Raw genomic sequence first — 57,358 nt, 5'->3', positions numbered from 1 at the left:
CGCGCCGGAGCCGAGCCGAGCCTCCAGTCCGGCCGACGCCGCGCGTGCGCGCACCCTGCTGGCGGCCCTGCCCGTCAAGGGGAAGGCCGCGGCGACCGGGTACGACCGGACGGCGGACTTCGGCACCGCCTGGCTCGACGTCGACCGCAACGGGTGCGACACCCGGAACGACGTCCTCGCACGCGACCTGACCGAGATCACCAAGCGCGGCCCGTGCACGGTCACGAGTGGCGAACTCGTCTCGCCGTACACCGGCGCGACGATCGACTTCGTGCGGGGCAACACCACCTCGACCGAGGTCCAGATCGACCACGTCGTCGCCCTCGAGAACGCGTGGATCACCGGCGCGCAGCAGCTCGACCAGTCCGAGCGAGAGGCCCTGGCGAACGATCCGGAGAACCTCTTCGCCGTCGACCAGCACTCGAACGCGCAGAAGCGCTCCGGCGATGCCGCCACCTGGTTGCCGGCGAACACCGCGTTCCGCTGCACCTACGTGGAACACCAGATCACGGTGAAGACGGAGTACCGGCTGTGGGTCGTCCCCGCGGAGCGCGACGCGATGTCCCGCGTGCTCGAGCGGTGCTGATCCCAAGACGACAGGTGTAGCCTAAATCCGAGCCGATGCACACGCATCCACTTCATCGTCGAAGACCGCAGGAGGCCTCCCCCATGTCCGAACGTTTCACCGACCGCGTCGTCCTCATCACCGGAGGCGGCTCCGGCCTCGGCCGTGCGACCGCCGTCCGCCTGGCATCAGAGGGCGCGAAGCTCTCCCTCGTCGACGTCTCCGAGCAGGGCCTCGAGGCGACGAAGTCCGCCGTGCTCGACGCGACGACCGACGCCGAGGTCCTCACCACCGTCGCCGATGTCTCCGACGAAGCGCAGGTCGAGGCGTACGTCACCGCGACCACCGAGCGCTTCGGCCGCATCGACGGCTTCTTCAACAACGCCGGCATCGAGGGCAAGCAGAACCCCACCGAGTCCTTCACCGCCGCAGAGTTCGACAAGGTCGTGTCGATCAACCTCCGCGGCGTGTTCCTCGGGCTCGAGAAGGTCCTCGCCGTCATGCGTGAGCAGGGTTCCGGCAAGGTCGTCAACACCGCCAGCGTCGGGGGCATCCGCGGCGTGGGCAACCAGTCCGGCTACGCAGCCGCAAAGCACGGCGTCGTCGGACTCACCCGCAACTCCGCGGTCGAGTACGGACAGTACGGGATCAGCATCAACGCGATCGCACCTGGTGCCATCTGGACGCCGATGGTCGAGAACTCGATGAAGCAGATCGACCCGGAGAACCCGCGCAAGGCCGCCGAGGAGTTCATCCAGGTCAATCCCACCAAGCGCTACGGCGAGGCGCCGGAGATCGCCGCGGTGGTCGCGTTCCTGCTCTCGGACGACGCCAGCTACGTCAACGCCGCGGTCGTCCCGATCGACGGCGGACAGTCCGCCAAGTACTGAACGCGGTCGGCTGGGCGACGGCCAGGAGGCACGACTCGTCTCCGCCGGTCGTGGCAGCATGCTTGCATGGCTGAGCAACTCACCGTCCCGCAGGCGTTCGCCCTGCTCCTGACCGAGCCCGACGGTCGTCGGGTGCTCGACGCCCAGCGGTTCGACACCGGACTCGCGGGAGCGGTCCTGGCTGACCTCGCGGTCCGCGGCGTCGTCTCGCTCGACGGCAAGCACGTCCAGGTGGTCAACGGCGCACCCACCGGCAGTGCGGTCCTCGACGACGTCGTCGGGACCATCGCTGCGTCGGGCGGACCGCGAGGGGCGAAGTGGTGGGTGACCAAGCTCGGCAAGCGCCAGCTCCGCGACGACGTCTACGCCGAGTTGGTCAGCAAGGGGCTCCTGACGTCGACACAGCGCACGACGCTCCGGATCTTCACGACGACGTCCTTCCCCGAGGCGGACGGGCGACCCGAGCAGCAGCTCCGGACCACGGTCCTGAGCGTCCTCGACGGGCATGCAGCACCGACCCCGTTCGCAGCTGCGGTCATCGGCCTGCTCGATGCCACCCGCACGCTGCGCGGACAGTTCGGCAAGGTGGACAAGGCGCGTGTCCAGGACATCACGTCCGGCACCTGGGCCTCGGTCGCCGTGAAGCGGGTGCTGCAGGACGTGCAGACCGCGATCATGCTGGCCGGCGTCACAGCTGCGTCGGCCGCGACCGCCTCGTCGAGCTGAGCGCCGCCCGGAGCCGCGCGTCGACCAGCGACGCCGAGCCGGTCGGCGCGAGGATGCCGGTGAACACGCGGAGCGCCTCGTCGCGATCCGGTCCGACGCCGGCCGCGACCGCCTCGGACATGGTCGAGGTCAGGTCCTCGAGCGCTCGGATGCATGCGAACCGCACCATGCGGTGCTCGTCCACGGCCGTCGGCCCGTATCCGGCACGGAACGCATCGAGCTGCTCGGGGGTCGCGGGTTCGAACAGCACACTGAACTCGACCAGGTGCAGGTCGATCTCGCGCGGGCCGACCACGGCTTCGTCCCAGTCGACCAGCAGCAGCGCGCCGTCCTCCTCGACCAGCACGTTGCCCAGGTGCGGATCACCGTGGCACGGGACCGGATCTCCCGGCGCTCCCGGCACGAGGCGCGTCCCCTCGAGCAGCAGGTCGATCCGGGGACGCGCCTGCCGCCACAGGTCGAGCACCGGATCCGTGCCCGACGCGTCTGCTGCGTCGAGCGCGCGGATCTCGGCCACGTAGCGGCGGCGACGCCGCCGGATGCCACGGCGAGCGCCCTGCCTGCGGGCCGGCAGCGGGAACGCGTGTGCGTGGACGTCGGCGAGCAGCGCGCCGTACGCTCGCCATGCCTCCAGGTCGAGCCCGACCGTTGCCGCGTCCTGCCCGTCCGACCACCGCGAGAGGGCGAGCCGGCCGCCGGCGCGCCGACTGCGGCGGCGGCCGCCCTCGGTGGGCCGCGACCGCGTCGTGCTCGCGAGGCCGGCCGCGGCCATCGAGGTGACCAGGCGGGTGCCGGTCCGCGTCGGACGCGTCGTCCACTTCGCGGCCCAGGCGACGCCCTCGTCGTCGACCAGCCGCCAGACGACCGCCGAGGTGTCGGTGCCGCCGGTGACCTCCTCGACGTCGACGGCGTGCACGCCGAAGTCCGCTGCCACCCACCGCCGAGCATCGTCGACGCTCGGACGCGGTCGAACCGACGTCACCGCAGGCCGCTCCGCGACAGTCCCTCGACGAAGTAGCGCTGGAACGCGAGGAACAGGGCGACGATCGGCAGGATCATCAGCAGGTTGACCGCCATGATCGCGCCGTAGTCCGATGTGTACTGACCCTGCAGCGTGCCGACGATGCCGATCGGCACCGTGAACAGGTCCTGGTTCCCGGACAGCGCCACGAGCGGCCACCCGAAGGCGTTCCACTCCCCCATGAACGTCAGCAGTACCAGGACGGCCAACAGCGGGCGGCACAGCGGGAGCACCACCGACACGAACGCACGGAAGCGCCCGGCACCGTCGAGCTGCGCGGCCTCGATGAGTTCGTCGGGCACCGCGAGGAAGAACTGCCGCGCGAGGAACACCCCGAAGATCGCTGCGGCTTCCGGGAGGATGACCGCCCACAGCCCGCCGTACAGGTGCAGGCCGATCGAGATGAAGAACTGCGGCACGATGATCGCCTGCGGTGGGATCATCAGCGTCGACAGCAGCACGAGGAACAGCGCGTTGCGTCCACGGAACCGGAGCTTGGCGAACGCGTACCCGGCGAGCAGGTTGCACACGACGGTGATGACCGTGACGACGACCGCGACGACGAGCGAGTTCCCGAACCACCGCCAGACCGGGAACTCCTGGAACGGTCGCACGAAGTTCTGGAACGTGAAGTGGGCCGGCCAGAGCTGCAGCCCGGGCGCGTAGAGGTCGGCGCGCGTCGAGAACGCCGTGAGCAGCATCCAGTACAGCGGGAACGCCATCACGATGGTGACGATCACCGCAACGGCGATCCGCAGCCAGAGCAGACGACCGTGGCGCTTCCGCGGCGGGGCGGCTGCGCCGGTGTCCCAGGTGGAGGAGGTCATCAGTCGGCCTGGTCCCGTCCGGCGTTGAAGCGCCATTGCAGCCCCGTGATCAGCAGGGTCACGAGGTAGATCACGATGCCGACGGCCGCACCGTAGCCGAGCAGTTGCGGCCCGTGTTCGTCGAACGCGACCCGGTACGCATAGGACACGATCGTCGTCGTGCCGTACCCGGGGCCACCACGGGTCATCGCCCACACGGTGTCGAACACCTGGAACGAGTAGATGAGGTTCATCACGAGCAGGAAGAACGTCGACGGTCCGAGCAGCGGGAACGTGATCAGCCGGAAGCGCTGCCATCCGCTCGCCCCGTCCGTCGTTGCCGCCTCCTGCACCGCCGGATCGACGCCCTGCAGTCCCGCGAGGTAGATGAGCATGTCGAAGCCGATGCGCTGCCACAGGGTCATCAGGATCACGGCGGTCATCGCCCAGCCGCCGCTCGACTGCCACTGCACCTGCGGCAACCCCAGGACGTGCAGGAACTTGTCGATGAAGCCGTTGTTCTGGTCGAACATCCACGCGCCGAGCACGCCCGTGGCGACGCCGGAGACGACGAGCGGCAGGAAGATGATGGTCCGGAAGACCGCCCGCCCCGGCAGCACGCCGTTCAGCAGGACCGCGATGCCGAGGCCGATCGCCATGCCCACCGGCACGGTGAACAGCGTGAAGACGCCGGTGTTCGCTGCCGACTGCCAGAACACCGGATCGGCGAGCAGCTCGGCGTAGTTGCCGAGCCCGGCCCACTTCGTGCCGCCGAGCGAGTCGAGGTCCTGGAAGCTGATGACGAGCGCGTAGACGAGTGGCAGCAGCGTGAAGACGACGATGAGCACGACGTTCGGCACCAGGAACGCGGTCGCCGCAGCCCCACTGGAGGCCCGGAACGGTCCGGCGGTCCGCCGCGGTCCGCGCCGCACGGCTCCACCAGCCGTGGCGCCTCCGATGCGCTCCGCCGCGCCCGTCATGCGGACACCGCCGCATCGACCGCGGCGTCGATCGCCCGCACGGCGGCATCGGTGTCCCGTCCGTGGAAGGCGAGCTCGAGCTGGTCCTGCAGGGCCGTGTTCACCGACGCGAAGCCCGGCACCACGGTCTCGCGGACGGCGGTCTCGGTGATCGTCGTCGCCTGTTGCGTGAAGACGTCCATCACGTCCGGTCGCACGGCGTAGTCCAGGTCGGTCGACGCCAGGCTCCGCAGCGTCGGCAGCTCGTTCGCCCGCTGGCAGAAGTCACGCATCTGGTCCTCCTCCACCAGGAACTTGAGGAACGCCGCCGCCAGCTCCGGGTTGGCGGTGTCGCGCGTGGCGACGATCGCGTTGCCACCGAGGTCGGACGCCGCTGCCCGGTCGCGCGGCATGTAGGTCGTCGCCCACTCGCCGCCCTGGTACCCGTTCGCGGTGTCCGCGAGTTCCGGCACCAGGAAGTCACCGATGAACGTCATCGCGACCGTCTGGTTCAGGAAGAAGTTGTCCGAGTAGACCGTCGTCTTGATGGTGTTGTTCGCCGGCACCCAGCGCTCGTCGAAGAACCGCTGCGTGAACGCCATCGCCTTCCGGCCGGGATCCCCGTCGACCGCCGAGCGTCGCAGTGACGGCGTCAAGAGCGATCCGCCTGCCTGGTACAGGAAGCTCGCCCACCGGTAGGCCCCCGCTGCCGTCCAGTCGTACGCGAACGGGTACTTGTCGTCGGGCAGCGTCTTCCGGAGCTTCGTGCTCACGGCCGCGAATTCCTCCCAGGTCCACGCGTCCTCGAGCCGGTCGGGCACCGCGCCGATGCCCGCCTCGTCGAGTGCTGTGCGGCTGAAGGCGATCGCCGAGGTGTCCGTCTGGTGCGGCACGCCGTAGGTGCGCCCCTCGAAGCGGACCGCGTCGTACAGCGCCGGCAAGAAGCCCTCCGACTCCGTCGCGCTCAGGTACGGCGTCATGTCGAGCAGCACTCCGTGCGAGGTGTACTTGCCGATGCTGGTGTAGTCGACGCGGAACACGTCCGGCGCCGTCCGCGAGAGGATGCCTCGATCGATGCCGGAGAAGAACCCGTCGTACGGCAGGGTCTGCAGCTCGACCGTGGCCTTCGGGTGCCGCGCCTCGAAGGCCTGCTTGACCCGGGCGAACCCCGTGTTCTCCCCGTCGCTGCCGCCCCAGAACGCGAAGCGGAGCGTGCCTTCGACCTCGCCGATGTCGGCCTTCGACCCCGCGGCGGCACTGCTCGGCGCCGGGCCGTTGTTCGCGACGCACCCGCTCAGCGCCGTCGCCGCGGCGACTCCGAACGCACCCGTCAACAGCGATCGGCGGGTCAACTGCGATGGTGGCACGGAACTCCTCGGACGACGTCGGCACTGGATCGGGGCACTGGATCGGACTGTATGCCCCGGCTCCGACACCGGTGTCCGGAGTGCGCATCCAGGCCCGTTGCCCTCGCCCGTGGGACGATGGCCGTCCACCAATTGGAGGAGTCCGATGAGCAACGACCAGTCGACCGGCTCGGCATTCGGCCGCGGCGTCGAGAGCACCGCGTCGACCGCAGCGAGCGAGCTCCGGCGGCGCATGGCGTCGTCGGCGGCCGGGTTCCTCGGGAGTGCCGCCTGGGTGCCGTGGAAGTCAGCGGATGCCCCGGACGGCGGGAGCATCGCCCACGTGATGATCCGCGACCTGCCCTTCGTGCCGGTGTTCACGGACCCAGCCGAGCTCGCCGCCGGGCTCCCCGACACCGAGGCACGCCCGGTCCGGATGGCCGAGCTCGTGACCGCCGTGCCCGAGGAGTTCGGCATCGTCGTCGACCCGACCAGCGGCGAGGCGGCCAACTTCCTGCACGCAGACGCCCTCGCGGCCATCCGCGCCGAGCTCCGCGGCGCGGCCGACCTCGACGACGACGAGGCCGTCGAAGACTGAGCGCATGAGCGGCCCGGAGCGCATCCGGGCTCACCCGTGACCGATCCGGTTCGCGAAGTCCGGGCTCAGAGAACCAGATCGGCCAGCATCATCAGCGGAAGCGGCCCCGGTCGGGTCGGGTTGAGGCGCCCAGCGGTCAACCGCCGAGCAGCGACGCCGCGACGCTGGACAGCGCGATCAATCCCGCCACCGGGACCCCGACCACACCGAGGAACACAGCGAGCGCCACTCGACGCCGACGCAGCCGAGCCCCCTCGACCTCTCGCACGAGCCGATCGAAGCGCTGTTCAAGGCGGAGCGTGTCGTCCAGCACGACTGCCGCAGCGTGCCAGGTCCCGCGATCCTCTGCCAGCATCGAGAGGTACCGGACCGCCTCGTCGGAGTGGGCTCGAGCACGACCAGATATCCAGGGCCGCACCTGCTCGGGCGTCAACACGACGACGGGCGGACGCTTCTTCCCGAACCGGATCTGGTCAGCAGCTACGACGAGGAGTGGTTCCACTTCGATCTGCCCCCCTGCTGCCGCCGAGAGCAACCGCGTGGCCTTCCGGCCCTCACTCTGCGCTGCTCCGATGTGCGACGTCTTCTTCCCACCGACCATGAACGACCCGCCACCGACGAAGACACGCTGGCCGCTGTGGTTCTTCGTGTTGATCGAGAAGACACCGCTCGGCCCGATGACCAGATGGTCGATGTCCGTCGATCCCGTGCCCACAGGAACGGCGTGGAGGACCGTGAACGCGGGTCCGAGCCGTTCGAGCTCCGCGGCGACGCGCCGCTCTCCGACCGCTCCCTTGAACCACGAACGTGCCGCTGGGATGACCGGGTCAGAACCCCAGAAACGCTGCGCACTCGTTCGGCTCGGCACGGAGGACTGGATGCGCAGGCACTCTTGCATCACGGCATACCCAGGCCGCCGAGCCCGGAGGGTCAGCGGCAGGGACCCGACCGGCGTCGCTCGAGATCCCGATGGGCGCTCCGGGTCGGCACCGTTCGCGATGGGCGTCGTCAGGTCCGTCACGATCCGAGCATGGCAGTCACTCACTGTTCGAGGAAAGCCCACGTTCGGGCGACAGCCTGGCGTGCAGGGCTGCGATGCGACTCCGAGCGGTCGAAGCGGTCAGAGCGGTCGAGGCGGGTCGACCAGCTCGATGAAGCGGGACAGCAGGGACAGGCCGGGGATCGAGGGCGGCAGGGCCGTGGTCAGCGCGGGCGAGTGCACGAGGTACGCCGCCCACTTCGCACGCGAGAGCGCCACGTTCAGGCGGTTCGGCATGAGCAGGAAGTCGAGCCCTCGTGGGATGTCGGCCGCGCTCGACGCAGCGAGCGACACGATCGACACGACGGCCTCCCGTCCCTGGAACATGTCGACCGTCCCGACCTGGGTACCGGTCAAGCCCGCGCGGTCGAGCTCGTGGCGGATCACCGCGCCCTGCGCGTTGTAGGGCGCGACGACGATGACGTCCTCGTCCGTCAGCGTCCGCACAGTGTCCCCGTCGGTCCAGGACCGACCGACGACGTCCTTCGCCAGGGCCACGACGCGTGCCGATTCCTCGAGCGACGAGGTGGTGTTGCCCGCGTGTACGACCGGCACCGGGTGCACACCGGCGTCGATGCCCTCGAGGTGCCGCCCGGTCGCCATCGACGAGAGCTGCCCGTTGTAGGACAGCCCCGACACCGCTGACGTCAGCGCCGGCTCCATCCGCCGGGTCCGTGCGAGGAAGTACCCGAACTCCGCCGGCAGGACGTGCTCGCCGTCCGCCAGCCACCCGAGTGCCGACTCGTCGACGGGCTCGGGGTGCGACCCCTGCGAGACCTGGGGCAGCTGCTGCGGATCACCGAGCAGGAGCAGCCGGGTCGCGGCGATCGAGGACGCGATCGTCGGGGCGAGGGAGAACTGTCCGGCTTCGTCGACGACGAGCAGGTCGAGGGAGCGCCGCGCGATCGTCGACTCGTTCGCGAACGTCCACGCGGTGCCTCCGACGACTCCCCCGGTGCCGCTCTGCTCGCAGGACTCCAGGAACGCGGCGATCGCGGCGCCGTTCTTCACGGGGGTCCACGCTGCCGCCTCGATCTCGTCGGCGTCGGCGCCGGCCTTCGGCTGCTTCACGACGCGGTCGGCCGGCACTCCTGCTCGGACCACCGAGGACAGGAAGTTCTCGCTCGTCGCGTGCGACTGTCCCACGACGCCGACGCGCCAGCCGTGCTCACGCACGAGTCGCGCGACGACGTTCGACCCGACGTAGGTCTTACCCGTGCCGGGAGGGCCCTGGATCGCCAGGTACGACCGGTCGAGCCCGAGCAGCGTCGCGATCACCGCGGCGACGGTGTCGTCACCGACCACGGGCGTGATCGCCCCGCGCGGGGGCACCCGTCGGAGCAGGTCGAACGCCGGGTCGGGCAGCATCTCCGGCAGGGCGTCGAGGACCTCGGCACCCCATTCGGCGATCGCCTCGGGTTGGGGCTTCGCGCGCGGCGGCGACGACGGCGCGAGCGCGACCGGGAACTCGTGGTGCGGTTCCCCACCGACGGACAGCCGTTCGAGCACGAGTACCTCTGTCGCCTCGCCGTCGTCGTGGACGTCCAGGATCACAGCGCGGTCCGTCGCACCCTTCGACCCGGGGCCCGGTGAGCCGACCGATGGCGGAGGCGGGTCGTCGTAGACGAGGTGGGGCGAGCCTCCAGGCCGGAGCCGACTGCCGGGCGCGAGTGTCCCCGACAACCGGAGTTCTCGGGACTGCGAACGGGCACGCGGCAGCGTGTCCCAGTCGCGCTCCACGGACGCACGCTCGACGACGAGGACGTCTCGGGTGTCCGCCCACTCGTCGACCGGGTTGCGGAGCCGGTCGAAGTGGTCCTGCCAGAAGGTCTTGGCTTCCCGCCGGTGGTAGTCGATCGCGGCAGCGGCGAGCGCCAACGCGGTCTGGTCAGGAGTGCGGTCGAGCGCCTCGACGTGCTCCAGCTCGGACGCCAGGGCGACGTACACGGGGTTCGGCTCGCGCTCGACGGGGATCGGCGGCAGGTCGAGTTCGGCCGGCGCGTCCGTGGACGGCGGCCGGAGCGCCAGCAGCCAGTCGCGCAGACGCAGGGTCGAGCGGCAGTCGTAGGCGTTGTAGTCCGCGACCTGGTCGAGCATCCGCTGGCCCTCGGCGGCGTCACCATTCCGGAGTTCCTCGATCGCGTCGACGTAGGCGGTGATGCTGTCCGCGGCGTTCGTCACGTCGCTCAGGCGCAGGTCCTCGCCCATGTACAGCGGCTCGAGCTTCTTGATCGAGTAGCTGTGGCTGCCGACGACGAGCGCCTTGCGGACGATCGGGTACAGGTCGACGAGCACACCCGCACGGAGCAGCTCGTCGACGGCTTCCTCGCCGACGCCATGCCGCGCGGCGAGGGACAGCAGGTGCGTCCGCTCGTAGGCCGCGTAGTGGTACACGTGCATGCCGGGGTGCTCGCGTCGACGTTCCTCGACGAACGCGAGGAAGTCCACGAGGGCCTGTCGTTCGTCGCGGATCGTGTGCGCCCAGAACGCCGTGAACTCCGCGCGGTCGTCGACCAGGCCGAAGAGGTAGTCGAGTCCCCAGTGCACGCCGTCCTCGGTGTGGAGCGGGTCCCCCTCGAAGTCGAAGAACACGTCGCCCGCGTCCGGTACGGGGATCGCATCGAGGGCTCTTGCGTCTGCCAGCTCCCATGCCGGCTTCTTCGTCGCCGTCCGCTCCGACTCGACCTGGAGGCTCGCCTGACGGACCAGGCGACCTTGCGTCGTGCTCGACATGCCGGGCACCAGTGCGGTGCGGACCGCCAGGTCGTCGATCGTCAACACCCCCTGCCGGATCAGCTTCGTCCGCTGGTCGAGGCGCATCCCGGCGACGAGGACCAGGTCACGGTGCTGCTCCACCTGGGTCTGGCAGACGGCGCAGCGACCGCAACTGCTGTAGCGCGGATCGCCCCACTGCAGGGGCTCGTCCGCTGCGATCCGCTCGGCGATCACCCGTGTGAGCTCGGCGCGCTGCGTGCGGTACACCGGCGTGATGTCGGCCAGGTCGTGTGTGGTCGTCGTGCGGTCACCGAGGACCAGGTGGACCTGCTCGCCCGTCGGGATGTCGTGTGCGCGCATCTGCTCGGCGTAGGCGGCGAGCTGCAGCAGGGCGCTGATCTTGGCGTGGCGGGCGAGCTTGGTGTCGTAGACCTCGTACTCGCCGCGGTCGTTGCGGATGATGAAGTCCGCGAAGCCGATGAAGCCCGCCTCGTCCGCGGTCGGCGGTCGGTGGAACGTCGGCTGGTAGAGGACGTCCGCGCCCGTGCGCATGGTCTGCAGTGCCGCTTCGGCAGCGGTGCCGTAGTCCTGCGGCGCCGGGCGGTCGAACTCGACCACATCGTGGGACGCCTTGAGGATCTCGAGGTAGTCGAGCTCGTGCTTGTCACCGAGCTTCGCCGTCCGGTCGAGCATGTCGTCGTGCGACTCAGGAAGGGCCTCACCGCGGCCGAGCTTGGCGTCGAGCCTGCGCAGGAACGCCCACTCGCACGACGCCCACGTGGTGAGGTCGCTCGGGCTGAGGAGCGCGTGGCACTCGGGCGTGATCTGCATTGCTGCACCGTAACAGCGGCGCCCGACACCGTGACCGTGGCTGATATGCTGCCGGACGTACCACTTCGGGGGAAGGAACATCGTGACGGACGTCGTCATCGACGCGGGGGCAATCCGCGGCATCGCGGGCAAGATCGAGCAGAGTCAGACGCAGCTCAGCAGCGTCACGGTCACCGTTCTCGGCGGTGCGGACTTCGGTGCAGCCGAGGTGCAGTCCGCATTCGAGATGTCGTTCCGTGTGCAAACCAACATGACCATCGCACTCGAGAACAACACGGGCGCCGTCGCGAAACAGGCTCACGGCGTCGTCGCTGCCTTCGAGGACTGGGACGCCTCCCGAGCACGGGCGGCCGGCTCGTGAGCGCGGACCCGACCGCAGGCGATCCCCAGTCGATCCGTTCCGTCGCGCAGCGCCTGCAGCAGCGATCGTCGAAGATCCGCACCGCTTCGAACCAGGTGCACCGGCAGGCGGAGGTCGTCTCCGACGGAGAGCGGAAGGCGAAGAACAAGGCATCGTTCGTCTCCGCGGCGGCCGAGGTGGGTGCCGGCGGCGAGCGCATCGCCGGCCACATCGACCAGGCCGCGACCGTCCTCATCTCCTACGCCACACGGATCGAGCAGATCCAGACCGAAGCGCAGACGATCAAAGCGGCGCAGAGCCGAAATCACCAGGACCTGACCTCGAACGCGCGAGCGGTCGACAAGCTGCAGAAGTCCGACGCCGACGACGCCCCCGCCAAGATGCTCGGGCTCTCCGCCGAAGCCGCCGGCCTGCAGGTGTCGAAGGTCGCGCTCGAGCAGTCGTGGCAGGACCTCGTCGCTCGCCGCAAGGCTGCGGATGCGGAGACCGCGTCGAAGCTCGGTGAATCCGAGGTGATCGGAGCGTTCGCGACGAGCGCTGCAACTATCACGGGTATGACCGACGCGCAGCTGCTCGCGTTCCTGGGCGGACTGAAGCCGGAGGAGGTCGCCGCCTTCGCCGGCGACAAGGCACTCGCCGATCGCCTGGGCAAGGTGAGCGACCCGAAGGCTGTCGCGAAGTGGTGGTCTGACCTCGGCGGCGACGACGGGAAGGGCTCGAAGGGTGCCCACTCCGCCGCGCAGGATGCGTTCATCGCGGCGTTCCCTGCCGTGATCGGCAACCTCAACGGCGTCGCGTACTGGGCGCGGGACACCGCGAACAGGGCGGAACTCAAGCGCCAGAAGAAGGCGTCGGATGATCGACTCCGCGCATTGAAGAAGTCCATCGAGGATGCCGTCTCGGCCGGGCTCCGCCCCTACGACCTCGCTCAGGAGCTCGTCGAGGAGCAGCTCTTGAACGATCAGCTGAAGAACTTCGCGAGCGCCGCTCGGGGCAGCCAGCTACCAGACGAGACCTTCTCTGCTACCCCTGTCCAAGTGGTGAGCTTTCGCATGGGGAAGCCGCCGCTCGGAGCAATCTCGGTCGGCGACTTGGACACGGCACCGAACGTGAGCTATGTGGTGCCGGGCATGGGGACCACGCTCGGCGACGCAACAGTCCTACAGCGCGGCGTGCGAAACCTCAAAGAGGTACAAGATCACGTCACCGGCGACCCGAGCGAGACCGCAGTTGTCGAGTGGATCAACTACGACACGCCAAAGAACTTCGGCACTGGGTCCCGAGAAGTCTTCAGCGATGACAAGGCAGAGGCCGGCGCGAAGCAACTCGTGTCCGATCTCATGGGGTTCCGGGCGAGCAGGAATGACAACGCAGTCCTCAACCTGGTCGGACATTCCTACGGCACCACCACGACCGCGATTGCAACGGCGATGCAACCTGACCTCGGTGTCCAGAGCTCGGTCAACCTCGGCTCCGCGGGAATCCCTTCCTGGATCCACGATGCTGGTGACCTTGGCGCCGAACACGTTTACGCCGGCACCGGCGACGAATGGGTTGCACCCGGCGGACGCATCGTGAGCGGGCGCACCGACCCGAGTGCTCCAAGCTTCGGGGCAGAGGATCTCCCGACGGGCGCCGACTCGGTTCACGGCGGCAACATCGACGGTCCGACGTTCGGCGTGACCGTTCACGACCCGGTGAAGCACAAGTTGGACAGCGACCCGTTCGGCTACCTTGACCCGGACACTTCAGCCCTCATCAACACAGCAAAGGCGACCCTGGACCCATGGTGACGCGCACGTGGAACTTGCGGATGCCGCTGACAGCGATCCTCATCGCAGCGGTCACGGCACTCTGTGGCTGCTCAGCAACTGGAGAAGACACGATGGACGTCCAAAAAAATCGCCAAGACGCTGAGGCAGCACGCAACCTCGTGCTCGATGTCGCCGGTTCCGAATGGCCATCGGTCAGTCGGACAGCAAAGCCGGCCCCGACCGAATGCGGCCACGCCGGCGACCCGCACGGAGGTGTCCAGTTCCACTGGGATTCACGCGGCACACCTCCGTCCGATCCCAAAGCGTGGATCGATGCGGTCGCCGCCACTCTTCGCAAGAACGATTTCGCGGTGTCGACTCGAAGCACCGACTTCGGTAAGTACGGCGTCCTCTACCAGGTGCAGACCAAGGACAGCGACCGCCCCGCGGTGTCGGCAACCGCGAATCAGCAGACCTCTTCCCTCACCGTCGACTCGGTGTGCGCGGGGGGCGACCTTGCGGACTACGAATGAGACGCCCGAGGCAGGCGGTCGACTTGTCGTTCTCGGGCCGTCGTCCCGCCGCTCGTGATCGGAGCATCGGCCTCCCGGGTCGGAGTCGTCGCCGCGGTGCTCCTCGCCAGTGGCTGCGCCACCCAGACAGTGACTCCCCAGAACACACCAACGACCACCCGATCGGAATCGCGCATGACCCCGGATCAAGTACGCAACGAGAGCCAGGCGATCGTGGCAAAGCTCCGTGCGCTCGATGATGCAGCCATACCGGAGCTCCGGCAGCCGACCGCGACTGAATGTGGACCACGTTCCGACGAGGGCGTGAAGTTCAGCTGGTCTGTGGAAGGTGCACCGCCTTCGGATCCCCGCGACTACATCGATCGGGCCGAAGCAGTTCTCAAGGAGAACGGGTACTCCACGCACCAGACCAAGAGCTCACTGAACGATGACCGTCCCCTCTACTACGTCCGCGCCGAGGGCGATGGAGGTTCGACGATCGGCTTGGGAGCGAGTGCCATGAACACCGTGATCCAGCTCTCCTCGGACTGCGCCGAAGGCAACGCCAGCGATTTCAATTGAGGACCCGAACCGCTGCACTCGTCATGACGGTCATCCTTGCCGTCACGGGATGCACGAGAACGACAGAAGCGCCAATCCTGACGGCGGAGGACGCGTCGGACCAGATGCAGACTCTGGTCCGCGACACGATGGACGTCGCCGGGGGCGAGTGGACCAGCATGAGCAACGGCCCTTCCCCGGACGAGTGCCCGAGGCCGCGTGAGTTCACCGGGGTCTCGTTCTCGTGGGATCAGATCTCCGAAGGCGCGGTGGACAACCCGAAAGCCGTCATGGAACGAGTCGGCCGGTCCTGGCGAGACAAAGGGCTGCCCACGTGGACGCAGAACGTCGAACGCGCGGACGGCAAGATCCTGCATCGGGTCCGTTCCCAGGATCACATCGTCCGCACGATCGAGTTCTCGGCAACCACGAGCCGCATGATGATCACCGTGGAGTCGATGTGCGGCTCGGGTAACGTCGACGACTACTACAACGACATCGAGTGACTCCGACGCTCACTTGTCCCACGCCGACGTCGGCGGTAGCCCTCGTCGCGCACGCTCGACGTTGAGGATCTCCTCCACGAGGTCCCGCTTCCCCGCCGTGTAGTCCCGCCCGTCAGCGGCTCCGGCGAGCGCCCGCTTGAGCTCCCCGTACCGCGCTCGAGCCGTGGGATCCCGAAGCAGTGCGTCGCGGAAGAGCCGCTGGTTGCACGTCTCCCACTCGTCCGCCGCGAACACGTGCAGGATGTGCGTCCGTCGCTCCCCTGTCGAGCGGACGTAGACGCCGTGGTTCTTCGGGCCGCGACGGTGTTGCTCGTACCCGAGCGGTGCCACGAGGGACGACATCACGAATGGGTTGACGCCTACGGCAGCACGAGCCGCGAGGTCGATGATCGGCTTCGCCACGAGCCCGAGGACCGCGGTGCTCCCGATGTGCTCGATCGCGGTGACGGCCGGGCTCAGCGCGGGAGCGAGCCGATCAGCCTCTAAACGGAACAGCGCGCCCCACTCCGCTCGGTGCTCGACCAGCTCGACCATCACCCGCAGCCTATCCACGTGCACGGTGGTGCCGGAGGCTCCCCCCATCGAAGCCTCCGACACCGCCGAGAACACTGCCGAAATCAGGCCGCCCGGACCCGCAGCGCCTGCGAGCTCAGCGCGACGAGGTCGTCGGCGCGAAGCCCGGGCCAGCCGTGCAGCAGCTCCCGCCAGTCACCCGGCAGCGCGGACGTGCCGTACAGCGCCCCAGCGAGTCCTCCGGCGATCGCTGCCACCGTGTCGGTGTCGTTGCCGGATCGGACCGCTGCGACGAGGGCGCTCTCGAGCGAGTCGCTCCGGAGCACAGCGGCGTACGCAGCCTGCAGTGCGGACACGACCCAACCGTTCGTCGCGGTGAAGTCGACGGGCTGCCCGGCCTCGGCAGCGGACAGTCGCTCGGCCCACACCCGCCGACGCCCCATCGGCAGCTGGTCGAGTCCACGCCGAACGTCGAGCGAGCCCGTCAGGACGGCGTACCGGATCGCGACGCACCAGAGCACGCACGCATCGCCGGCATCGGCCTCGTAGTGAGTCAGGTCGCTGACCGCCCGGGCAGCGTCAGCGAGCCGATGGTCGGTGTCCTCCGCCGGGTCCAGGTACGCCAGGACCAGTGGCGTCGTCCGCATCAGCGATCCGTTGCCAGCGGAACGACCGCTCTGGTCGTGGACCCGCCGGGCCGACGCCCGCGAGGCGGACGCGGTCCGAGCCTCCAGACCGGCCAAGACGCCGCGTGTCTGGATGCCGACATCGGGCGCGGTCCGTGCCCAGTCCGCCCAGGCCGCGACGAGCCCGTCGAGCGCCGCGCCGTCTGCGAACGAGCCGCCGCGAGCGGCGGTGCGCAGGATCGGGACGGCCATGCTCGTGTCGTCGGTCCACTCCCCCGGTGCCCAGGTGAACGCGCCGCCGCCCTTCATGCGGATGGGCTTGGGCTCCGGGACGGGCGGCTGGAACTCGTAGCCGGCTCCGAGCGCGTCGCCCGCAGCGGATCCCAGGACTGCGCCGACTGCACGGTCGAGTGTGTTCGTCATGGCCCCTCCAGATTTACGCGGAATTGCGTAAACCCAGCATGCACCCGTCGACAGGTTTACGCAAGCATGCGTAAACTCGTGCCGTGACCGAGTATCGCGATGCGAACGGCAAGCGCCTGGCCGACTACCCGCGACCCTCCGTCGCGGTCGACACCGCTGTGCTCACCGTTCCGGTCGGCGGGGCACTCTCGGTCGTGCAGGTCCGCGACCAGACTGACGGCGACTGGCGGCTGCCGGGGACGTTCGTGCATGAGGGCGAGCGGCTCGCGGACGCTGTGCTCCGATCACTGCGAGACAAGGCGGGCGTGACCGGGCTCGCGCCGCGGCAGTTGCACGTGTTCGACGATCCCTCGCGAGACGACCGAGGGTGGGTGCTGTCTGTCGCGCACCTCGATGTCGTGCCGGCAGCGTCGCTCGATCTCGGGGACGACGCTCGACTCGTGCCAGCCAGCGAGGCGACGGGCATGGTGCACGGGCACGACGACATCCTCGGCTTCGCGGTCGAGCGGCTCCGTGCCGATCATCGTGGGGCGCCGGACCCGCACGGGCTCCTGCCCTCGCCGTTCACCATGTCCGCGCTCCGGGGGCTGCACGAAGCCGTCCTCGGTGAGCGGCTGCTGCCGGACTCGTTCCGGCGGGCGATGGTGCCGCTGCTCACGGCGACGGACGCCAAGGCTGCGGAGGGGCCGGGGAAGCCGGCGACGTTGTACGTCCGGTAGGGCGGGTGTCGCCGCGGTCGGACCCTCAGTTCGGACGGGACGCTCGGGTCGGGTTCGGCAGACCAACTCACCGCTGCTGAGACACCTCGTCCGGCAACTCGCCTCCGACCTCCGCAAACAGCGTATCTCGAATGGGCAGCGGGCCACCGTACTGAGCCGACGCTCGTCCGCCGTCTCACCCGTCGGCGCTCCGACGTTGCCGAGCACGGTCCAGAGGTCGTTCCACAGGCAGTGCACCTCGATGGATTGCAACCGGCTTTCGTCTCGCTTGACCCATCCGAGCTCGGCGATCGCCTCAGCGATGGTGTCCGTAGCGTTCCGCCCGCTTGTCGTCCCCGTGTGCACGAGAATCACCGCGAGCGCATCGATGTCGAAGGCAGACTCAGATGCGATGAGCGCGTACGCAAGGTACTTCCACAGCCGATCAGGATCGCCGCGGCCGGTACGTCCCAGGCGCGTCAAGCGAAGTGTCCCCTTGTACCGACGAGCGAACCGGACAGCGAGCAGGTGCTCCCGGAAATCCAAGACCGGGACCACGTCGACTTCGCGGGTCGTGCTAGAGCACTCACGGGAGGGGTTCGCCGGGTTGCAGCTGCCTGAGGTGGGCGGGCGGCCGAGGCGTGCGGGGCGGTCACGGTGCAATTGGCGTGGGCGCGGAGGGACTGCGGGGCGGTGGCAGTCACGTTGCGCGAATTGCGGGCTGATACGCGTGTGGCGGTCGTCGGGTTCCTCGATTACGACCCACAGACGGTCGGACGACGCTCTTCCAAGATTGAGCTCCGGTCGGGCAACGATTACCCGGCGGCCTTGAACTCATTATGTAAGCGCGTGAGGTCCCTTCCGTTCCAGCTATACCGGCCGCCCGCGGTGCAACTGGTCCATCCGAGGGTCACGCAATGCGCAAAGTCTTATATTTAGAAGAAATCTGACTATGCCTCACGAGTCGCATTCCGTTGCCTAGCTTTCGATCGGGCGACATCAGCAGCGATGCTCCGAAAACTCTCTTGAATTGACGCCACACCTCGCCTGCCATAGTCAGCAACAATCTCCCCATCAACCAACATGACCTGCACCGAATTGGATTCGTTCACTGCTGAGGCAAAGTCCACGGCGCTCTGAGTGAATGAATTAGTGGTGACCACAACCACGACCTGAGACCGTAAGACAGCAGCGACACCCACTTCCTTCGCGACAACTCCGACAGACACGGGCGCCGACTGATTTTTGCACTGAATAGTCCAGCGCTCGAATGAGAAGCCCACACGCTCGGCGAGCAGGTCAACCTCAGCACCGCCGGTTTCCACGCCGCGAACACGAAGCTCCCGTGGCACCATTCCCAGATCTCTGGCGATTCGAACGGCCAGAACCTCCAGAGCCAATCCCTTGACCCCGGTGTCGGAACTCCTGAGATTGGCTACGATGACGCCAATATCAGTACTGAGTGCTTCTTGAATAGCTATTGGCAAAGGATCTGGCTCAACAGCACCAACTTCGGCAAACGGGAATTCGCGAGACTTTCTCAGTTCCCGAACATCGCCACCTTTCGAGTGGCGGCCGTCGCCGTTAACTGACAAATCCAACCAGCCCGCCTCGAAAAGCGGCAAATAAATAGAGCGCCGAGCTTGAGCGCGATCGAACGCAATGCCCTGCTCGTCGAGGATACTCAGAACGAACCTAGTGGCCACCCACTCCCCCGCGACAACGTTCAGGTCATGCAACGCCAGCAAGAAAGCGCGCTGCACCCAAGAAAGGGAGTACCAGTCGGAAACTTCATCGAGGTTGAACCCGATAACTTCTTGCAGCCGACTATTATCGACACGCCAGTTCTCGTCAATCACCCCACTCCAAGATAGCCACTGTCGCATTTTCGATGCGGACTGATTATTGTTCGATATATCAAAACCATCGAGACGTAATTCATCGGCGATTGCCGCATTCTGCACTCGTCCTTGCTGGCGACGAACTCGTTCGGCTGCTCTAAGCAATTCAAGTCCGTGGCCATTCAACAGCAGATGAACCGCAAGCAATTCGGCCGCATCTTGAGTGGCACCCTCGGCAAGAGATCGGTAGATATCCGACCCGAGCGCCGTCAACGCGACTGCTCCATGTTTCAATTCAAGAAGCCCGTATTGTCGCATACCGGTCACAACATTTGCGGCCCGTTTCAACTGCTGCTCAACACGCGTGGCATGATCCGAACGACTCGCAGCAGAATCAGAGAACCAACGATCGCGAATCGCCTCGGTGAAGGCCGCTCGATTGGGTGCGCCTGCCGCATTTTGCAGTAGCCACCGCATAGCGCCATAACCGCCGAGTTGGCCTGGCGTAAACTCGTTCGCTGCAAGCAGCCGCATCGATTCAGACAAGCTAGGCCGCCGAACGAAGCGCGCTTGAAGCTCGTGCGAGATAATCGCGAACAGCTTGCCCCATGACCCGAGCTAGTCCAACTGGAACAGCATTGCCAATCTGACGCCATTGTTGCTCGATAGTGCCATCGAGGTACCAGTCATCTGGGAACGTTTGGATACGTCGAACCTCCTCGATTCGAAGAATCCGGTTTTTCCAATGCAGCGGTCCCATGTTATTCGAGCGCCTAGCCTGAATGGTCCAGGACGGCATGTCTGGAGAAAGCTTTAACAAGAAAGACCAGTATCGACTTCGCCACTCGAATTGAGGATCTGGGTACCCGCGCTTGGCGGTGAGAAAGAGATAGTTCTCCCCCGGGGGTATGAGGGTCAACAAATCACGGTGCTTCCCTCCAGCCACGTGACCCTCGTCGCTTGCATTCTCGTCCGTATCGAGATCTCCGATCCATTTGCCGACGGCTTCCCACGGCAGAAGTCCGGCGATTTCGCCACTCTCAGAATGTGTTGGCGCAGGCCACGAGAACGGTTCGCCTGAGACATCTTCTCTCACTCCAACAATGAAGAAGCGTTGGCGAATCTGCGGCACACCAAAGTCAGCAGCGTTGAGGACACGGTGATCACAGCGGTAACCAAGCTGCTCGGCGGTCGCCAAGATGTGATTGAGGGTTTCGGCATGCACCTTGAATGCCATTCCTGCAACGTTCTCGAGGACGAAGACCTTCGGCCGCGCCCATCGAAGCGTCTCAAGGTACCCTCCGATCGTTACTTCGCCTACAGGGTCGGCCATCGCACGAGGCTTATCCTTCAGATAGAAGCGGCTTTTCGAGAATGGAGGACATGGGGGGCCACCAACGACGAGATCTATGTCCTTGATCGCGTCGGAACCGACAAGGTCGACAACTTTCTCCTTGCTAAACTCGGCGATGCTTCCCAGATAGAAGGCAGCATCTGGAAAATTCTTCGCGTGCGCGCGAGCCGCCCTTGGGTCGTTATCGTTGGCCGCGATCACGGAGAACCCAGCCTGTTCAATCCCAAGGTCTAGCCCACCACACCCCGAGAAGAGACTCAACGCTTTCAACGGACTGCTTCCTCTCGAACCACTTTCAGGACCTGCGCAATCATGGCCGCCGCCATCACGCTGGGAACAGCGTTCCCGATTTGCCGCACTTGTTCCCGGCGCGGACCAGAAAATTTATAATCTGGGGGGAAAGATTGCAGGGCGGCCAACTCGCGAATGCGCAATCGCCGACCAGACCAATGAAACGGCCCAGTCCACGGCCCAGGACTTGCCGGGATGGTCCAGGAAGGGCGGTCTGGGCTGAGCTTCAGTAGAAAATTCCAATAACGAGTTTCGGTTTCGAACGTTGGGGAAGGATGGCCAGCCCAAGCGGTGTGATGCTTGTAGTTCATCCCAGGAGGTATCTCTTGAAGGTGTTCCGCCCATCGACCGCTGACCACTTCGCCCTCCTCCGCGAACTCGGGTCCATCGAAGCGACCGATTGCGTCTGCGGCCGTTCTTATGGGAGACAGACCTGGCCCGTGCGTTGGCTCCGGCGCTTTCGGGGCTTCAGATTTCGCACCAAGCAAGAACACCCGTTGCCTACTCTGCGAAGCGCCGTATTGCGTAGCGGTGGCGACAACCCTTGTCGTATGATAGCCAGCTTCTTGAGCGTCTTGCTCCAACGCCTCAAACACGGCTCGGTTTCGAGGATGAAGAATACTTGGAACGTTTTCGAACACGAATCCACTTGCTCCGGTTTCAAGAACCAACCGCATGTATTCAGAAACCAGCGTTCGGCGGGAATCCGGTCGAGCTTCTATCGGCGCGGTTAGTCTGTCCGCCACCTCACCTCGGCTCCGCGCGCGGCGGTACGCTGCCTCGTTGCCTTTGTCGAGCCAGTACGCAGCCTTGCTAAACGGCTGACAGGGTGCCCCGCCGACCACCACAAGTTCCCTATCCGGCTCCACGCCCGCGATGAGTCGGAGATCCTCGCCACGAAGGGTCGTGACGTCCGCTTCGAGCACGCCGCCGGGGTGGGAAGCGTTCGACCGCATCGTCTCACATGAGAATGAGTCACTGTCGACCGACAGCCTGAGGTCGCCTCCGGCCATACCCGCCCCTAGGCCAAGTCCTCCAGCTCCCGCGAAAAGGTCGATGATCGGGACGGACAGGTGTGACAAGGGGGCTCCTTTGTTCGGTGCGCATCAAGCGTACGTAGAACCACGGACATTGAGTGCGTTGACACGACGTGGCCGGTGTGACGGAGGCCGACCAAGCGCGACTGGGTGGCAATCGATCACGCCAGGCCTGGGAAATCGGGCGCTCGTGGACCTCAGATGGAGGCCCTCCGGCGAGCGCTCGCGAGGCCTACCGCACGAACGCGTGCGCCAAGGCCGGCACCAGGTCCTGACCCTGAGGCTCGGCAGCCGCCTCCAGCGCTGCGCGCGCCTGCTTCGGAACCTCTGCCTCCGGCAGATTCATGAAACTCGCCACGAGCTCGCCGAACTGCTGGGCCGCAACTCGTGCGGGCCCACTCTTTGTCCATCCGGCAAACCGCACCGTCAGATCGGCGTGCTTCGTGATGATCTCCATCACTGGAGCTCGCCCGGGATCGTCTGAACGGCGCACGTAGCGGATGTCCGCGACGTTGATCGCGGAGTCGACCGCGCCAGTGCGTCGCAGCGAGTCCTGCTTGGTGACGAGGATTCGGCGATCGGTGACCGCGACCCATCCGTCGCTCAGCCGAGGGACCGTGATCCGGTCCGATGACGCATCCGCGAGAGCGAGTACTTGTTCCCCGTCGTGAAGTCTGAGCGGGAGGATCTTGACGAGTTCGTCGGGCACCTCGTCCTCGAAGACGAGCAACGCAGGCATCTCGAGACGATCGCGCAACGGGGATGACTCAGTCCCGCGGATCGCCGCGAGTGCGTCCTGCAGCTGCCGAACCATGCTCTGCGCGTCCTTCGCAGCACGGGCTTCGCCGCCGATCTTGAAGGTCCGCTTGCCGGGGAGCTCGGCGATGACCGCGAACTCGCGAGCGAGCTGGTCGAGGAGCGCGTCGGTCTGGGCCAACGATTCCTCATGCATGCGTCGCGCGTTGACGATCACTTCGTCAAGCAGTCGCCTGTCTGCTTCGTTCGTCTTCGCGCTCCGCAGCAAGTGCCCTGCGCGGAGCGATTGATAGATGAACCAGGATGTTTGGGACAGCAGAAGTGCTTGCACATCCGCGATGATCGCCTGTCCGTTGTCGGTCAGGAACTGCTGGCGATCCTTGTGACCGGTCTTCCTCTCAAGGTCGCCGACGTGCTGCAGGACCGTGTTGCGGTTCGTGTCCCACTGCGCGGTCAGTTCACCTTGGTAACCGCGGACCTCTGCGAAAACCGCATCAGTCACTTCACCGATGCGCCGAGCATGACCGAGCTCACGCAGCAGTGTGTTGTGGTAGCCGGTCACTGAGGACCACTGGTCCTGCCTGACGACCTGCAGCACCTTCGAGGTGAGCTCGACGTTGTGCTTGGCCACGGACGCGATCTGGTTCAGCTGGACTTGGATGACCATCAGCGCAATCGCGGGCCCCATCGCGGCGACGACCGAAGCGGTCGTTGCGGCTGTTGCCGGCAGCCACCGCACGGACGCGGCGAACTTGCCGTTGGCCGCAAGTGTGCCGAGGTTCCAACCGTCCTTCACGATCGGCGTCGCGGTCTTCATCGCAGCGAGCGTCTCCGGGGCCAGCCGCATAAGTCCCTGCGCCTGGAACGCCCCGTTGACGCCCTGCGCCGCGACATTGCCCAGGCCCACAGCGCCACCGACGGCAGTCGAGACCGCCGCGCGCGTTGCATCATCAATGAGCGTGAAGGGGACCAGGTCGACGCCCTCTGGGACGCTGTCGCCGATGAAGATCGCCAACCCGTCCTCGAACTCCACGAGCGCAGACGACGGCAGCTCTTCGCCGTGCTCGTCGGCTTCGGCCGGGTTCTGGGCTTCGTCGGTCATCGTGATCTCTCTCCATCGTGGACGGCGACGGAGTCTCCGTGGCCGAAGTGGGTGGTGGCGGCTGCGGCGAGCGCTTCGTCAATGGCCCAGCGAGCGCCGTGCGCGTGATCGGTGGCAACTCTCCGCAGGAAACCGCGGAGCGTCTTCGGATTGACGCCGAGCTCGCCCGCGAGTTCAGGTGCGGTCCGGATCACGCGGCTACCTCATCGTCCGTAGGGGTGGCCCCGAGTGCGCGAACGAACCACCGCAGGGCATCGATGACGGCCCTTCGAGAGCGCTCTGCAACGAGCACGTCGATCGGGAACGATGGGCGCTTGTCGATGCGGTCTGCCCCGAGGTTGATCCCCAGCACCGCGTTCAGACGGGTCCTGAACTCGTCACGGAGTGCGATGTCGTCGAAGGGCGGGCGGACTCGAAGGTGCTGGAACACAACTTCAACAGTCCCGGAGAGCGGGTACACGGTGAACGGCCAGTGAGATCTCCCGTCGGCCGTCCGCCCGGGCGCCGTCATGAACGCGCTGCTTTCACTCGCTCCGCCGTATTCGACAGTCCCGCCGAGGCCCCGCCACGCGTCGAGGAGTTGCACAACGGCGTGCGCAGCCGCTGGGGGATTTGCGCTCGCGAGTTGGTCGAAGAACGTTCCGCCCGAAGCCGTGTCTAACGGGCTCTCGGTGTCGATGCTGAGCCCGATCCGTTCGGCGAGCGACGCCGTCGACAGTCGCGCGTCTTCGTCCGCCGCACCCGCGGCCGAGAAAGCGAGCCCCTCCTCCTCAAGAACCGTTCGGGGATCGCGCGTGTCCGCCGGATCGGGCCAACGGAACCCAGACGAGATGGTGCCGCTTCCTTGCAACACGCGGTGCGCTCCGAGCACTTCGGTCGATCCGAGGTGCTGCCCGAGCGGAACCGGGTGGGTGCCGACGAGTGCGGCGAGATCGCCGTACGACGTCCAGTGTCCGGCGGGGATCGCCATGATCGCCTGATGGACCATCGACCAGTCGCGGCCGATCTCGCCGGGCTGCATGCGTTCGTTCGGCCCGATCCAGTGCGCGATGATTTGGTCGGCGAACCAGTCACCACGGGCGATGATCTGCGAATGGCCCCATGTCGGCGCATCGAGTACCAGTCGGTTCAGCGCCGTGAAGCTGCTCTTCCGGTAGTCCTCCTGCTTGGACGGGAAGGACCGGTTGCCGAGTTCCGAGTTGTAGCCCGTCAAGGTGAGATTCCCGAGCGAGTGCACGAGCTGGTCGTGCACCATGTCGACTGTTTCCTCGTCGCCAAGCTCCTGTTCGAGAACGGCGATCCAGTCGGGCGTGAGAGTCTGCGGGAGGATGTGCTCGATCGTGGCTTTCCCGACGTCGACCTCTTCCTTCGGGTTCAACGCCTGACTGATCCACTTGAGGATGAGCTTCTGCTGCGTCTTGAGCCCACGGAGGTAGAACGGTTGCGTCCGCACAGCTTCACGAATCTGGCTGTCGGTCGCGAAGTACTTTCGCCCGGTCGAGAGATAGTCGAGCAACGTCTGATCGACCGGTCGCTCGTCGAGTTCGCCGCACGCCTGAAGAATCGTGCGGTTGAGTCCCTGGCCCGGCCGGCCGCCGAGCGTGCGTCGGACGATGTACGACTCCACCGCAGCGAGAGCACCAGCCACCTCCGCTGACGTGCTCGTTCCAGCCGCACGACGTGCGAGGAGCCGGAGCGTCAACGGCACGGTGGTCGCCGAACCCCATTCGGCAAGGTGCGCCAGGTGTGCTTGAACGATCGCGTCGGTTTCGAGCGACGGGTCCCGGATGACAGCAAGATGCTCGGAGAGTCGCCCGTATCGCTCGATCTCCGCGACGATCTCCTCATCGGACATCTTCGACAACCGAGCCTGCTGGTAGCTGTAGATGTCGCCCTGTTTGAGCAATGGCTCGTCGGCCACGGCATCGAGCCAGAAGATCAGCTCGAGATCATCGACACTCAGACGCTGTTGCATCGGAAGCCACCAGGACGAGTACACCGACTCGCCACGCGAGCCGAGTCGCATGAACAGGTAGTTGCGGACCAGATCGCCCTGAGTAAGGCGGAGTCCGGTGTTGTTCAGCGATTCGAAGATCCGGTAGACGTTGTCTTCGTCGCGCGCAGTGATCGAGACGAAACTCAGCCCTCCGAGGACCGCCTCACGAATGCGCTCGATGTCGTGCGGGTCATCGGGGTCATCTGCGGCTTCAAGTGCGCGCCGGAAGAACGAGTAGGCGTCTCCGACGCCCGAGGCGGAATCTGCGCCGACTGCACCGTCAACCACCGCTCGGAATGAGTCGCGGTCGGCTTGGGTCGGGAGGAGCTTCAACCGAGCATCGCCTGGCTTGAAGCGATCTGCGATGTACTGCTCATGCACGCTCTCCGCGAGCATTGGCTCATCGGCCTGATGAACGCGCAGGTAGTCGCGGAGCGCACACAGAAGGATCGAAAGCGTCGTAAGGCGCTGCTGCCCGTCGACGACGAGGAATTCCATGCCCGTCGGCACGATCGCGCCAGCCGACAACACCAATGACCCCATGAAGTGTGTCGCCGAGGGGTTAGTCCGACGTGTCTCGGCCAGCTCGACGATGTCGTCCCACAAGCGGCTGCGCTGTCGCCCCTGCCAGGCGTACGGCCGCTGATACAACGGGACGAGATACTGCTTCGGTCCCCCGAGGAGCTCTTGCAGAGTGGTCTCCCGCACGTCCATGTACTGCCTTTCGTCGTAGTCGGAGTCTAGGGAGCGTCGATCCACGTGCGGAGTCCCGTGTGCGAGGGTCAGTCGACTTTGCGGGCCTCACGCGGAAAGCCGCACCGGGTCCCCAGAACTGGTGCTCCCCGACTCGTCCTCGAACCACGAGGATGATTCATGGCCGCACGCCCGAGGGAGGCGCCCGGTCGAGGGGACTGCACACCATGACCATCGCCGGCGACTCAGCACGCACCGAGGCCCGCCGCCAACGAGGCCGCGCCCACGAACTCCGACGCCAAGCCGACGAAGCCGAAGCCCGTGCCGGCCGCTTCGACATCGCCCACCGCACCGAGACCGAGACCGCGAAGGTCCTCGCTCCCCTGGCCGGCATCGGCTACCACCTCCTCGCCGACCGCCGCTGGCCCGGCAGCAAGACCGCCCAGGTCGACATGGTCGTCGTCGGCAGCGCCGGCGTCTTCATCGTCGACACGAAGGCCTGGCGCGACGTCGCCGTCCACAACGGCCGCATCACCCGCGGCCAAGAGGACGTCACGGACGACGTCGCGAACCTCGCCGACCTGGCGTGGAAGACCGAGGCCGCCCTCGCGGAGATCGGCCTCCCGCCGGGCGAGGTCCACGCGGTCGTCGCACTAGCAGGCCAGAAGAAGGTGCACGCCGAGGTCGCCTCGGTCGACGTCGTCGGCGTAAACGACCTCATCGCACACATCACAAAGCGTGGCCGCCGCCTGAGCGCCACCCGAGTCGACCAGCTCCTCACCGCAGTCCTCGCGCACTTCCCGGTCATCGACGGCGAGCAACACGCGCCACCGCAGGTCATCGTTCCGGCAACGGTCCTCCCCCGTGATCCCGACCCAGTGGTCGACACCGAAGAACTCCACGACCACCTCCTCGACGCCGTCCTCGACGCCCCCATCGAGGAGTGGATGGCCTTCCTCGACCCCGCCCAGGCCAAGCTCGTCCGCCGCAACTTCAACGGCCCCGCCCGCATCCGAGGCGCTGCCGGCACCGGCAAGACCGTCGTCGGACTCCACCGCGCCGCGTACCTGGCACGCGCGACCGGCGGCCGCGTCCTCTTCACCACCTACATCCGCACCCTCCCGGCCGTCCTGCGGTCGCTCCTCGAGCGCCTCGCGCCCGACATGGTCGACCGCGTCGACTTCGTCAACGTCCACGCCTTCGCCAGCCAGCTCCTGAAGGAGCGCGGGGTCGCGTTCCGCATCGACGGACTGGAGGCCGGGCGCGCGTTCGCCGATGCATGGAACGTGATCGGAGCCTCCAGTCCACTGCGCGCCCCGCGCTTCACGCGCCGGTACTGGGAAGAGGAGATCAGACACGTCATCAAGGGTCGTGGGCTAACGCACTTCGACGAGTACGCCGACCTGGCGCGCGTCGGGCGGAAGCACGCGCTGCCGGTCGAGATCCGGCAGGCGGTCTGGGACCTGTACGAGGCGTACTCGACGAACCTCCGGAGCAGGGGCGTCTGCGACTTCGAGGACGTGGTCCTGCTCGCCCGCGATGCCGTCCGCGAGCAGCCGCTCGACCGCTACGACGCCGTCATCGTGGACGAGGCCCAGGACCTGTCGTGCGCGATGGTGTCGCTCCTGCACGCGCTGGTCGGCGATCGTCCAGACGGCCTCACACTCATCGGCGACGGCCAGCAGACGATCTACCCGGGCGGGTACGCCCTCGGCGAGGTCGGCATCAGCCTCGCGGGGCGCGGTGTCGTCCTCGACGTGAACCACCGCAACACGGCGGAGATCCTCGAGTTCGCGAAGCGGATGGTCGCGGACGACCAGTTCGTCGACATCGAGGGCGTCGACGGCGCCGGTGATGCGGTCTCCGACGTCACCCGATCGGGCCCGAAGCCTGCCGTCCGTCGATTCGCCGACCGCGCGGCGCACGATGCGGCGCTGCTCGCCCGCGTGGAGGAGGTCCTCCGCCTCGTCGGCACCGGCCGCGGCGACGTCGGGATCCTCACTGCGACGAACCCGCAGGCCGACAAGGTGATGGCGGTCCTCGACGTCGCGGGCGTGCCGTCCGTCTCGCCGAAGCACTACGCCGGCAAGAGCTCCGACCGGGTCCGCGTGGGCACCATCAAGCGTGCGAAGGGCCTCGAGTTCAAGCAGGTCCTGCTGCCGCACGTGCCGGCGAAGCTCCTCGCGGACGCTCCCGACACCGAGTCCGTCGCCGCCCGCGAACGCCGTGAGCTCGACCGGCGCGAGCTGTACGTCGGGATGACCCGCGCGCGGGACGGCCTGTGGGTGGGAGCACTCGGGCGCGCATGACCGACCCGTGCTCCTGCAGCGGGTGCTCGGTCTGCTCAGTCGATCGACGCCGTGCAGCGCTGGAGCGCAGCGAACGCCGCGGCGTTGTTGTTCCGTCCCGTGACGGGCCGGAAACCGACGAGTACCACGACCGGCTCGTCGTCCCGGCGGTGCAGGACCAGTGGAGCACCAGCACCACCGGCTGCGCCGAGCGACGGGAAGCCTCCGCGTACGCCCCACGCCGCGATCCGCCCGTATGACGGCACGTACTCTCGCGTGACACGGACGAGTCCGCCGGGGTCGATTCGTGTCCAGTCGCCGAGCTCCACAGTCTGCTCGCTCACGCGGATCTCGCCGCGGTGTGGGAACCGCATCCGCTGGTCGGCGAGTGCGACGAGCCGTCGCAGCGACCCCGCGGCGGTCAGTTCACTGAGCGTTGCCGCGCAGAAAGAATCCCGAAAGCGGATTCGATCGCGAGAACCGACTGGTTGTCGAAGGCGTGGCATGTCGTCCCCTTCCCTGAGCGCTACCCCGCGCTCGATGCTCCGAGACTCACATCCCGGGGCACCCGCGCACATCCGCCGTCCGACCATCGTGCGGTGGCCGATCAGACTACCGCTAACATTCGACATTACAGTCGACTCGAGGGGGCGCATGGAAGTCGAGCGTGGGAGCAACGGCCTGATCCGGGTCGGGATCATCGACCCCGACCCGCTCGCCGGCGCGGCGATCCGGCGACTGCTCGCGTGTGCAGGCGACATGTCCGTCGTCCTGGAGGCGACCAAGGGACGGTCGCCGCACGAGACCTCGGGACGACCCGCCCCGATGTCGCCATCGTCAGCGTGACGACCATGGCGCGGTCGACCACCGCCGTGATCGAGCACCTGTCAGCGATCGGCATCGCCGTCCTGACCCTCACACTCGAGACGGACGACGCAGCGCACATGGCGATGCTCGCGGCCGGCGCCCGCGGCACCCGCCCGAAGTCAGCAGACTCGGACGCCCTCATCGATGCCGTCCGCCGACTCGCCGCCGAGCGTCCGGCCCTCTCAGACCGGCAGGTCGAGCTCCTCGTCGACGACTGGGTGCACCGACGGCGTCACCCCGACGCCGTCAGGGCTCGCCGGGCGATCCGATCACTCACAACCCGTGAGCGAGAGGTCGTCCGCGGCGTCTCCCGTGGGCTCACCAACAGCGAGATCGCCGCCGAGCTCCACTGCGCACCGACCACCGTGAAGGCCCACCTCGCATCGATCTTCGCGCGACTCGCCGTCGCCAACCGCGTGCAACTCGCCGTCCTGGGGTTCCACGCCGGCATGGTCGACGAGCGCTGATCCCGCCAGCGCACCAGCTACCCCGGCGTCGCACCGGCTACACCGCGGTCGCCAACGCCAGCTGCGCCCGCGCCGCGACCGCATCCGCCGCCGGCGGACGCCCGTACGCCTCCCGGTAGTCCCGCGAGAAGTGCGACGCACTGCGGAACCCCACGGCCGTGGCCGCGCGGGCGGCGGTGTCCCCGTGGACGACCATCAGCCGGCGTGCCTCGCCGAGCCGAGTCCGCTTGAGGTACTGCGCGGGGGTCATGCCTGTGGCTTCCTTGAACCGCGCGAACAGGGTGGACTCGCTGACCCGGAGTTCACGCGCGAGGCGCCCCATCGACCACGGCTCGGCCATCCGTCCGGTGAGCAGGGCGGTTGCGGCTGCGACGACCGACGTGCCGGAACCGTCGAGCGCGGCGGTGATGCGCGGCGCCTGCTCGGTCTGCAGCAGGCGAAGGACGACTTCCCGCGAGACGAGCGGGAAGAGCACCGGGACGTCTTCGGGTGCGTCGAGCAGGGCGAGCAGTCGCGCGAACGCGTCGGCGAGCGGTGCGGTCCAGGTGCCGAGTCGGGGCACTTCGCTGCGAGGCGGTGCGGACGGCGCGGACATCGACGACACGACCTCACCAACGACTGTCGGGTCGAGGCGCCAGACGGCGGAGACGAAACCGTCGCTGCCGGCGGTGTCGACGACTCCGGCGACGACGGGCAGGTCGACAGGGGTGATGATGAAGCGCTCGCGGCCCCAGACCTGGTCGTCGTCCCCTACGATCGAGCGCTTGCGGCCGCGGAGGACGACTGACAACGACGGCACGTAGCGGCGGTCGAACAGACCGGTCGGCTCGAACACGCGGGAGACGGTGAGGCCGAGCGCGTCGGCACGGTGCGCGGAGCCCGCTCGCGCGGCAGCGTCGTGGTGGTCTGTCCCGAGGACGGCGGCGTGCGCGGACGCGATCGACGCGGCACGGTCGAGGTGTAGGGCAGTCAGGTCGTCCACGTCCGCAAACCTACCGAGGGTGACTGACGGCGACGGGGCTGCTCTGCGGGATCCGGCAAGGTCTTCGTGGGGCGGGGCAATCACAGAGGCCCACATCCGACCGAGCATCGGATCATGACGACAACACCGAACGAAACCCCACGAACTGCCCTTGTGACCGGAGCCTCCAGCGGCATCGGCGAGGCCATCGCCCGCGAGCTCGCCGCAGCCGGCTTGATCGTCGCCGTCGCGGGCCGCGATGAAGCCCGCACGCGTGCCGTCGCAATCGACATCGAACGCCAGGGCGGCCGCGCCGTGCCGCTCGTCGCCGATCTGTCGGGGAGTCCGGAAGAGGTCCGGGCACTGGCTGCAGACGCCATCGAGCAGCTCGGCGGGCACCTGGACGTCCTCGTGAACAACGCCGGCGTGTACCCGGGCGGCCCCACGGAGTCGCTGTCGGACGACACGGTCGAGGCGCTCCTTGCGACGAACATCCGAGCCCCGCACGTCCTCGTCGCCGCGCTTGTGCCGTCGATGGTGTCGCGCGGCGGCGGGAACATCGTGAACATCGGCTCGTGGATGGCACGGGTCGGCGTGCCGTTCATGGCGCTGTACCCGGCGACGAAGGCCGCGGTCGAGCAGCTGACCCGCGCGTGGGCCGCAGAGTACGGGCAGCGCGGTATCCGCGTGGTGACCGTGGCCCCGGGCGCGACGGCGACGCCGGGCAACGCGGACTCGGCGGACGTGCTGGCGGCGATGACGCAAGGCACCCCGGCGGGCCGTCCGGTGCAGCCGGTGGACATTGCTCGTGCCGTGCGGTGGGTCGTTTCCGACGACGCGGCATTCGTGAACGGCGGCACGATCGACGTCGACGGCGGGATCGCGTCGACGCGGATGCGCTAAGACATGCCGAACGAGGGCCGGTCGGCCGCACCGGCCGCGTCCGGCGCTCGAGGGCTACTGCTCACTCACGGCACAGGGCGAGGCTCACTCCTCGTAATCATCCGCTGAGCCCTCCGCACAAGGCGATGTGATTCGGATCACGACTGCAGCATCGCTGAGCTGGTACGCCGCACCCGCTGCTCCGCTCTTCTCTGCGGTTGCCGAATACAGGATTCCGTCGTTCCCCCCGAAGTCCGTCTCCGACGGCGAGACATCGAGACCCTTCGATTTCCAGAAGCGTTGCAGCTTCTTGGCAAGCGCCTTGGCGTTGGTCTGGGACTTGACCGGCACGTAGTACCCGAATCGCACCCCGCCCTTGCACGCCTCGGCGCTCGGCGACGGCATGTCCGGCCAGTCGAGGTCGATCTGCTGCTCAGTCTCCCGCAACAACTGCAGCGCTGAGCGCTGAGCTTGGCCAGCAGTTGGCATCCTCCCGCTGCCCTCGGCGCACCCCGCCAAAACGCCCGCAGTCACGGCTCCAACGGCGATCACCACGGCGCCTCTCCCCGCTCGGCCGTTCACCGGTACTCGTCTGGGTCTCCCGGCACACAGATCGAGTTCACGTACACATGTGCGCGGATCTTGCTCGCGCTCATCGAAGCACTCGGCTTGCCATCGGCTTTTGCGACGACCGCGTAGATCGCCCCGGTCGCTTCGTCGATGTGTTTCTCGGTCTCCGTCAGTTCGTAGCCCTGGTCAGTCCAGTGTTTTTTCGCGTCATTCGCGAGCCGCTTCGGATCTTCGGGGGCGTCGGCTTCGACGAAGTACGTGAACTGCACACCCTTCCCGCCATCGACGGTGCAATCGTTCGGCACAGGAGTCGGCACCCCGTCCGGCCATGTGCCCGGCGCAAGTGCGACGACTTTTTTGAACTCAGATTCTGCTTGGGACCGAGACTCTTTCGCCGTCATCGGTTCGCGGCCTCCCGTTGTTGAGCATCCAGTGACTACGGCCGCGACGACGAACGCGCACAAGGCGCTCTTCCCGAGCAACGTCCCGTTGCGCTTCATCTCTCTCACCGTAGCGTCGCCTTCGCGGTCTCGAGCAGGCTGTTCGTGTCCGCGTCGAGGTACCCATGATCCCCGCCCGGATCCGCCGACGGATTGACGAACATGTCATGCACGTTTACTCGTGGTGATCCGTCGACGGATCCCGCGTCGATGCTGGTTGCACCGAATCCTTCGTTCGGATCCGCTCGCTCTGGGTAGCTCATCTTGCGGCCGATCTCAGCCACGTTCCACCGCTCGTCCGCCTGGGCCGCGTACATGTGCGCTGCATGCGTTGCCGCTGCGTCTGGGACCTGACGCGGGATGCCTGCGGATCCGAGCGTCACGAAGCTGTTCACACCGAGATCTGCGGCCTCGTGCAGAGCGAGTGAAGCGGTCGTGGAACCGTAGGAGTGCGCGATGACGTTGAGTGTCACGTCCGGGCGAGTGTGGCGCAGCCCCTCCAGATCGTTCGCCAGCTTCTGAGCGCCCGACGCTGCATCGGAGTTCAGGAACACGCTCGGGTCCCCGGTCTTGGTGAAGTCCGGTGGGGCGTCGTACCCGATCCATGACACAAGCGCAGTGTTGTCGCCACCCGCCATCTGGCGCTGCGCGGCGATCACGTTCGAGCCGGCGCGCATCAGGATGGTGGTGTCCTGCAACGAGGTCCCCATGCCTGGGATCAGGTAGCTCACGTTGTCCGCCGTGTCGAGGTCGCCGACCGACACGGCCCCGAGCGGCGGCGGGCCAGCACTGAAGCTCACCACTTGCCGCGGAAGGTCGACACCAGTTGCGAGCGGCGTACGCGCACCCGCGAGAAAGTTCTTGAGAGCGTCCAACCGTTTCTGCGCGGCTTGAACCTCCCGTTCGGCCGCGGCTGTGGCGCTTCGCCCGATCGCGCCGGCCAGGACCTTTTTCCCATCGGCGAGATCTGCGGCTGCTCCGGAGTAGGCACGTTGTGCACTGATCCGGTTCGCCTGATCCCGCGCCCAGTACGCCACCCCGTTGAGGTTCCCTATCGTGGCAGGCAACGCCGTGATGAGCGCGTCCTGCGCTGCGGAGTGCTTGCCTGCCGTCCCGCGTCCGCCCATGCTGTTCCACCACTCCTGGACGACGTCGGGTGCCATGGTGGCGAGGCGCGATTCAATCTGCTTGTGCAGCGCGGCGAGCTGTTCCGGAGCCATGGTGGTGAGCGCGGCCAAGAAGTCCTTGTCGGACATCCCGGGCATCGATGCCGCGTAAGAGACCGTGTTCCCGATGACGGTTTCGCCGCTCAACCCGGAGGCTGCGGTCCGGTCGGCCGACTGCCGACGTGCAACGAGCTCCGTCCACTGCGCGGAGAGTCGGGCTTGGGTCGACGACAGGTCGTCGCCGCTGCTCTCGAGTCGACGGAGCGCGGCCCGATCGGAATCCGAGGCGTCGTCCGCACGCGCCGCCTTCGACGCCTTCTTGACCGAGGAAGCGTTGTGCGCGATGTCCTCGGCGTTGTTCTTCTGCGCGGTCTGGATGCGCTGCGCTTCGTCCTGGATCTGCCTGACCTGGTCGGCGTACGTGTTCAGGACGGTTGCAGCAGCATCGACCCGTCCGCGAATCCTCGTGGCGGCGTCGGGAAGCGTTGCGGCTGTGGCTGTGAAGCGCTGCTTCGATTCTCCGGACCAGCCGTCCGCCGTGTTGGATGCGCGCGTGGCCTTCCGCGCGCCGGCCTCGATCGATCGGGAGCGGTTCGTGAGCTGCTGAGCGAGTCGCTTGATCGAGTTCGGATCGCCACTGAGCGGGTCGGTGGTCACTTGTGGGCCTTCGCTGCGAGGTCCCTGTCGGCGTCCTGGAAGAGCGACTTCGTGTCGTGCGCGTACTGCGACAGCGTGTTCGCCGTGTCGCTCAGCCACACGGACATCTGCTGCTGCATCGTACGGACGACGGCGAACGCCTGCTCGACGTCTGCCGCGCCGAACGCACCCGAGCCGCTGCCGAGCGGATCATCCGCGAAGTCTCCGGCCGCCGAGGTCATCTGCGTCGAGACCTTGTCGAGCACGTCGTACGAGACCTTGAGTTCCGGCACGGTGTTCCCCCTCGTGTTCCTTGCTGCAACTTCCCCACCGGCAACATATCAGAAGTCGAGCGGAGCGTCGCGTCCATCCTCCGATCGGAGGATGCACCCACGCCCCGTCCGCCGATCCGCCGGCGGCCCGGCCGCGCCACGCTGGTCTCATGCCCGCCACCCCCGCCATCGAGGTCCACCACCTCACGAAGCGCTACCCCACCGGCAAGCTCGCCGTCGACGACGTCTCGTTCACCATCGAAGCCGGCGAGACCTTCGCCCTCCTCGGCCCCAACGGCGCCGGCAAGTCCACCACGGTCGAGATCCTCGAGGGCTACCGATCGCGCACGGACGGCACGGTCACGGTCCTCGGCCACGACCCCGCCCGCACGAGCCGCAGCCACAACGCCCGGATCGGCATCGTCCTGCAGTCCAGCGCGGAATCCCCGAACGTCACCGTGGCCGAGCAACTGCGCCACTTCGCAACGCTCTACCCGAGGCGGCGGGACGTCGAAGAGACCCTGCACGCCACAGGGCTCGCGGAACAGCGCAACACCCGCATCGCGAGGCTCTCCGGCGGCCAACGCCGCCGCGTCGACGTCGCCCTCGGCATCATCGGCCGCCCGGAGGTCCTCTTCCTCGACGAACCGACGACCGGCTTCGACCCAGAGGCTCGCCGCCAGTTCTGGGGCCTCCTCCGGCAGGTCCAAGGCGAGGGCACGACGATCCTCCTGACGACGCACTACCTCGACGAGGCCGCACACCTGGCCGACCGGGCGGCCGTCATCGCCGACGGCAGGCTCCTCGACATCGCCCCGATCGACGAGCTGGGCGGCGCGGAGGCACGCACCCCCCGAGTCAGGTGGACGAGCGACAACGAACAGCACGACGAACGCACGAACGACCCCGCCGTCCTGATCAGGGCAAGCACAGACCCGATGCACGACCTCGAAGTCATCCGCCCGTCCCTCGAGGACGTCTACCTCGAGATGGTGGGGTCGAAGTGAACCGCATCACCTACGAGATCCGCTCCTACTTCCGCGCCCCCGACGCGGTGTTCTTCACGTTCCTCTTCCCGATCATCATGCTGGCCCTCTTCTCGGTCGCCTTCAGCAGCGCCGCGGACATCAGGGCAGGAAGCGCCAGCGTCGACTACGCCACCTACTACCTCCCGGGCCTGGTGGCGACGGGCTTCCTCCTCTCCGGCACCCAGTCCCTCGGCGTCGACATCGCCACGGAACGCAGCGACGGCACCCTGAAGCGCCTCGGCGGCACGCCACTCCCGGTGCTGAGCTACTTCATCGGCAAGATCGGCATGGTCCTCGTCACGACGATCATCCAGACGGCATTGCTGATCGGCATCGCGAGCATCGTCTTCGGCGTGGACCTGCCGACAGCCCCAGAGCAGTGGGCTCGCTTCGCGGGCATCATGCTCCTCGGCATCGCGACGAGCTGCGTCCTCGGCATCGCGATCTCCGCACTCCCCCGCGAGGGCCGCCGCGCCACCGCGACGATCGTCCCCGTGGTCCTGGTCCTGCAGTTCATCTCCGGCGTCTACCTCCCCTTCACGCAGCTCCCCGGCTGGCTGCAGAACGTCGCGTCGGTCTTCCCCCTCCGCTGGATGGCGAGCGGGATGCGCTCGGTCTTCCTGCCGGACGCGTTCGCGTCCGCCGAGCCGGGAAGCTCCTGGCAGCTCGGCCTCGGAACCCTCGTCCTGGTCGCATGGCTGGTCCTCGGCACGGTGGCCTGCGCGCTGACGTTCCGCTGGAACCGCAAGGACGCGTGATGCCGACCCCGAAGTGGGATGCTCGGACCATGGGCACAACGCGCATGACCGGTGAGTCCTGGGTGCGGAACCGGTGGCTGCACGCCTTCTTCGCCGCGACGATGGCCCTCACGGCGTTCATCACCGCCTACGGCTGGTCCCCGTGGAGCACCCGCTGGCCCGCGTACACCGCGATCGCCGTCCTGGTCGTCGCCTACGCCGCGTTCGGGCACCGCGGCTACGACGACCCTCGGGCAGCCGCGGCGTTCCTCCCCCTGCTCGTCGCCGCCGCGCTGGTCCTGCCCGCCGTCGCCCCGAGCACCGCGTTCGTCCAGTGCATCCTGTTCCCGCTCGTGTGGGTCCAGTCCGAACGCATCAGGAGCGCCGTCCTCCTCTCGATCGCGATCGGCGTCGCGAGCGGCATCGGCCTGCAGGTCTCCAGCGGCGCCGGGGCGTTCGTCAGCACCCTCCTCATCGAGGGCATCAGCGTCGTCGGCGCGTGCGCCATGGGCGTCTGGATCTCGAGCGTCGCCGGCCTGTCCGAGGAGCGCCGCAGACTCCTCGACGAGCTCCGCGCGACACAGACGTCCCTCGCCGAGGCGAACCGCACCGCGGGCATCGCCAGTGAGCGGGAGCGCCTGGCCCGGGAGATCCACGACACCGTCGCGCAGAACCTCGCCGGCATCGTGATGCTCACGGAGCGCGCGCAGAGCGACCTCGCGAGCGACCGCACCGACGCGCTCGAGGAACGCCTCACCGTGCTCGAGGAATCCGCCCGCGCAGCACTCGAGGAATCACGCACCCTCATCGCCGCCGGTGCGGCCGGTGTCACCCGCGACAGCCTCGGCGGCGCGCTGCACCGCCTCGGCGAGCGGCACACCCGCGAGACCGGCACGCCCGTCACGGTGGACGCGCCCGACTGCGCGCTGGACCGCGACGCGCAGGTGGTGCTGCTCCGGGTCGCCCAGGAGGCTCTCGGCAACGTCCGCGCGCATGCTCGCGCCGCGTCGGTGCACGTCGCACTGCTCCCCTCGCCGGAGCAGATCGTCCTGCGGATCACCGACGACGGGGTCGGCTTCGACGCATCGGACCCGACCGCGGGCCACGGCCTCCGCGGCCTCCGGGAGCGCCTCGCCCTGGCGGGCGGGTCCTGCCGGATCACCAGCGGCCCTGGACGCGGCACCGTCGTCGACGCGAGCCTGCCCGCCGGGGCCGCACCGAGCCTCCCGGCTGTCCAGTACCCCGCTGCGGCGGTGACCCGGTGATCCGCGTCGTGGTGGCGGACGACCATCCCGTCGTCCGCGCAGGGCTGGTCGCGCTCCTGCAGGACGCCGACGACGTCGAGGTGGTCGGCCAGGCCGCTGACGGCGAGTCAGCGGTGTCGACGGTCCTGGCCGAGCGACCCGACGTCGTGCTGATGGACCTCCGGATGCCGGGGATCGACGGGGACGCCGCGACCGCGCGGATCCTCGCCGTGGAGCCCGGGATCCGCGTGCTGATCCTCACGACGTACGAGTCCGACGACCAGATCCTTGCCGCGATCGAGGCCGGCGCCACCGGGTACCTGCTGAAGGCCGCTCCCGAGTCCGAGATCCTCGCCGGGGTCCGGGCGACCGCGCGGGGCGAGACGGCGCTCGCTCCCTCGGCAGCAGCCGCACTGGTCCGCCGGGCGACCGGCGCCGTGCCGACCGGGCCATCGCTCACGCCCCGGGAGCTCGACGTGCTCCGGCTCGTCGCGCAGGGCCAGAGCAACCCGGCGATCGGTCGCGCGCTGTTCCTCAGCGAGACGACGGTGAAGTCGCACCTCGGCCACGTGTTCGAGAAGCTCGGCGTGAGCGACCGCACCCGAGCGGTGACGCGCGCGATGGAGCTGCGCATCCTCTGACCGCCGCGGTCAGCCGCGCGCGTCTAGAGTCGAACGAATGCCCGCCCCGCACGCACGACCCACCCCGTCCACCGCGATCGACGGCATGATCCGCGTCCGCGGTGCCCGCGAGAACAACCTCCAGAGCGTCGACGTGGACGTGCCCCGCGACCGGATCGTCGCGTTCACCGGGATCTCCGGCTCCGGGAAGTCGTCGCTGGCCTTCGGGACGATCTTCGCCGAGGCGCAGCGCCGCTTCCTGGAGTCCGTCGCCCCGTACGCACGGCGGCTCATCGCGCAGGGGTCGACGCCGCACGTCGAGTCCATCACGGGCCTCCCGCCGGCGGTGGCACTGCAGCAGCGCCGCGGCGCCCCGAGTTCCCGGTCGACGGTGGGCACGCTGACGACCCTGTCGAACTCGACCCGGATGCTGTACTCCCGCGCCGGCACGTATCCTCCCGGGGCCGAGCGGCTCGAGTCGGACTCCTTCTCCCCGAACACCGTCGCCGGGGCGTGCCCCCGCTGCCACGGGCTGGGCACCGCGCACGAGGTCACCGAGGCCTCGGCCGTGCACGACCCGTCGCTGAGCATCCGCGATGGGGCGATCACCGCGTGGCCCGGCGCGTGGCAGGGCAAGAACCTCCGCGACGTGACGGCGGTCCTCGGGTACGACATCGACCGGCCGTGGCGGGAGCTGTCCCGCGAGGACCGCGACTGGCTGCTGTTCACCGAGGAGCAGCCCGTCGTCGAGGTGCACCCGCAGCGCGACCGGATCGCCAAGCCCTACAAGGGACGGTTCTGGAGCGCGCGGCAGTTCGTGCTGCACACGCTCGCCGACTCGCAGAGCGAGACGCAGCGGAAGAAGGTGCTGCAGTTCGTCGAGTCCGGACCGTGCACGCTGTGCGGCGGGACCGGGCTGACGCAGGCGGCGCTCGCGGTGACGTTCGGCGGCAAGACGATCGCCGAGCTGCACGCACTCCCCCTCACCGCACTCGCCGAGGTGCTCCGCCCCGTCGCGGAGCTCACGGATGCGGCGCCGGCGACCTCTCGCGCCTCGTCGGGTGAGCGCACCGAGGTCGCCGTCGCGATCGCGAAGGACCTGCTGACCCGGGTCGAGGTGCTCACCGGGCTCGGCCTCGGGTACCTCGGGCTCGACCGCGCGACACCGACGCTCTCCCCCGGCGAGATGCAGCGGCTCCGCATCGCCACGCAGCTCCGGTCGGGACTCTTCGGCGTCGTCTACGTCCTCGACGAGCCGAGTGCCGGTCTGCACCCGGCCGACGTCGAACCGCTCGTGGAGGTCCTCGACGGACTCCGCGCCGGCGGCAACAGCGTCTTCGTCGTGGAGCACGACATGAGCATCGTGCGGCAGGCCGACTGGATCGTGGACGTCGGCCCGGGTGCCGGGGCGTCGGGCGGGACGGTGCTGTACAGCGGGCCGGTCCCCGGGCTCGCCTCCGTGGAGGAATCCGTCACCCGCCGCTACCTGCAGCCGCGACCGCCCGTCGAACGCGAGCCGCGGACAGCGACCGGCACGCTCGAACTCCGGGACGTCACGCGGCACAACCTCCGCGGGCTCGACGTCGACCTGCCGCTCGGGGTCCTCACCGCGATCACGGGGGTGTCCGGGTCGGGCAAGTCGTCGCTCGTCGGTGGGGTCCTGCCGTCGGTGGCTCTTGAGCACCCGGGCATCGACCGGGTCGTCGAGGTCGACCAGAAGGCGATCGGCCGGACGCCCCGGTCGAACCTCGCCACGTACACCGGGCTGTTCGACGCGGTGCGCGCCGCGTTCGCCAGCACCGACGAGGCGAAGGCCCGCGGGTGGACCGCCGGCCGGTTCTCGTTCAACGTCGTCGGCGGCCGGTGCGAGGTGTGCCAGGGCGAGGGATCCGTGTCCGTGGAGCTGCTGTTCCTGCCGGGGAGCTGGGCCCCGTGCCCGGAGTGCCACGGGTCGCGGTACACGGCCGAGACGCTCGAGGTCCGGTGGCACGACGCGACGATCGCGGACGTGCTCGGGATGACCGTCGAGGACGCGGCGTCGTTCCTCGCGTCGTTGCCGGTGGCCTCTCGCGCGCTGGAGACCCTCCGACAGGTCGGACTCGGGTACCTGCGCCTCGGACAGCCGGCCCCGGAGCTGTCGGGCGGTGAAGCGCAGCGGATCAAGCTCGCGACCGAACTGCAGCGGGCACGCTCCGGCCACACCCTGTACCTGCTCGACGAACCGACCACCGGGCTGCACCCCGCGGACGTCGAGCTCCTCACGACGCAGCTACTCCGGCTCGTGGACGCCGGGAACACGGTCGTCGTGGTCGAACACGCGATGAACGTCGTCGCCGCGGCCGACCACGTCATCGACATGGGCCCGTCGGGCGGCGACGAGGGCGGCAAGGTCGTCGCTGCCGGCACCCCGGCGGAGGTCGCGCAGTCCGCGGAGAGCCGCACCGCACGCTGGCTCCGCGCCGAGCTCGGCGCCTGACCCGCACGGGACCCCACACCGGACTGGAGGCTCGGTGCCTGCCCGCCACGAGCCTCCAGTCCGTCCCCGACGCACGCCGCTGCCATCGGCGTCCGTCCGCCCGTCAGCCGGCCGCAGGCCGGATGCGGAACACCCGCGCCGTCGGGGTGGCACCGCCGTTGGTGAGACGGAGGACCCCCTCTTCCTGATCCCAGGAGGGCACCCACGGTGCCACCTCGACGGGGAACAGCGACTCGACGACGACGTCCCGCCCGAGGAACCCGGCGAGCGGCAGCGTCACCGCGTCCGGCGCACCAGGCAACGACCACACCGACAGGTACAGCTCGCCGGACGCCGCGCGGAGCCCGAGCGCGGTCCAGGTGTCCTCCCACGCGGGCAGCCCGAGCGGCCAGACGGGCATCGCGGTCGTGATCACGGACAGCACGGCCCGCTGGGCCGCGATCGCCTCGGACACCACCGCGCGCTGCGACGGCGACATCTCGTTGAGGTGGCCGGACAGGTACATCCGTCCGAGCACCCCGTTGACGAGCGACAGCGTGAAGCGGTCTGGTGACATCGACGGAGCCGGGTACGCCCAGTTCCCGGCCTGCTCGGGGAGCATCGCCGCGGGCGCAGCGGCAGCGATCGACGCGGACAGCACCGGGTCCTGCTGGTCCGAGGTGGACTGCATGTGCAGCCGGGACAGCATCGCGAAGTCGGCGCGCATCGCTCCCGATGCGCAGTTCTCGATGAGCAGCGCCGGGTACCGGGCCTGCACGTCGTCGAGCCAGTCGAGCAGCGCACGCCCGCCGTCGACGCTGCCCGCCCACGGCCCGGTCATCGTGTTGTCATCCATCTTGAAGAACGTCACACCGAGGTCCCCGACGAGCCGATCGACGACCTCGTCGAGGTGCGCCCGGGCGTCCGGTGAGCGCAGGTCGAGCAGGTGCCGCCCGTGTTCGGCGACGCGGACGCTGTGGTGCTGCACGAAGGCGCTGTCGGGCAGGGTCGTCGCGAGGAGCGAGTGGATGCCGATGACCTCGGGCTCGAGCCAGAGCCCCGCCTGCATGCCGCGCGACCGGATGTGGTCGACGACGGCTCCGAGTCCGTCCGGGAACCGGGTCGCTGCCGGCAGCCACTCCCCGACGCTGTCCCACCAGTGCCCTTCGGCGTACCAGCCGGCGTCGATGCAGAACAGGTCGGCGCCGGCTTCGGCCGCTGCGTCGATGAGCGGCAGCAGCTTCGCGGTGGTGGGGTCGCCCATGAGCGTGTTCATGTAGTCGTTGAACACGAGCGGCAGTGCCTCGTCGGCGGCACGCACGATCCGGATCGCTCGGCGGTGCGCGGTGAGCACCTCGAACGCGCCGTCGACGGACGCCGCGATGCCGACGGACACCGGCACGGACACGAACGGGCGTCCCGATGCGACGGTCGCCGTCCACTGGTGTTCCTGATCGGTGGGTCCGCTGAGGAGCACGTACGCGTGACGCCGGGTCTCCCCGAGCTCGTACAGCCACGGCCCGTTGTGCTCGATCTGCCAGACGAGCGCGTACCCGTCGGCCTGCAGCACGCCGATCGGGAGCGCTTCGCCCGTGGACCACGATCCGCGGTTCTGCACGACGGCGCGGCTCCTGGGCGGGTGGTGCTGCGCCTCCCGGTCGATCCGGGCGAGCCCGATGTCCCGCAGGGCGTCGGTCCGCCACCGGCTCTCGGCGGCCCAGTCGTTGTCCGCGTGCACCAGCGACAGGTCGTCGACGGTGCGACCCGAGTCGGTCAGGAACGCTCCGGTCGCGAACGAGGACACCGCGTCCACGACGTGCTCGCGGTCGCCGAGCGCGGAGACCTCGGTCCAGGTCCGGAATGCCGCGACGCCGTCGCGGGCCCGGAACACCGACTCGACCTGGAGGCCCGTGGTCGCGTCCTCCTGCAGGATCCGGAACCACAGGTCGGTCCCGTCTGCCTGCACGTGGTGCGAGACGGGGCGGAGTCGCGCCCCGATCGTGGTGTCCACGTGCCGGTACCCGCCGGGGAACCGCCCGTGGCCGATGGTGGTCAGCTCGACGAGGGGTTGCGGGTCGTCGAGGTCGTTGAGGTCGGTTCCGCCATCGGCGAGGACTCCGCCGGTCGGCAGGAACGAGACGAGGGCGGCGGGACGGTCCGGCGCGAGCCGGAACCTCGCGCGGAACCCGGCAGTGACCCAGTCGACGGTGTCCGCGCTCATCGAGCCCCGACCGGCGCCGGCTCGCTCGACACCCACGCGCCGACGGTGTGGTCGTAGCAGGTGGTGTTGTCGATCGTGGAGCGGTCGAGCGGCGCACCCGCCGTGACCCGTCGCTCGCCGCGCTCCGGGTCGGGGGCGGCCTCGGCGAGGAGCCGCGTGTAGTCGTGGTGCGGATCGAGGATCACGGCGTCGGACGGCCCCCGCTCGACGACCCGACCGCGGTAGAGCACCAGGATCTCGTCGGAGAAGTGCCGCGCGGTCGCCAGGTCGTGCGTGATGTACAGCACGGCGAGGTGGTCCTCGCGCTGCAGCCGCCCCATCAGGTTGAGGACGCTGAGCCGGATCGACACGTCCAGCATCGACACGGGTTCGTCGGCGACGAGCACCTGCGCCCCCGGTGCCAGCGCCCGGGCGATCGCGACGCGCTGCCGCTGCCCGCCGGAGAGCTCGTGCGGGCGTCTGGTGGCGAAGTCCTCGTCCAGGTTCACGCGCCCGAGCAGTTCACGGACCCGGTCGGCGGTCTCGGCGGCTCCACGGGCACGGTGGTGCAGCTGGAGCGGACGGGCGATGTGGTGCTCGATCGAGTGGAAGGGGTTGAGCGAGGCGAAGGGGTCCTGGAACACCATCTGCACGTGCCGGCGGTACATGCTGCCGACGACGGGCGTGCCGTCCTCGAGCCGGACGTCGATCGACCCGCGCGTGGTGGACTCGAGCTTGGCGAGCATCCTGGCGATGGTGGACTTCCCCGACCCGGACTCCCCGACGAGTGCGACGGTGCGCCCGGGGAGCAGCTCGAACGACACGTCGTCGACGGCCCGCAGCGTGGTGCGCTTCAGGCCCTTGCGGGTGTGGAAGTCCTTGCCGAGGTGGCTGACGGTGACGCTGGTCATGCGAGGGTCTCCTCATCGACGCCGCTGCGGATGAACGCGCCGCGCTCCCCCGACAGGCTCGGGAACGACTGCAGCAGCCGCTTCGTGTAGGGGTGCTGCGGGTCGTGCTGGATCACCGCTGCCCGGTCGCACTCGACGACCTCACCGCGGAGCATGATCGCGATCCGGTCGCTGATCTCGAGCAGCAGCGGCAGGTCGTGCGTGATGAACACCACGGCGAAGCCGAGCTCGTCCCGCAGCCGCACGATCTCTCGGAGGATCTCCCGCTGGACGACCACGTCGAGCGCGGTCGTCGGTTCGTCCATGATCATGATCTGCGGCTCGAGCAGCATCGCCATCGCGATCATCACGCGCTGCCGCATGCCCCCGGAGAGCTCGTGCGGGTACGCGGTGATTCGCGACGGGTCCACGCCGACACGGCTGAGCGCGTCCTCGGCGATGGTCCGGCGCTCCTTGCGGGAGAGCCCCTTCCGGTGCTCGACGAGCGCGTCGTCGAGCTGCGCACGGATGGTCGTGACGGGGTTGAGCGCGTTCATCGCTCCCTGGAACACCATCGACAGCTTCGACCACCGCACCGCCCGGAGCTGTTCGTGCGGCAGCCCGAGCAGGTCGATGTCGGTGCCGTCCCGGTCGTGGAACGTGATGCTCCCCGACGCGACCTTCGCCGGCGGTCGGTGCAGCCGGGTGATGGCGTAGGCGAGCGTGGTCTTCCCGCACCCGGACTCCCCCGCGAGTCCCAGGATCTCACCGGGCGCGAGCGTCAGGGAGACGTCCTTCACGGCGTGCACGGGGTGTTCGGTCTCGTAGACCACGTTGAGGTGGTCGATGGTCAGGACGGCGGTCATCGCTTGGCTCCCTTCAATCGGCGCAGGGCGCGTTCCCGGCGGCGCTGTGCCCGCACGTTCGCCAGGCGGGGGTTGATGACCTCGTCGATCGAGAAGTTCACGAGCGACAGGCCCATGCCGAGCAGCGCGATCAACAACCCGGGCGGCACGAACCACCACCAGGCACCGTTGGCCAGCGCGAAGCCGTTCTGCGCGTAGAAGAGCATCGTGCCGAGCGTCGAGGAGTTCGACGCCCCGAGCCCCAGGAACGACAGCCCGGCTTCCCCGAGGATCGCCGCGATGACCGCGAACACGAACTGCGACGCCAGCACGGGCAGCAGGTTCGGCAGGATCTCGACCGCGATCACCCGCCACGGCCGTTCGCCGGCGACCCGTGCCGCCGAGACGTAGTCGCGGTTGCGGATCGACATCGTCTGGGCGCGGAGCACCCGCGCCGACCCCGCCCAGGACGTGATCGCGAGGACGACGGCGATGGTCCAGAGCCCGCGTGCCTCACGCGGGACGAGCCCGGAGATCACGATGACGAGCGGCAGACCGGGGATCACGAGGAACACGTTCGAGAACAGCGAGAACGCCTCGTCCATGATCCCGCCGAGGTACGCGCCGAGGATCCCGAAGAACGCGGAGAGCACGGTGGCGAGGAGCCCCACGATCAGCCCGATCTGCAGGCTCCCGCGGGTGGCGTAGGCGAGCTGGGCGAGGACGTCCTGGCCGGTCTGGGTGGTGCCGAGGATGTTCTCGGCGCTCGGCGGCTGCAGCCCCGAGTCGCGGATGGTGGTCGGGTCGCCGACGAGCAGCGGCCCGATGACGCCGAACAGCGTGACGCCGGCGACGAGGACGATGCCGGTGACGAGCCACGGCGTGAGCGCGGGGAGGAACCGACGGATGCCGCCCTTGGCCTGCCGCCGGGTGGCGATCGACGTGGTGGTGTCCGCTTCCTCGGCGAGCGCCCCGATGGTCGGTTCGGTCTCTTCCTGGATGTTGGTCATGTCGTCTCCTCCCTAGCTCCGTGCCCGCGTGCGGGGGTCGATGATCCCGTACAGCAGGTCGACGACGAGGTTCGCGCCGAGGACCGCCAGGGTGATGAACAGGAAGATCCCCTGCATGAGCGCGTAGTCGTTGTTCGTCACGGCGGAGAGGAGCTTCGATCCGATGCCCGGGTACGAGAACACCTGCTCGGTGACGACCGACCCGGAGACGATGAACCCGAGGGAGATCGCGAACCCGGCGACGGAGGGCAGCACGGCGTTCCTGGCGGCGTAGTTCCGCAGGATCTTGCCGTCGGACAGGCCCTTCGCCTGCGCGGTGGTGATGTAGTCCTCGGAGAGGGTCGACACCATCATGTTGCGCATCCCGAGCAGCCAGCCGCCGAGGGACGCGAGCACGATCGTCGCGGCGGGCAGCACGCCGTACTTGATCGCCGACCCGATGAACTCCAGGTTGAAACCAGGGGTCAGGACGACGTCGTAGCCGCCCTGCGCCGGGAACAGGTGCATGCCGGTGGCGAAGAAGTACACCAGGATCAGGGCGAGCCAGAAGTACGGCACGGCGGCGAGCAGCGTGGTCGCCGGCACGAACGAGTCGAGCCAGGTGCCGGGCTTCCACCCGACGAAGGCACCGAGGCCGACGCCGATGACCGCGGCGAGGATCGTGGCGATGCCGACGAGGGCGATGGTCCACGGCAGCGAGCTCGCGATGACCTCGGTGACGGGTGCCGGGAAGTAGCTGACGGACACGCCGAGGTCACCGCGGAACACGTTGCCGAGGTAGCGGCCGTACTGAACGATGATCGGTTCCGAGGAATCGCCACCGAGGAGCAGCTCGTACGCCTGCCGGGTCGCCGGGGTCACCTGTCCGCCGCGCTGCTGGAGCTTGGCGAGCAGGATGTCCACCGGGTTCCCCGGCAGGAGCCTGGGGATGATGAAGTTCAGCGTCAGTGCCGCCCAGAGTGCGACGACGTAGAAGCCGATCTTGCGCAGGAAGTAGGTCATCGTCGAGTGCTCCTCGGTCGCGATCCCATCGGCGTCAGCCCTTCGCCGGCTTGAGCGCCTTGAAGATCTCGGCGTTGTCCGGGCTCGCCCAGACGGCCGGGAAGGCGTAGAGGTCGGACTTGGTGGGCCACCCGGTGAACTTCGACGCGTGGAACTCGCTCGTCGTGCCGCCGGTCATCACGGGGATGTAGGGCATGTCCTCGACGACGTGCTGCTGGATGACGTCGAGTTCGGGCTGGGTCGCCGCGGTGTCCTCGGGGTTGATCGCGGCGAGCTTCGTGAGCGCGGCGTCGACCTCGGGGTTGCTGTACCTGGCGATGTTCATCGGGGCTGCCTCGCCGACCTTCGCGGTGTTCGCGGTCGAGAAGTAGTTGTTGTACAGGTAGTACGGGTTCGCGGTCGGGCCCTGGCCGAGCGAGTCGATCGCGAGCTCGAAGTTCCCCTTCGTCTTCTTGTCGGTCCACTCGTTCCACGACGACTGCTGCGCCTTGAGCTCGATGCCCGCTGCCTTGAGTTGCTGCGTCATCGTGTCGATCGCGGTGATGTAGTCGGTCCACCCGGTGACGACCTCGACGGTCAGGGACAGCTTCTTGCCGTCCTTGGCGTAGATGCCGTCCGCGCCCTTCGTGTACCCGGCGCCCTCGAGCGTCGACGCCGCGGCGGCCGTGTCGGCGCCGGACGGCATGACCGCGGGCGAGACGTCCTTCGAGATGGTGTCCTTCTGCGTCGTGGTGAGCGCGAAGGTCGGCGAGATCTCGCTGGCCGTGTTCGAGAACGCGAGCGAGTTCAGCTGCTTGCGGTTGATCGCGTCGGCGATGGCGTGCCGCACGGCGGGGTCGGTCTGCGGGCCGGAGCAGCCGAGCGCGGTGGACGAGCAGGTGAGGAGCGCCATCTGGTTCTGCCCGATGGTGATGCCGTCGTAGCCCGGGTACTTGCCGGGGATGTCGTCCATGTTCGGCACCGGACCGGTCTGCCAGTCGATGGAGCCCTGCGACAGGGCGTCGGCGCCGGCGGTGTTGCCGGAGAGCGACAGGTAGCGGATCGTCTTCACGGCCGGTGCGCCGCCCCAGTAGTCCTTGTTCGCCTCGAGGGTGAAGGCCTGCGCCTTGAAGGTGCCGAGCGTGTACGGACCGGTGCCGACGGGCTTGCGGACGACGTCGGTGGTCGGGTCGATGTCCTTCCACAGGTGCTCCGGGACGATCCACGTCTTGCCGAGCAGGTTCGGGCCGAGCACGAACGACGGCTTGTCGAACGACACCACGACCGTGTCGTCGCCGTCGGCCTTCGCGGTGCCGTCGTAGCCGATGGAGTTCAGCGCCTTCTGCTTCTTGAGCATGTCGAGCGTGAAGACGACGTCCTTCGCCGTGAAGGGCTTGCCGTCGCTCCACTGCACGCCGTCGCGGAGCGTGATCGTCAGCTGCGTGCCGTCGCCGTTCCACTCGTACGACTTGCCGAGGAGCGGCTTCGGGTCCTTGGTGTTGACGTTGGTGATGAAGAACAGCGACTCGTAGATCGTGCCGACGCCGCCGATGTTGGAGGGCGACCACGGGTTGTAGTTGATCTGGTAGTCGCCGGACTGGCCGGTGTACGCGATCAGGGTGGAGGCAGCGTCCCCGGTGCTGGCGGAGCCGCTGGAGCTGCAGCCGCTCAGCGCGAGGCCGGCTGCGAGGAGAACGGCTCCGCCGATGGCGAGCCGTGAACGGGTTGGGTTGAACATCGTTGTCCTCTCGGTCTGCGTCGTCGCAGGTCCACGTTGTGAGCGTGATTGTTACACGCATAAACTAAGTCGGTCAAGAGGCAGCGACGACGCGGCCCGACGAGCACATTGGAGACGCGATGGAGCGGACGACACTGGACGGCACGTGGACCCTCGAGGCGGTGCACGGCCCGGCCGAGGCACCGACCGGGAGGATCGCGGCGACGGTCCCCGGCTGCGCACACACGGACCTGCTGCGCGCCGGCCTGATCCCCCACCCGTTCGACGGCGACAACGAAGCAGCGACGCAGTGGATCGGCGACACCGTCTGGCGGTACCGCCGCACGTTCGAGTGGGCAGCACCCGACGCCGAGCGCCACGACCTGGTCGCCGACGGACTCGACACCCTGGCCACCATCGAGCTGAACGGCATCGTCGTCGGCACCACGAGGAACCAGCACCGCTCGTACCGGTTCCCCGTCGGACACCTGCTCCGCCCCGGCACGAACGAGCTCGTCGTCACGTTCGACGCACCGGTGCCCGCTGCCGAGCGGGAATCCGCGCTGCACGGCGGCGAGCTCCCGCACGTCAACCACCACCCGTACAACGCGCTGCGGAAGAACGCGTCGAACTTCGGCTGGGACTGGGGCATCGACGTCGCGACGAGCGGCATCTGGAAGTCGATCGGCATCGAGTCCTGGAGCGGCGTCCGCATCGCGTCCGTCCGCCCCCTCGTCGACCTGGACGGCGCCGACGGGGTGCTCACCGCACACGTCGAGGTCGAGCACGCCGGTTCCACCGGCGCCTTCTCGCAGGCGATCGGCGGGACACCCGTCACGTCCACCGGCGGTGCCGGAACGACCGGACTGGAGGCACGGATCACCGTGGCCCCGCAGCGCGCGTCCGCCACGTCCCCCGGATCCGGCGCCGAGCCTCCCGTCCGGATCGTCGGCTCGCGCCCCGTCGTGGACGGGACGGCCACCGTCCGGCTCGTCGTGCCGGACGTCGCGGTCTGGTGGCCGCGCGGCGAGGGCGACCAGCCGCTCCACGACGTCCGCGTCGAGGTCGGCGACGCGGTGTGGACCGGCCGCGTCGGCTTCCGCACGGTCACGCTCGACACGGCGGCGGACGCCGACGGCGCGCCCTTCCTGCTCCGGGTGAACGGGCGCCCGGTGCTGGTCCGCGGGGCGAACTGGATCCCGGACCACGCGTTCCTGACCGAGATGACACCGGAGCGCTACGCCGACCGGATCGACGACGCCGTCCAGGCGAACGTGAACCTGCTGCGGGTCTGGGGCGGCGGCGTGTACGAGTCGGCCGACCTGTACGACCGGTGCGACGAACTCGGCGTGCTCGTCTGGCAGGACTTCCTGTTTGCGTGTGCCGCGTACGCGGAGGAGCTGTGGCTCGCGGACGAGGTCGAGGCCGAGGCTCGCGAGGCCGTCACCCGACTGTCCCCGCACCCGTCGCTGGTGGTGTGGAACGGCAACAACGAGAACCTCGTGGCGTACGCGGAGTGGGGCTGGCGGCCGTCGCTCGTCGGCCGGACCTGGGGCAACGGGTACTACCGGTCGCTGCTGCCCGCGATCGTGGCGGAGCTCGACCCGACGCGGCCGTACACGCCCGGCAGCCCGTTCTCCTTCGACGAGTACCTGACGCCGAACGACGAGCGGAACGGCAGCGTGCACATCTGGGACGTCTGGAACCGGCTGGACTACCGCGCCTACGCGGACTGGGACCCGCGCTTCGTCGCGGAGTTCGGGTTCCAGGGGCCACCGGCGTGGTCCACCCTGACCGCGGTGGTGCACGACGAACCGCTCGACCCGGACGGGCACGAGATGCTCGTGCACCAGAAGGCGGACGAGGGCAACCGGAAGCTCGCCGACGGCATGCGCGGGCACCTGCCGAAGCCGGCGTCGATCGAGGACTGGCACTGGTCCGCGCAGCTGAACCAGGCGCACGCGATCCGGTTCGGCATGGAGTGGTTCCGGTCACGCACCCCGTACAACACCGGGACGATCGTGTGGCAGTTGAACGACGACTGGCCGGTGGTGTCGTGGTCGCTCGTCGACCACGCGGGGATCAGGAAGCCGGTCTGGTACGCCGTCCGGCACGCCTACCAGCCGGTGCTGCTCACGGTGCAACCCGGGAACGGGTCCGGCCTCGACCTGGTGCTGGTGAACGCGTCGGGCGCTCGCGTCGAGGACACCGTGACGGTCGAGCGGGTCGGGTTCGACGGTTCGGTCCTCGCATCGGGGTCGTTCGACGTCGGCGCTGCGCCCGCCGATGCCGCGCGGGTCGCACTGCCCGTGTCGCTCGCCGTCCCGGAGGACCCCGCGACCGAGGTCCTCGTCGTCTCGGGTCCGCTCGGCCGCACGGTGCACGACTTCGCCGAGGTGGTCGACCAGCGGCTCACGCCTGCGCCCCTGACCGTCTCGTCGACGGCCACCGAGGACGGCGCCAGGGTGACCGTGACCGCCACCTCCTACGCCCGCGACGTGTCGGTCTTCCCGGACCGTGTCGACCCTGCCGCCCGCGTGGACGACGGACTCGTGTCGTTGCTGCCGGGCGAGTCCGTGACGTTCACCGTGACGGGCGCACCAGGTGTCGACACCGTGGCACTCGGGTCACCGCTCGTGCTCCGGCACGCCGGCGACCTGCGCGGGTAGCGCCGCCGCTCGGACGCGTCAGTCGAGCGCACTGCACTCCAGCACGATCGCGGTCCCGGGCGCGAGCATCGGCAGGCGCGCGCCCACGTCCTCGAGCACGGCACCGGGCAGCTCGAGGAACCCGCGCTCGATCCACTGCGGCGGCACCATGTCGAGACCGTGCGGGACGCCGATGCCCGCGACCGGGGCGAGCCGGTAGCGCCGCGTCCGGTCGAGCCCGCGCAGCCGGAGCGGCACCGCGAGCGACTGCGGCCCGGTGGCCGTCCTGGCGACGCGGACGAGCGCGCGGGACCGATCGGTCGCGACGACCGAGGTGGTCGCGAGACCGGGGTCGCCGAGGTCGAGGTGCCGGAGCCGTCCGGTGTGCAGCAGCCCGCGCTCCCGCCGGTACAGCGCCGTCCAGGCACGGATCCGGTCGAGCTCGACGGGCGTCAGCGTGGTGACGTCGGTCTCGATCCCGGCCGAGCCGAACAACGACACCGCCATCCGGAAGTCCAGGTCGAGGTGCCGGCCGGTGGTGTGCGAGACCTCCGGCCCGACGTGCGACCCGATGAGCTCCAGCGGCAGGAGCACCTCGGTCCAGCGCTGGACGGGCAGCCGTTCGAGGGCGTCGTTCGTGTCCGACGGCCACACCCGGTCGGTCCGTTCGAGCACCCCGAGGTCGACGCGGGCTCCTCCGCTCGCACAGGACTCGATCTCGAGCCACGGGTGCCGGGCACGCAGCTCGTCCATCAGCGCGTAGACCCCGCGGGTGTGCGCATCGAGTCCCGCGCGCCCGTCGTGGACCGCGTGCACGACGTCCCGGTTCTGGTCCCACTTGACGAACTCCACGTGGTGCTCGCCGATGACCGCCGACATCGCTTCGAGCACGAACGCCCGGGCGTCCGGGTTCGCCATGTCCAGCACGTACTGGTTGCGCCAGGTTCGCACGTCGTCGTCCGGGCGCTGCAGGAGCCACTCCGGGTGGGCGACGGCGAGCTCGGACACCGGGCTCACCATCTCGGGTTCGAACCACAGCCCGAACTCCATCCCGAGCTCCCGGACACGGTCGACGAGCGGCCGGAGCCCGTCCGGCCACACCGCGGGGTCCACCCGCCAGTCGCCGAGCGAGGTGCTGTCGGACCGGCGCCCGAGGAACCACCCGTCGTCGAGGACGAACCGCTCGACGCCGATGTCCGCGGCGGTCTCCGCGAGGGCGACGAGCGGCGCGAGCTCCTGGCGGTAGTACACGGCTTCCCAGGTGTTCAGGACGACGGGCCTGGGCCGTCGCGGGTGTCCGGGGCGTGCGCGGAGCGAGTCGTGGAACCGGGCGGAGACACCGTCGAGCCCCTCGTCGCTCCAGACGAACACGGCGTCAGGGGTGGTGAACGTCTCGCCGCGCCCGAGGACCACCTCGCCGGCGCGCAGGAGTTCTCCCGCCCCGAGCAACGGCCGGGCCTCGGCGAGCAGGTCGATCCGGTGGACGGCGTCGGCGCTCCACGCGAGGTGCACCGCCCACACCTCACCGGCGGCGTCGTCGAACCCCGGCGTCCCGAGCGCCAGCAGCGTCGGTGCATCGTGGCCCGTCCGTCCGCGGCGACTCTCGCGTGCATGGCTCCCGGCGGTCAGCGCGCGACGCTGCGGCGTGCGCTCGCGGGTCCACCGCCCGCCGAGGTCGAGGACCTCTGCCACCCGCTCCCCCACCGGCAGCGTCGCCTCGAGCGCCTGGAGATGAACGGGCACGTCGCTCCGACCGGTGATCGCGTGGCGCACGCGCAGCACGCCGGCGCCGTCGAGCGCGAACACGCTCCGGAGTGCCAGGACGTCGGAGTGCGCCGTGACGACGAGTTCCATCCCGTCGGAGGCCACCCGGGCGTCGCGCCAGCGTGGCACGAGCGGCGCGCCGTCGACGTGCCCGGCGACCCCGGGGCGCCCCTCCCAGCCGTCCCGCTCCGTCGGCAGCACGGTGAGCGGCCACGGTGCGTCGAACGCGCTCGGCGAGACCGGGCGGCCGAGCGCCATGACCACGTCGTCGGCGTCGGTGTCGGCGATCTGGCCGACGTCACGGCCCCAGTGCAGCACCTCCGGCAGCCCGTCGACCGCGGCGGCGACCACGAGCGACACCCCGGCCGCACGGAGGACGTGGACCGGCCGCACCGGCTCGGTGGGACCGAGCGGGCGCGCGCCGCGGTCGACGACGGTCATGCCGCACGCTCCTCGCGGAGCACGCGGACGCGTCCAGCCGGCACGATGGTCTCCGGTCCGTGGACGGAGCCGTCGACCAGGTCCGTGCCGGACGCGACGACCGTGACGGGGTCCGCACGGTGGTTGAGGAGGAACAGGAACGCGGAGCCGTCGCGTCCGACGCGACGCACGGCCTCCAGTCCTGGAGGCCCGGTGACGGTCCGCGGGATCGCCCGGTCCGCCACGATCCGGTCCACGAGCCGTTGGATGCTGTCGTCCGACAGCATCGCCGAGACGTACCAGGCGTCGCCGGCGCCCGCGTGTCGGCGGGTGACCGCCGGGCGGCCGGCGAGCGGCCCGTCCGTGTACGCGAGGACGACGTCGGCAGCGGTCACGAGGACCGCCTCGGCCCAGTCGGTGACCACCTCGCCGTCGTCCAGCGACCAGCGTTCGCCGCGCTGCAGCGGGGTGAACTCCTCGCTCCACGCGCCGAGCACGTCGCGGAACGCGCCCGGGTACCCGCCGGTGCGGATGCGTGCGTGCTCGTCGGCGACACCGGACAGGTACGTCACGACGAGCGTCGCGCCCCGGTCCACCACGGCGGAGAGCCGAGCCGCCGTGGCGTCGTCCACGACGAGCAGCGTGGGCAGCACCACGACGTCGTAGCCGTCGAGGTCCGCGTCGACCGGCACCACGTCGGTCAGCACCTGGCGGTCGAAGAACGCGCGGTGCCATGCGCGGAGTTCCCGGGCGTAGGACAGTGCCCGGTGCGGCTTGAGTCCGGACTGCACGGCCCAACCGGACGGGTCGTCGACGACGATCGCCACCCTGGCCGGCTCGACGACGCTGCCCTGCACGGGCGCGAGTGCCTGCATCGCCCGACCGAGTGCGGTGACCTCGCGCCAGATCCGGGTCCGGGTGCCGGCGTGCGACAGCATCGCGGAGTGGAACTGCTCCGCACCGGCCGTCGACGCCCGCCACTGGAAGAACAGGGCGCCGTCCGAGCCGCGGGCGACGTGGGTGAGCGCGTTCCGCACGAGCTCGCTCGGCTCCTTCGCGCGGTTCCGCTCCTGCCAACTCGGGCCGCCGGTCGAGTGCTCCATGAGGAGCCACGGGCCACGCCCCCGGGTGATCCCCCGCATCCGGTCGGCAGCAGCCGCGAGGTCCTGCTCACGACGCGGGTCGTCCACGAGCGTGTAGTGGTCGTTCGCGGGGATCGCGACGTGTGCGGCCCATGCCGCGTAGTCGACGGTCTGCGATGCCGCGCCCACCATGAAGTTCGTCGTGACGGGGACGGCGGAATGCCGTTCGATGACGGTCTTCTCGTGCAGGTAGTGGGCGAGCAGGGAGTCGGACGAGAACCGCTCGGCGTCGAGGAACAGCCCCGGGTTCGGCGCACCGTCGCGCGGCCCCCGCGGCAGGGACACCTCGTCGAAGTCCGTGTACGTGTGTCCCCAGAACGCCGTGCCCCAGGCGTCGTTGAGGGCGTCGATCGACTCGTGGTGCGCACGGAGCCAGTCCCGGAACGCCGCAGTGGAGTTCGCGCAGGTGCAGCGCCCGTTGCCGCCGCCCAGTTCGTTGCTGACGTGCCAGAGCCGCACGGCGGGGTGGCTGCCGTAGCGCTCGGCGACGGCCTCGACGATCCGTGTGGCGTGCTCGCGGAACACCGGTGAGTCCGGGCACCAGCCGAGCCGTTCGCCGGACTGCCGGACGATGCCCTGCCGGTCGACCGCGCGGATCTCCGGGTGTGCCGCGACCAGCCAGCTCGGCGCCGCGGCGGTCGGCGTCGCGAGGTCCACCGCGATGCCGTTCCGGTGCAGCAGGTCCAGGACCTCGTCGAGCCACTCCCACGTGTACTCCCCCGGCGCCCGCTCGAGCAGCCCCCATGAGAAGACCCCGACGGTGACCAGGTTCACCCCGGCCTCGCGCATGAGCCGGACGTCCTCGTGCCAGACCTCGCGCGGCCACTGCTCCGGGCTGTAGTCACCGCCGAACGACAGGCCGGCGGTGGGCCAGGGAGGGGTGGTCCGAGCGGTCACGGGATCTCCTTCGATGGTGGGACCGCACCAGCCTCCCGGTTCGCCCGGTGTTTGTCAACGCGTGTAACTAAGTCGCCCTCAGTCCTGGAGGAGGCCGCGGATCGCGAGCACCGCACCCGCGCGCGCCCACTCGGAGAACTCGAACGGCTGGACCTCGATCGTCAGGGCGTCGGTGTTCGGCACGAGCGCACCACGCAACGCGTCGTCCACCGCGCTCCGGGCGATGTCGTACACGGGCAGACCGTCGCCCGTGAGCACGATCGCCGACGGATCGGTGACGTGCACGACCGACGCCAGGACGACCCCGAGCGCGCGACCGGCATCCGCGAAGGCCGCGAGAGCCGGGGCGTCCCCGTCACGGGCGAGCTCCACGACCTCGTCGTACGTCGCACCCACGTGTCCGGAGTTCCGCACGATGACCGGACTCGGCAGGTAGCTCGACGCACAGCCGAGGTGCCCCAGGCCGCAGTCGGGACCACCGCCGAGGACCGGCAGGTGCCCGATCCTCCCGAGCCGCCCGTTCTGCCCGGTCGACACCTGGCCGTTGGTGATGAGCCCGAGACCGACACCCTCACCCACGGTGACGAGCGCCATCGACTCCCTGCCCGCGCCGGCACCGAACCAGTGCTCCTTCGCGGTCAGCGCGTGCACGTCGTTGGCGGTGAACGTCGCGAGGCCCGTGCGTTCGGACACCATCCGTGCGAACGGCACGTCGGCCCATCCGAGGAACACCGACGCGGCGACGATCGGCTCCCCGCTCCGGACGAGCACGTCGCCCGGGAGCGACACCCCCATCGCACAGAGGGCCGGGTTCGACTGCCGGAGCTGCGCCGTGACGGCGGTGATCTGCGCGGCGACGTCCTCCGGCACCGTGGACGACATGACCTCTTCGTGGAGCGCGAGGATCCGTCCACCGAGGTCGGTCACCGCCGCGTACAGGCGGTCCTTCGTGAGCTTCACCCCGAGGAACTCCCACGCCCCCGAGCTCACCTGGAGGAGCTCGGACGGACGACCGGTCGCACCACGGACATCGGTCCCGACCTCGACGACCATGCCGTGTGCGACCAGCAGCCGCATGGCCCGGGTCAGACTCGCCCTGGAGAGCCCGAGCGACCGCGCGATCTCGGCACGGGACAGCACCCCGTGGATGAGGATCTCCCGCAGCGCCAGGCGGGAGCCATCCGGCAGCGCCGGCCAGGTGTGCGTCATCGTTCCTCCGTCGGCCGACCCTGGCTGATCCTATTGCCACTGCTCTCGCGACGACGACCGGGAACGGCACTGGAGCGGTCGTAGAATGCAGAAAACCCCTGACCAGTACTGGTCAGGGGTTCCCTGGTGTTGCAAAAGAAGTCCGGCGGCGTCCTACTCTCCCACAAGGTCCCCCTTGCAGTACCATCGGCGCTGAGAGGCTTAGCTTCCGGGTTCGGAATGTGACCGGGCGTTTCCCTCTCGCTATGACCACCGGAACACTGTCGACCATGATCTGGTCTCAACATGTTCCTTCAAGCCGTTGCTGAAGTATTCAATTGATTCCCGATCGTCTGTCGGGAACCACAAAGTGGACGCGAGCCCCAACACCGAAGTGTTGGGAAATAATTGTGTTGTCAAGTCTTCGGCTTATTAGTACCGGTCAGCTCCACGGGTCGTTAGTCCCCGCTTCCACATCCGGCCTATCAACCCAGTAGTCTGCT

48 protein-coding genes and 1 rRNA gene (1 of these 49 cut by a window edge) are annotated in these 57,358 nt (G+C 68.6%); 20 read left to right on the top strand and 29 right to left on the bottom strand.

From position 1 onward, the window contains the following. The 3 genes from ACIPJ2_RS07940 to ACIPJ2_RS07930 form a co-directional block, all read left to right on the top strand. Positions 1–586, top strand: the 3' portion of a protein-coding gene (locus tag ACIPJ2_RS07940) for an HNH endonuclease family protein (protein WP_402728368.1). The gene continues 194 nt to the left of window position 1, outside the view; the window shows 586 of its 780 coding nt (coding positions 195–780); its start codon lies off the left edge, out of view; its stop codon occupies positions 584–586. An 83-nt stretch (positions 587–669) separates the two neighbouring features. Beyond that, the gene (locus tag ACIPJ2_RS07935; RefSeq protein WP_402728367.1) at positions 670–1,455 is read left to right on the top strand and encodes an SDR family oxidoreductase; all 786 of its coding nucleotides are present in this window, start codon (positions 670–672) and stop codon (positions 1,453–1,455) included. 66 nt (positions 1,456–1,521) lie between these two features. Next, complete coding sequence (locus ACIPJ2_RS07930) at positions 1,522–2,181, top strand: GPP34 family phosphoprotein (protein ID WP_402728366.1); 660 nt, start codon at positions 1,522–1,524, stop codon at positions 2,179–2,181. Here the strand turns inward: ACIPJ2_RS07930 and ACIPJ2_RS07925 are convergent. From ACIPJ2_RS07925 to ACIPJ2_RS07910, 4 genes are read right to left on the bottom strand one after another with little or no spacing between them, the layout of a single operon-like run. Next, positions 2,144–3,115, bottom strand: a complete 972-nt coding sequence (locus ACIPJ2_RS07925) for a phosphotransferase (RefSeq protein ID WP_402728365.1) — start codon at positions 3,113–3,115, stop codon at positions 2,144–2,146. The two genes, ACIPJ2_RS07930 and ACIPJ2_RS07925, sit on opposite strands and share 38 nt — an antisense overlap. A 44-nt stretch (positions 3,116–3,159) precedes the next feature. Then, on the bottom strand, positions 3,160–4,029 hold the full coding sequence (locus ACIPJ2_RS07920) for a carbohydrate ABC transporter permease (protein WP_281264088.1): 870 nt from the start codon (positions 4,027–4,029) through the stop codon (positions 3,160–3,162). Next, the gene (locus tag ACIPJ2_RS07915) at positions 4,029–4,988 is read right to left on the bottom strand and encodes a carbohydrate ABC transporter permease (protein WP_281264087.1); all 960 of its coding nucleotides are present in this window, start codon (positions 4,986–4,988) and stop codon (positions 4,029–4,031) included. The genes ACIPJ2_RS07920 and ACIPJ2_RS07915 overlap by 1 nt, the downstream gene beginning before the upstream one ends. Continuing rightward, complete coding sequence (locus tag ACIPJ2_RS07910; protein WP_402728364.1) at positions 4,985–6,334, bottom strand: ABC transporter substrate-binding protein; 1,350 nt, start codon at positions 6,332–6,334, stop codon at positions 4,985–4,987. The genes ACIPJ2_RS07915 and ACIPJ2_RS07910 overlap by 4 nt, the downstream gene beginning before the upstream one ends. A gap of 145 nt (positions 6,335–6,479) precedes the next feature. Between ACIPJ2_RS07910 and ACIPJ2_RS07905 the strand changes: the two genes are divergently transcribed. Beyond that, on the top strand, positions 6,480–6,911 hold the full coding sequence (locus ACIPJ2_RS07905) for an SseB family protein (RefSeq protein ID WP_402728363.1): 432 nt from the start codon (positions 6,480–6,482) through the stop codon (positions 6,909–6,911). A gap of 136 nt (positions 6,912–7,047) precedes the next feature. Here ACIPJ2_RS07905 and ACIPJ2_RS07900 read toward each other — a convergent pair whose 3' ends face one another. Both ACIPJ2_RS07900 and ACIPJ2_RS07895 read right to left on the bottom strand, forming a co-directional pair. After that, the gene (locus tag ACIPJ2_RS07900; protein ID WP_402728362.1) at positions 7,048–7,932 is read right to left on the bottom strand and encodes a nuclease-related domain-containing protein; all 885 of its coding nucleotides are present in this window, start codon (positions 7,930–7,932) and stop codon (positions 7,048–7,050) included. 99 nt (positions 7,933–8,031) lie between these two features. Further along, on the bottom strand, positions 8,032–11,496 hold the full coding sequence (locus ACIPJ2_RS07895) for a TM0106 family RecB-like putative nuclease (protein ID WP_402728361.1): 3,465 nt from the start codon (positions 11,494–11,496) through the stop codon (positions 8,032–8,034). An 82-nt stretch (positions 11,497–11,578) separates the two neighbouring features. Here ACIPJ2_RS07895 and ACIPJ2_RS07890 point away from each other — a divergent pair, with 82 nt between their 5' ends. The 5 genes from ACIPJ2_RS07890 to ACIPJ2_RS07870 all read left to right on the top strand — a co-directional run bounded on the left by ACIPJ2_RS07890 (position 11,579) and on the right by ACIPJ2_RS07870 (position 15,190). Continuing rightward, positions 11,579–11,857: a hypothetical protein gene (locus ACIPJ2_RS07890; protein WP_402728360.1), complete on the top strand. Its 279-nt coding sequence runs from the start codon at positions 11,579–11,581 to the stop codon at positions 11,855–11,857. Beyond that, positions 11,854–13,650, top strand: coding sequence for an alpha/beta hydrolase (locus ACIPJ2_RS07885; protein WP_402728359.1), 1,797 nt, complete (start codon positions 11,854–11,856; stop codon positions 13,648–13,650). The genes ACIPJ2_RS07890 and ACIPJ2_RS07885 overlap by 4 nt, the downstream gene beginning before the upstream one ends. Then, positions 13,644–14,144 (top strand): hypothetical protein, encoded by a 501-nt coding sequence (locus ACIPJ2_RS07880; protein ID WP_402728358.1) that lies wholly within the window; start codon positions 13,644–13,646, stop codon positions 14,142–14,144. The genes ACIPJ2_RS07885 and ACIPJ2_RS07880 overlap by 7 nt, the downstream gene beginning before the upstream one ends. Before the next feature lie 174 nt (positions 14,145–14,318). After that, the gene (locus tag ACIPJ2_RS07875; RefSeq protein ID WP_402728357.1) at positions 14,319–14,705 is read left to right on the top strand and encodes a hypothetical protein; all 387 of its coding nucleotides are present in this window, start codon (positions 14,319–14,321) and stop codon (positions 14,703–14,705) included. Positions 14,706–14,728: 23 nt separating this feature from the next. Further along, entirely contained in the window at positions 14,729–15,190 is a 462-nt protein-coding gene (locus tag ACIPJ2_RS07870; protein WP_402728356.1) for a hypothetical protein, read from the top strand. A 9-nt stretch (positions 15,191–15,199) separates the two neighbouring features. Here the strand turns inward: ACIPJ2_RS07870 and ACIPJ2_RS07865 are convergent, their stop codons facing one another. After that, positions 15,200–15,772, bottom strand: coding sequence for a GrpB family protein (locus tag ACIPJ2_RS07865; RefSeq protein ID WP_402728355.1), 573 nt, complete (start codon positions 15,770–15,772; stop codon positions 15,200–15,202). Between the two features lie 35 nt (positions 15,773–15,807). Continuing rightward, positions 15,808–16,752 (bottom strand): ADP-ribosylglycohydrolase family protein, encoded by a 945-nt coding sequence (locus ACIPJ2_RS07860; protein ID WP_402728354.1) that lies wholly within the window; start codon positions 16,750–16,752, stop codon positions 15,808–15,810. Positions 16,753–16,835: 83 nt separating this feature from the next. On the opposite strand from ACIPJ2_RS07860, the gene ACIPJ2_RS07855 reads away from it, so the two are divergent. Next, the gene (locus ACIPJ2_RS07855; RefSeq protein WP_402728353.1) at positions 16,836–17,471 is read left to right on the top strand and encodes an NUDIX hydrolase; all 636 of its coding nucleotides are present in this window, start codon (positions 16,836–16,838) and stop codon (positions 17,469–17,471) included. 929 nt (positions 17,472–18,400) lie between these two features. On the opposite strand, the gene ACIPJ2_RS07850 is transcribed toward ACIPJ2_RS07855, so the two are convergent. The 5 genes from ACIPJ2_RS07850 to ACIPJ2_RS07830 all read right to left on the bottom strand — a co-directional run bounded on the left by ACIPJ2_RS07850 (position 18,401) and on the right by ACIPJ2_RS07830 (position 26,541). Continuing rightward, on the bottom strand, positions 18,401–19,837 hold the full coding sequence (locus ACIPJ2_RS07850; protein WP_402728352.1) for a restriction endonuclease: 1,437 nt from the start codon (positions 19,835–19,837) through the stop codon (positions 18,401–18,403). A gap of 1 nt (position 19,838) precedes the next feature. Next, positions 19,839–20,906, bottom strand: coding sequence for a DNA cytosine methyltransferase (locus ACIPJ2_RS07845; RefSeq protein ID WP_402728974.1), 1,068 nt, complete (start codon positions 20,904–20,906; stop codon positions 19,839–19,841). A gap of 5 nt (positions 20,907–20,911) precedes the next feature. Then, positions 20,912–22,018, bottom strand: a complete 1,107-nt coding sequence (locus ACIPJ2_RS07840; protein ID WP_402728351.1) for a DNA cytosine methyltransferase — start codon at positions 22,016–22,018, stop codon at positions 20,912–20,914. Between the two features lie 187 nt (positions 22,019–22,205). Further along, positions 22,206–23,831, bottom strand: a complete 1,626-nt coding sequence (locus ACIPJ2_RS07835; protein ID WP_402728350.1) for a hypothetical protein — start codon at positions 23,829–23,831, stop codon at positions 22,206–22,208. A 190-nt stretch (positions 23,832–24,021) separates the two neighbouring features. Continuing rightward, the gene (locus ACIPJ2_RS07830; RefSeq protein ID WP_402728349.1) at positions 24,022–26,541 is read right to left on the bottom strand and encodes a DUF262 domain-containing protein; all 2,520 of its coding nucleotides are present in this window, start codon (positions 26,539–26,541) and stop codon (positions 24,022–24,024) included. Positions 26,542–26,747: 206 nt separating this feature from the next. On the opposite strand from ACIPJ2_RS07830, the gene ACIPJ2_RS07825 reads away from it, so the two are divergent. Further along, positions 26,748–28,829: a UvrD-helicase domain-containing protein gene (locus ACIPJ2_RS07825; protein ID WP_402728348.1), complete on the top strand. Its 2,082-nt coding sequence runs from the start codon at positions 26,748–26,750 to the stop codon at positions 28,827–28,829. A 35-nt stretch (positions 28,830–28,864) separates the two neighbouring features. Here ACIPJ2_RS07825 and ACIPJ2_RS07820 read toward each other — a convergent pair whose 3' ends face one another. Further along, on the bottom strand, positions 28,865–29,152 hold the full coding sequence (locus tag ACIPJ2_RS07820) for a hypothetical protein (RefSeq protein ID WP_402728347.1): 288 nt from the start codon (positions 29,150–29,152) through the stop codon (positions 28,865–28,867). 310 nt (positions 29,153–29,462) lie between these two features. Between ACIPJ2_RS07820 and ACIPJ2_RS07815 the strand changes: the two genes are divergently transcribed. Both ACIPJ2_RS07815 and ACIPJ2_RS07810 read left to right on the top strand, forming a co-directional pair. Continuing rightward, complete coding sequence (locus ACIPJ2_RS07815) at positions 29,463–29,654, top strand: hypothetical protein (RefSeq protein ID WP_402728346.1); 192 nt, start codon at positions 29,463–29,465, stop codon at positions 29,652–29,654. Between the two features lie 5 nt (positions 29,655–29,659). Beyond that, positions 29,660–30,142: a response regulator transcription factor gene (locus ACIPJ2_RS07810; RefSeq protein WP_402728345.1), complete on the top strand. Its 483-nt coding sequence runs from the start codon at positions 29,660–29,662 to the stop codon at positions 30,140–30,142. A 37-nt stretch (positions 30,143–30,179) separates the two neighbouring features. On the opposite strand, the gene ACIPJ2_RS07805 is transcribed toward ACIPJ2_RS07810, so the two are convergent. Next, positions 30,180–31,124 carry an AraC family transcriptional regulator N-terminal domain-containing protein gene (locus ACIPJ2_RS07805; protein ID WP_402728344.1) on the bottom strand — a complete coding sequence of 315 codons (945 nt, stop codon included), beginning with the start codon at positions 31,122–31,124 and terminating at the stop codon, positions 30,180–30,182. Positions 31,125–31,277: 153 nt separating this feature from the next. Between ACIPJ2_RS07805 and ACIPJ2_RS07800 the strand changes: the two genes are divergently transcribed. Continuing rightward, entirely contained in the window at positions 31,278–32,006 is a 729-nt protein-coding gene (locus ACIPJ2_RS07800; protein WP_402728343.1) for an SDR family NAD(P)-dependent oxidoreductase, read from the top strand. Between the two features lie 84 nt (positions 32,007–32,090). Here ACIPJ2_RS07800 and ACIPJ2_RS07795 read toward each other — a convergent pair whose 3' ends face one another. Genes ACIPJ2_RS07795 through ACIPJ2_RS07780 form a run of 4 tightly spaced genes read right to left on the bottom strand, consistent with a single transcriptional unit; the run spans position 32,091 to position 35,090 of the window. Continuing rightward, positions 32,091–32,540 carry a hypothetical protein gene (locus ACIPJ2_RS07795; protein WP_402728342.1) on the bottom strand — a complete coding sequence of 150 codons (450 nt, stop codon included), beginning with the start codon at positions 32,538–32,540 and terminating at the stop codon, positions 32,091–32,093. A gap of 23 nt (positions 32,541–32,563) precedes the next feature. Continuing rightward, positions 32,564–33,055 carry a hypothetical protein gene (locus ACIPJ2_RS07790; protein ID WP_402728341.1) on the bottom strand — a complete coding sequence of 164 codons (492 nt, stop codon included), beginning with the start codon at positions 33,053–33,055 and terminating at the stop codon, positions 32,564–32,566. A gap of 5 nt (positions 33,056–33,060) precedes the next feature. Continuing rightward, complete coding sequence (locus tag ACIPJ2_RS07785) at positions 33,061–34,818, bottom strand: alpha/beta hydrolase (protein WP_402728340.1); 1,758 nt, start codon at positions 34,816–34,818, stop codon at positions 33,061–33,063. Next, a complete protein-coding gene (locus ACIPJ2_RS07780; RefSeq protein WP_402728339.1) occupies positions 34,815–35,090 on the bottom strand; it encodes a hypothetical protein in 276 nt (91 codons plus the stop codon). The genes ACIPJ2_RS07785 and ACIPJ2_RS07780 overlap by 4 nt, the downstream gene beginning before the upstream one ends. A 149-nt stretch (positions 35,091–35,239) precedes the next feature. On the opposite strand from ACIPJ2_RS07780, the gene ACIPJ2_RS07775 reads away from it, so the two are divergent. From ACIPJ2_RS07775 to ACIPJ2_RS07755, 5 genes are read left to right on the top strand one after another with little or no spacing between them, the layout of a single operon-like run. Further along, positions 35,240–36,076: an ABC transporter ATP-binding protein gene (locus ACIPJ2_RS07775; protein WP_402728338.1), complete on the top strand. Its 837-nt coding sequence runs from the start codon at positions 35,240–35,242 to the stop codon at positions 36,074–36,076. Then, positions 36,073–36,855 (top strand): ABC transporter permease, encoded by a 783-nt coding sequence (locus tag ACIPJ2_RS07770; protein ID WP_402728337.1) that lies wholly within the window; start codon positions 36,073–36,075, stop codon positions 36,853–36,855. The genes ACIPJ2_RS07775 and ACIPJ2_RS07770 overlap by 4 nt, the downstream gene beginning before the upstream one ends. Positions 36,856–36,884: 29 nt before the next feature. Beyond that, complete coding sequence (locus tag ACIPJ2_RS07765) at positions 36,885–38,099, top strand: sensor histidine kinase (RefSeq protein WP_402728336.1); 1,215 nt, start codon at positions 36,885–36,887, stop codon at positions 38,097–38,099. After that, the gene (locus ACIPJ2_RS07760; RefSeq protein WP_402728335.1) at positions 38,096–38,719 is read left to right on the top strand and encodes a response regulator; all 624 of its coding nucleotides are present in this window, start codon (positions 38,096–38,098) and stop codon (positions 38,717–38,719) included. The genes ACIPJ2_RS07765 and ACIPJ2_RS07760 overlap by 4 nt, the downstream gene beginning before the upstream one ends. 37 nt (positions 38,720–38,756) lie before the next feature. Continuing rightward, on the top strand, positions 38,757–41,174 hold the full coding sequence (locus ACIPJ2_RS07755) for an ABC transporter (RefSeq protein WP_402728334.1): 2,418 nt from the start codon (positions 38,757–38,759) through the stop codon (positions 41,172–41,174). 103 nt (positions 41,175–41,277) lie between these two features. Here ACIPJ2_RS07755 and ACIPJ2_RS07750 read toward each other — a convergent pair whose 3' ends face one another. The 6 genes from ACIPJ2_RS07750 to ACIPJ2_RS07725 are packed head-to-tail and all read right to left on the bottom strand — an operon-like array spanning position 41,278 to position 48,817. Continuing rightward, on the bottom strand, positions 41,278–43,410 hold the full coding sequence (locus ACIPJ2_RS07750) for a glycoside hydrolase family 36 protein (protein ID WP_402728333.1): 2,133 nt from the start codon (positions 43,408–43,410) through the stop codon (positions 41,278–41,280). Next, a complete protein-coding gene (locus ACIPJ2_RS07745) occupies positions 43,371–44,264 on the bottom strand; it encodes an ABC transporter ATP-binding protein (RefSeq protein WP_281267518.1) in 894 nt (297 codons plus the stop codon). Before ACIPJ2_RS07745 ends, ACIPJ2_RS07750 begins: the two co-directional genes overlap by 40 nt. Continuing rightward, positions 44,261–45,109, bottom strand: coding sequence for an ABC transporter ATP-binding protein (locus tag ACIPJ2_RS07740; protein ID WP_402728332.1), 849 nt, complete (start codon positions 45,107–45,109; stop codon positions 44,261–44,263). The genes ACIPJ2_RS07745 and ACIPJ2_RS07740 overlap by 4 nt, the downstream gene beginning before the upstream one ends. Next, entirely contained in the window at positions 45,106–46,098 is a 993-nt protein-coding gene (locus ACIPJ2_RS07735) for an ABC transporter permease (RefSeq protein WP_402728331.1), read from the bottom strand. The genes ACIPJ2_RS07740 and ACIPJ2_RS07735 overlap by 4 nt, the downstream gene beginning before the upstream one ends. A gap of 12 nt (positions 46,099–46,110) precedes the next feature. Beyond that, positions 46,111–47,100, bottom strand: a complete 990-nt coding sequence (locus ACIPJ2_RS07730; protein ID WP_281267515.1) for an ABC transporter permease — start codon at positions 47,098–47,100, stop codon at positions 46,111–46,113. A 34-nt stretch (positions 47,101–47,134) separates the two neighbouring features. After that, complete coding sequence (locus ACIPJ2_RS07725) at positions 47,135–48,817, bottom strand: ABC transporter substrate-binding protein (protein ID WP_402728330.1); 1,683 nt, start codon at positions 48,815–48,817, stop codon at positions 47,135–47,137. Between the two features lie 119 nt (positions 48,818–48,936). Between ACIPJ2_RS07725 and ACIPJ2_RS07720 the strand changes: the two genes are divergently transcribed. Next, on the top strand, positions 48,937–51,465 hold the full coding sequence (locus ACIPJ2_RS07720) for a glycosyl hydrolase 2 galactose-binding domain-containing protein (protein ID WP_402728329.1): 2,529 nt from the start codon (positions 48,937–48,939) through the stop codon (positions 51,463–51,465). A gap of 18 nt (positions 51,466–51,483) precedes the next feature. Here the strand turns inward: ACIPJ2_RS07720 and ACIPJ2_RS07715 are convergent, their stop codons facing one another. The 4 genes from ACIPJ2_RS07715 to rrf form a co-directional block, all read right to left on the bottom strand. Beyond that, complete coding sequence (locus tag ACIPJ2_RS07715; protein ID WP_402728328.1) at positions 51,484–53,649, bottom strand: alpha-galactosidase; 2,166 nt, start codon at positions 53,647–53,649, stop codon at positions 51,484–51,486. Continuing rightward, positions 53,646–55,667, bottom strand: a complete 2,022-nt coding sequence (locus ACIPJ2_RS07710) for a beta-galactosidase (RefSeq protein ID WP_402728327.1) — start codon at positions 55,665–55,667, stop codon at positions 53,646–53,648. The genes ACIPJ2_RS07715 and ACIPJ2_RS07710 overlap by 4 nt, the downstream gene beginning before the upstream one ends. 78 nt (positions 55,668–55,745) lie before the next feature. Further along, on the bottom strand, positions 55,746–56,876 hold the full coding sequence (locus ACIPJ2_RS07705; RefSeq protein WP_402728326.1) for an ROK family protein: 1,131 nt from the start codon (positions 56,874–56,876) through the stop codon (positions 55,746–55,748). 140 nt (positions 56,877–57,016) lie between these two features. Then, positions 57,017–57,133: ribosomal RNA gene (rrf, locus tag ACIPJ2_RS07700) — 5S ribosomal RNA — on the bottom strand. Positions 57,134–57,358 lie beyond the last annotated feature (225 nt).

The organism is Curtobacterium sp. NPDC090217 (assembly GCF_044746705.1).
Classification (GTDB): Bacteria; Actinomycetota; Actinomycetes; order Actinomycetales; family Microbacteriaceae; genus Curtobacterium.
Note: the sequence above shows the minus strand (reverse complement) of the source record. Positions and strands in the feature narration are given on the sequence as shown.

What these genes read in the sequence shown, in the direction of transcription:
- ACIPJ2_RS07725 (WP_402728330.1), bottom strand. Translation starts at nt 48,817, where the DNA reads ATGTTCAACCCAACCCGTTCACGGCTCGCCATCGGCGGAGCCGTTCTC.
- ACIPJ2_RS07880 (WP_402728358.1), top strand. Translation starts at nt 13,644, where the DNA reads ATGGTGACGCGCACGTGGAACTTGCGGATGCCGCTGACAGCGATCCTC.
- ACIPJ2_RS07870 (WP_402728356.1), top strand. Translation starts at nt 14,729, where the DNA reads ATGACGGTCATCCTTGCCGTCACGGGATGCACGAGAACGACAGAAGCG.
- ACIPJ2_RS07715 (WP_402728328.1), bottom strand. Translation starts at nt 53,649, where the DNA reads ATGACCGTCGTCGACCGCGGCGCGCGCCCGCTCGGTCCCACCGAGCCG.
- ACIPJ2_RS07745 (WP_281267518.1), bottom strand. Translation starts at nt 44,264, where the DNA reads ATGACCAGCGTCACCGTCAGCCACCTCGGCAAGGACTTCCACACCCGC.
- ACIPJ2_RS07790 (WP_402728341.1), bottom strand. Translation starts at nt 33,055, where the DNA reads ATGAAGCGCAACGGGACGTTGCTCGGGAAGAGCGCCTTGTGCGCGTTC.
- ACIPJ2_RS07830 (WP_402728349.1), bottom strand. Translation starts at nt 26,541, where the DNA reads ATGGACGTGCGGGAGACCACTCTGCAAGAGCTCCTCGGGGGACCGAAG.
- ACIPJ2_RS07735 (WP_402728331.1), bottom strand. Translation starts at nt 46,098, where the DNA reads ATGACCAACATCCAGGAAGAGACCGAACCGACCATCGGGGCGCTCGCC.
- ACIPJ2_RS07835 (WP_402728350.1), bottom strand. Translation starts at nt 23,831, where the DNA reads ATGACCGACGAAGCCCAGAACCCGGCCGAAGCCGACGAGCACGGCGAA.
- ACIPJ2_RS07875 (WP_402728357.1), top strand. Translation starts at nt 14,319, where the DNA reads ATGACCCCGGATCAAGTACGCAACGAGAGCCAGGCGATCGTGGCAAAG.
- ACIPJ2_RS07765 (WP_402728336.1), top strand. Translation starts at nt 36,885, where the DNA reads ATGGGCACAACGCGCATGACCGGTGAGTCCTGGGTGCGGAACCGGTGG.
- ACIPJ2_RS07720 (WP_402728329.1), top strand. Translation starts at nt 48,937, where the DNA reads ATGGAGCGGACGACACTGGACGGCACGTGGACCCTCGAGGCGGTGCAC.
- ACIPJ2_RS07825 (WP_402728348.1), top strand. Translation starts at nt 26,748, where the DNA reads ATGACCATCGCCGGCGACTCAGCACGCACCGAGGCCCGCCGCCAACGA.
- ACIPJ2_RS07915 (WP_281264087.1), bottom strand. Translation starts at nt 4,988, where the DNA reads ATGACGGGCGCGGCGGAGCGCATCGGAGGCGCCACGGCTGGTGGAGCC.
- ACIPJ2_RS07810 (WP_402728345.1), top strand. Translation starts at nt 29,660, where the DNA reads ATGGCGCGGTCGACCACCGCCGTGATCGAGCACCTGTCAGCGATCGGC.
- ACIPJ2_RS07860 (WP_402728354.1), bottom strand. Translation starts at nt 16,752, where the DNA reads ATGACGAACACACTCGACCGTGCAGTCGGCGCAGTCCTGGGATCCGCT.
- ACIPJ2_RS07740 (WP_402728332.1), bottom strand. Translation starts at nt 45,109, where the DNA reads ATGACCGCCGTCCTGACCATCGACCACCTCAACGTGGTCTACGAGACC.
- ACIPJ2_RS07895 (WP_402728361.1), bottom strand. Translation starts at nt 11,496, where the DNA reads ATGCAGATCACGCCCGAGTGCCACGCGCTCCTCAGCCCGAGCGACCTC.
- ACIPJ2_RS07815 (WP_402728346.1), top strand. Translation starts at nt 29,463, where the DNA reads ATGGAAGTCGAGCGTGGGAGCAACGGCCTGATCCGGGTCGGGATCATC.
- ACIPJ2_RS07705 (WP_402728326.1), bottom strand. Translation starts at nt 56,876, where the DNA reads ATGACGCACACCTGGCCGGCGCTGCCGGATGGCTCCCGCCTGGCGCTG.
- ACIPJ2_RS07730 (WP_281267515.1), bottom strand. Translation starts at nt 47,100, where the DNA reads ATGACCTACTTCCTGCGCAAGATCGGCTTCTACGTCGTCGCACTCTGG.
- ACIPJ2_RS07920 (WP_281264088.1), bottom strand. Translation starts at nt 4,029, where the DNA reads ATGACCTCCTCCACCTGGGACACCGGCGCAGCCGCCCCGCCGCGGAAG.
- ACIPJ2_RS07775 (WP_402728338.1), top strand. Translation starts at nt 35,240, where the DNA reads ATGCCCGCCACCCCCGCCATCGAGGTCCACCACCTCACGAAGCGCTAC.
- ACIPJ2_RS07935 (WP_402728367.1), top strand. Translation starts at nt 670, where the DNA reads ATGTCCGAACGTTTCACCGACCGCGTCGTCCTCATCACCGGAGGCGGC.
- ACIPJ2_RS07865 (WP_402728355.1), bottom strand. Translation starts at nt 15,772, where the DNA reads ATGGGGGGAGCCTCCGGCACCACCGTGCACGTGGATAGGCTGCGGGTG.
- ACIPJ2_RS07905 (WP_402728363.1), top strand. Translation starts at nt 6,480, where the DNA reads ATGAGCAACGACCAGTCGACCGGCTCGGCATTCGGCCGCGGCGTCGAG.
- ACIPJ2_RS07755 (WP_402728334.1), top strand. Translation starts at nt 38,757, where the DNA reads ATGCCCGCCCCGCACGCACGACCCACCCCGTCCACCGCGATCGACGGC.
- ACIPJ2_RS07930 (WP_402728366.1), top strand. Translation starts at nt 1,522, where the DNA reads ATGGCTGAGCAACTCACCGTCCCGCAGGCGTTCGCCCTGCTCCTGACC.